Origin of the sequence: Actinomadura sp. CNU-125 (genome assembly GCF_001942465.1) — a bacterium.
Lineage (GTDB): Bacteria > Actinomycetota > Actinomycetes > Streptosporangiales > Streptosporangiaceae > Spirillospora.
The window spans coordinates 1-54,509 of record NZ_MKJY01000044.1; the positions used below are offsets into that span (position 1 = coordinate 1).

57 protein-coding genes, 5 pseudogenes and 1 riboswitch (1 of these 63 running past the window's edge) are annotated in these 54,509 nt (G+C 72.1%); of the genes and pseudogenes, 35 read left to right on the forward strand and 27 right to left on the reverse strand.

Going from position 1 to position 54,509, the window contains the following annotated elements; genetic code table 11:
- Positions 1-201: 201 nt before the first annotated feature.
- The 3 genes from BJF79_RS57040 (at position 202) to BJF79_RS06430 (ending at position 1,997) form a co-directional block, all read left to right on the forward strand.
- On the forward strand, positions 202-354 hold the full coding sequence (locus tag BJF79_RS57040) for a hypothetical protein (protein WP_187356965.1): 153 nt from the start codon (positions 202-204) through the stop codon (positions 352-354).
- 87 nt (positions 355-441) lie between these two features.
- Positions 442-687 (forward strand): hypothetical protein, encoded by a 246-nt coding sequence (locus tag BJF79_RS58705; RefSeq protein ID WP_262401619.1) that lies wholly within the window; start codon positions 442-444, stop codon positions 685-687.
- A complete protein-coding gene (locus BJF79_RS06430) occupies positions 609-1,997 on the forward strand; it encodes a long-chain-fatty-acid--CoA ligase (RefSeq protein ID WP_262401629.1) in 1,389 nt (462 codons plus the stop codon). Before BJF79_RS58705 ends, BJF79_RS06430 begins: the two co-directional genes overlap by 79 nt.
- Here BJF79_RS06430 and BJF79_RS06435 read toward each other — a convergent pair whose 3' ends face one another.
- The 6 genes from BJF79_RS06435 to BJF79_RS06460 form a co-directional block, all read right to left on the reverse strand.
- Complete coding sequence (locus BJF79_RS06435; protein WP_075895451.1) at positions 1,998-3,626, reverse strand: hypothetical protein; 1,629 nt, start codon at positions 3,624-3,626, stop codon at positions 1,998-2,000.
- Positions 3,627-3,633: 7 nt separating this feature from the next.
- The gene (locus tag BJF79_RS06440) at positions 3,634-5,268 is read right to left on the reverse strand and encodes a hypothetical protein (RefSeq protein WP_075895452.1); all 1,635 of its coding nucleotides are present in this window, start codon (positions 5,266-5,268) and stop codon (positions 3,634-3,636) included.
- Between the two features lie 50 nt (positions 5,269-5,318).
- Positions 5,319-6,218: an endonuclease/exonuclease/phosphatase family protein gene (locus BJF79_RS06445; protein WP_075895453.1), complete on the reverse strand. Its 900-nt coding sequence runs from the start codon at positions 6,216-6,218 to the stop codon at positions 5,319-5,321.
- A gap of 196 nt (positions 6,219-6,414) precedes the next feature.
- Positions 6,415-7,599, reverse strand: coding sequence for an elongation factor Tu (tuf, locus tag BJF79_RS06450; RefSeq protein WP_075895454.1), 1,185 nt, complete (start codon positions 7,597-7,599; stop codon positions 6,415-6,417).
- A gap of 235 nt (positions 7,600-7,834) precedes the next feature.
- On the reverse strand, positions 7,835-8,419 hold the full coding sequence (locus BJF79_RS06455; protein ID WP_262401620.1) for an MFS transporter: 585 nt from the start codon (positions 8,417-8,419) through the stop codon (positions 7,835-7,837).
- On the reverse strand, positions 8,392-9,027 hold the full coding sequence (locus BJF79_RS06460; RefSeq protein WP_075895456.1) for an MFS transporter: 636 nt from the start codon (positions 9,025-9,027) through the stop codon (positions 8,392-8,394). Before BJF79_RS06460 ends, BJF79_RS06455 begins: the two co-directional genes overlap by 28 nt.
- A gap of 57 nt (positions 9,028-9,084) precedes the next feature.
- Here BJF79_RS06460 and BJF79_RS06465 point away from each other — a divergent pair, with 57 nt between their 5' ends.
- Positions 9,085-10,290: an arginine deiminase gene (locus BJF79_RS06465; RefSeq protein WP_075895457.1), complete on the forward strand. Its 1,206-nt coding sequence runs from the start codon at positions 9,085-9,087 to the stop codon at positions 10,288-10,290.
- Here BJF79_RS06465 and BJF79_RS66555 read toward each other — a convergent pair.
- The 6 genes and pseudogenes from BJF79_RS66555 to BJF79_RS06490 form a co-directional block, all read right to left on the reverse strand.
- On the reverse strand, positions 10,214-11,014 hold the full coding sequence (locus tag BJF79_RS66555) for an ATP-binding cassette domain-containing protein (RefSeq protein ID WP_410050058.1): 801 nt from the start codon (positions 11,012-11,014) through the stop codon (positions 10,214-10,216). The genes BJF79_RS06465 and BJF79_RS66555 overlap by 77 nt on opposite strands.
- A 354-nt stretch (positions 11,015-11,368) precedes the next feature.
- A pseudogene (locus tag BJF79_RS66560) lies at positions 11,369-12,177 on the reverse strand (ATP-binding cassette domain-containing protein); the annotation flags it as partial.
- Between the two features lie 99 nt (positions 12,178-12,276).
- On the reverse strand, positions 12,277-12,825 hold the full coding sequence (locus BJF79_RS06475; protein WP_075895458.1) for an ATP-binding protein: 549 nt from the start codon (positions 12,823-12,825) through the stop codon (positions 12,277-12,279).
- Positions 12,826-13,241: 416 nt separating this feature from the next.
- Positions 13,242-15,109 (reverse strand): annotated as a pseudogene (locus BJF79_RS06480) (PAS domain-containing protein).
- Between the two features lie 85 nt (positions 15,110-15,194).
- Positions 15,195-16,520: a purine-cytosine permease family protein gene (locus BJF79_RS06485; protein WP_075895459.1), complete on the reverse strand. Its 1,326-nt coding sequence runs from the start codon at positions 16,518-16,520 to the stop codon at positions 15,195-15,197.
- A riboswitch (TPP riboswitch) is annotated at positions 16,513-16,630 on the reverse strand. Its footprint overlaps the gene before it by 8 nt.
- A 30-nt stretch (positions 16,631-16,660) precedes the next feature.
- Positions 16,661-16,993 carry a rhodanese-like domain-containing protein gene (locus tag BJF79_RS06490; protein WP_075895515.1) on the reverse strand — a complete coding sequence of 111 codons (333 nt, stop codon included), beginning with the start codon at positions 16,991-16,993 and terminating at the stop codon, positions 16,661-16,663.
- 49 nt (positions 16,994-17,042) lie between these two features.
- On the opposite strand from BJF79_RS06490, the gene BJF79_RS06495 reads away from it, so the two are divergent.
- From BJF79_RS06495 to BJF79_RS06505, 3 genes are all read left to right on the forward strand, one after another.
- A complete protein-coding gene (locus tag BJF79_RS06495; RefSeq protein WP_075895460.1) occupies positions 17,043-17,492 on the forward strand; it encodes an SSI family serine proteinase inhibitor in 450 nt (149 codons plus the stop codon).
- A 66-nt stretch (positions 17,493-17,558) separates the two neighbouring features.
- Positions 17,559-18,449 (forward strand): SAM-dependent methyltransferase, encoded by an 891-nt coding sequence (locus BJF79_RS06500; protein ID WP_262401621.1) that lies wholly within the window; start codon positions 17,559-17,561, stop codon positions 18,447-18,449.
- Positions 18,450-18,562: 113 nt separating this feature from the next.
- The gene (locus BJF79_RS06505) at positions 18,563-19,924 is read left to right on the forward strand and encodes a M20/M25/M40 family metallo-hydrolase (RefSeq protein WP_075895461.1); all 1,362 of its coding nucleotides are present in this window, start codon (positions 18,563-18,565) and stop codon (positions 19,922-19,924) included.
- A gap of 98 nt (positions 19,925-20,022) precedes the next feature.
- Here the strand turns inward: BJF79_RS06505 and BJF79_RS06510 are convergent, their stop codons facing one another.
- A complete protein-coding gene (locus tag BJF79_RS06510; protein ID WP_262401622.1) occupies positions 20,023-20,766 on the reverse strand; it encodes a helix-turn-helix domain-containing protein in 744 nt (247 codons plus the stop codon).
- A 64-nt stretch (positions 20,767-20,830) separates the two neighbouring features.
- Here BJF79_RS06510 and BJF79_RS06515 point away from each other — a divergent pair, with 64 nt between their 5' ends.
- Entirely contained in the window at positions 20,831-21,400 is a 570-nt protein-coding gene (locus BJF79_RS06515; RefSeq protein WP_075895462.1) for a TIGR03086 family metal-binding protein, read from the forward strand.
- A 367-nt stretch (positions 21,401-21,767) separates the two neighbouring features.
- On the opposite strand, the gene BJF79_RS06520 is transcribed toward BJF79_RS06515, so the two are convergent.
- On the reverse strand, positions 21,768-22,208 hold the full coding sequence (locus BJF79_RS06520) for an ArsI/CadI family heavy metal resistance metalloenzyme (protein WP_075895463.1): 441 nt from the start codon (positions 22,206-22,208) through the stop codon (positions 21,768-21,770).
- A 71-nt stretch (positions 22,209-22,279) separates the two neighbouring features.
- On the opposite strand from BJF79_RS06520, the gene BJF79_RS06525 reads away from it, so the two are divergent.
- From BJF79_RS06525 to BJF79_RS57050, 4 genes and pseudogenes are all read left to right on the forward strand, one after another.
- Complete coding sequence (locus tag BJF79_RS06525; protein ID WP_075895464.1) at positions 22,280-22,669, forward strand: ArsR/SmtB family transcription factor; 390 nt, start codon at positions 22,280-22,282, stop codon at positions 22,667-22,669.
- A complete protein-coding gene (gene arsB / locus BJF79_RS06530; protein WP_316043284.1) occupies positions 22,666-23,736 on the forward strand; it encodes an ACR3 family arsenite efflux transporter in 1,071 nt (356 codons plus the stop codon). The genes BJF79_RS06525 and arsB overlap by 4 nt, the downstream gene beginning before the upstream one ends.
- 46 nt (positions 23,737-23,782) lie before the next feature.
- A pseudogene (locus BJF79_RS57045) lies at positions 23,783-24,127 on the forward strand (phosphotyrosine protein phosphatase); the annotation flags it as partial.
- Positions 24,128-24,145: 18 nt separating this feature from the next.
- Positions 24,146-24,616, forward strand: coding sequence for a GNAT family N-acetyltransferase (locus tag BJF79_RS57050; protein ID WP_187356964.1), 471 nt, complete (start codon positions 24,146-24,148; stop codon positions 24,614-24,616).
- Here the strand turns inward: BJF79_RS57050 and BJF79_RS06540 are convergent.
- On the reverse strand, positions 24,609-25,472 hold the full coding sequence (locus BJF79_RS06540; protein ID WP_075895467.1) for an Fpg/Nei family DNA glycosylase: 864 nt from the start codon (positions 25,470-25,472) through the stop codon (positions 24,609-24,611). The two genes, BJF79_RS57050 and BJF79_RS06540, sit on opposite strands and share 8 nt — an antisense overlap.
- A gap of 342 nt (positions 25,473-25,814) precedes the next feature.
- Here BJF79_RS06540 and BJF79_RS06545 point away from each other — a divergent pair, with 342 nt between their 5' ends.
- From BJF79_RS06545 to BJF79_RS06555, 3 genes are all read left to right on the forward strand, one after another.
- A complete protein-coding gene (locus BJF79_RS06545) occupies positions 25,815-26,021 on the forward strand; it encodes a heavy-metal-associated domain-containing protein (RefSeq protein ID WP_075895468.1) in 207 nt (68 codons plus the stop codon).
- Between the two features lie 107 nt (positions 26,022-26,128).
- The gene (locus BJF79_RS06550) at positions 26,129-26,989 is read left to right on the forward strand and encodes a hypothetical protein (RefSeq protein ID WP_316043285.1); all 861 of its coding nucleotides are present in this window, start codon (positions 26,129-26,131) and stop codon (positions 26,987-26,989) included.
- A gap of 13 nt (positions 26,990-27,002) precedes the next feature.
- On the forward strand, positions 27,003-29,300 hold the full coding sequence (locus tag BJF79_RS06555; RefSeq protein ID WP_075895469.1) for a heavy metal translocating P-type ATPase: 2,298 nt from the start codon (positions 27,003-27,005) through the stop codon (positions 29,298-29,300).
- Between the two features lie 24 nt (positions 29,301-29,324).
- Here BJF79_RS06555 and BJF79_RS06560 read toward each other — a convergent pair whose 3' ends face one another.
- A complete protein-coding gene (locus BJF79_RS06560) occupies positions 29,325-29,798 on the reverse strand; it encodes a MarR family winged helix-turn-helix transcriptional regulator (protein ID WP_075895470.1) in 474 nt (157 codons plus the stop codon).
- Positions 29,799-29,897: 99 nt separating this feature from the next.
- On the opposite strand from BJF79_RS06560, the gene BJF79_RS06565 reads away from it, so the two are divergent.
- Both BJF79_RS06565 and BJF79_RS06570 read left to right on the forward strand, forming a co-directional pair.
- Positions 29,898-30,281, forward strand: coding sequence for a RidA family protein (locus tag BJF79_RS06565; protein ID WP_075895471.1), 384 nt, complete (start codon positions 29,898-29,900; stop codon positions 30,279-30,281).
- A 32-nt stretch (positions 30,282-30,313) separates the two neighbouring features.
- Positions 30,314-31,404 (forward strand): annotated as a pseudogene (locus tag BJF79_RS06570) (alkene reductase).
- Here BJF79_RS06570 and BJF79_RS06575 read toward each other — a convergent pair.
- Entirely contained in the window at positions 31,365-31,802 is a 438-nt protein-coding gene (locus tag BJF79_RS06575; RefSeq protein WP_075895472.1) for a VOC family protein, read from the reverse strand. The pseudogene BJF79_RS06570 and the gene BJF79_RS06575 overlap by 40 nt on opposite strands.
- Before the next feature lie 78 nt (positions 31,803-31,880).
- Here BJF79_RS06575 and BJF79_RS06580 point away from each other — a divergent pair, with 78 nt between their 5' ends.
- A complete protein-coding gene (locus tag BJF79_RS06580) occupies positions 31,881-32,474 on the forward strand; it encodes a TetR/AcrR family transcriptional regulator (protein ID WP_075895473.1) in 594 nt (197 codons plus the stop codon).
- A gap of 11 nt (positions 32,475-32,485) precedes the next feature.
- Here BJF79_RS06580 and BJF79_RS06585 read toward each other — a convergent pair whose 3' ends face one another.
- Entirely contained in the window at positions 32,486-33,094 is a 609-nt protein-coding gene (locus BJF79_RS06585) for a TenA family protein (protein ID WP_075895474.1), read from the reverse strand.
- 417 nt (positions 33,095-33,511) lie between these two features.
- Here BJF79_RS06585 and BJF79_RS06590 point away from each other — a divergent pair, with 417 nt between their 5' ends.
- The 8 genes from BJF79_RS06590 (at position 33,512) to BJF79_RS06625 (ending at position 40,298) form a co-directional block, all read left to right on the forward strand.
- Positions 33,512-34,144, forward strand: a complete 633-nt coding sequence (locus BJF79_RS06590; RefSeq protein ID WP_075895475.1) for an RNA polymerase sigma factor — start codon at positions 33,512-33,514, stop codon at positions 34,142-34,144.
- A 1-nt stretch (position 34,145) separates the two neighbouring features.
- Positions 34,146-34,424 carry a hypothetical protein gene (locus BJF79_RS06595; RefSeq protein WP_075895476.1) on the forward strand — a complete coding sequence of 93 codons (279 nt, stop codon included), beginning with the start codon at positions 34,146-34,148 and terminating at the stop codon, positions 34,422-34,424.
- Entirely contained in the window at positions 34,421-34,882 is a 462-nt protein-coding gene (locus BJF79_RS06600; protein WP_143219746.1) for a hypothetical protein, read from the forward strand. Before BJF79_RS06595 ends, BJF79_RS06600 begins: the two co-directional genes overlap by 4 nt.
- Before the next feature lie 81 nt (positions 34,883-34,963).
- Entirely contained in the window at positions 34,964-35,362 is a 399-nt protein-coding gene (locus tag BJF79_RS06605; protein WP_262401623.1) for a YciI family protein, read from the forward strand.
- A gap of 1 nt (position 35,363) precedes the next feature.
- Positions 35,364-36,329 carry an RNA polymerase sigma factor gene (locus BJF79_RS06610; protein WP_262401624.1) on the forward strand — a complete coding sequence of 322 codons (966 nt, stop codon included), beginning with the start codon at positions 35,364-35,366 and terminating at the stop codon, positions 36,327-36,329.
- Positions 36,330-36,343: 14 nt separating this feature from the next.
- The gene (locus tag BJF79_RS58720) at positions 36,344-36,598 is read left to right on the forward strand and encodes a hypothetical protein (RefSeq protein WP_262401625.1); all 255 of its coding nucleotides are present in this window, start codon (positions 36,344-36,346) and stop codon (positions 36,596-36,598) included.
- Positions 36,599-36,734: 136 nt separating this feature from the next.
- Positions 36,735-37,991 (forward strand): bifunctional class I SAM-dependent methyltransferase/N-acetyltransferase, encoded by a 1,257-nt coding sequence (locus BJF79_RS65305; protein WP_316043288.1) that lies wholly within the window; start codon positions 36,735-36,737, stop codon positions 37,989-37,991.
- 246 nt (positions 37,992-38,237) lie between these two features.
- Positions 38,238-40,298 (forward strand): DHA2 family efflux MFS transporter permease subunit, encoded by a 2,061-nt coding sequence (locus tag BJF79_RS06625; RefSeq protein ID WP_316043289.1) that lies wholly within the window; start codon positions 38,238-38,240, stop codon positions 40,296-40,298.
- A 55-nt stretch (positions 40,299-40,353) separates the two neighbouring features.
- Here BJF79_RS06625 and BJF79_RS06630 read toward each other — a convergent pair whose 3' ends face one another.
- Together BJF79_RS06630 and BJF79_RS06635 are read right to left on the reverse strand one after the other, a co-directional pair.
- Complete coding sequence (locus BJF79_RS06630) at positions 40,354-41,205, reverse strand: SDR family NAD(P)-dependent oxidoreductase (RefSeq protein WP_262401626.1); 852 nt, start codon at positions 41,203-41,205, stop codon at positions 40,354-40,356.
- A gap of 53 nt (positions 41,206-41,258) precedes the next feature.
- Entirely contained in the window at positions 41,259-42,056 is a 798-nt protein-coding gene (locus BJF79_RS06635; protein WP_075895480.1) for an MBL fold metallo-hydrolase, read from the reverse strand.
- A gap of 108 nt (positions 42,057-42,164) precedes the next feature.
- On the opposite strand from BJF79_RS06635, the gene BJF79_RS06640 reads away from it, so the two are divergent.
- Positions 42,165-42,593, forward strand: a complete 429-nt coding sequence (locus tag BJF79_RS06640; RefSeq protein ID WP_075895481.1) for a MarR family winged helix-turn-helix transcriptional regulator — start codon at positions 42,165-42,167, stop codon at positions 42,591-42,593.
- Between the two features lie 33 nt (positions 42,594-42,626).
- Here BJF79_RS06640 and BJF79_RS06645 read toward each other — a convergent pair whose 3' ends face one another.
- The 3 genes from BJF79_RS06645 to BJF79_RS06655 form a co-directional block, all read right to left on the reverse strand.
- On the reverse strand, positions 42,627-43,658 hold the full coding sequence (locus tag BJF79_RS06645) for a hypothetical protein (RefSeq protein WP_075895482.1): 1,032 nt from the start codon (positions 43,656-43,658) through the stop codon (positions 42,627-42,629).
- The gene (locus tag BJF79_RS06650) at positions 43,655-44,509 is read right to left on the reverse strand and encodes a hypothetical protein (RefSeq protein ID WP_075895483.1); all 855 of its coding nucleotides are present in this window, start codon (positions 44,507-44,509) and stop codon (positions 43,655-43,657) included. Before BJF79_RS06650 ends, BJF79_RS06645 begins: the two co-directional genes overlap by 4 nt.
- A 99-nt stretch (positions 44,510-44,608) precedes the next feature.
- Positions 44,609-45,166 (reverse strand): TetR/AcrR family transcriptional regulator, encoded by a 558-nt coding sequence (locus BJF79_RS06655; protein ID WP_075895484.1) that lies wholly within the window; start codon positions 45,164-45,166, stop codon positions 44,609-44,611.
- Between the two features lie 84 nt (positions 45,167-45,250).
- Between BJF79_RS06655 and BJF79_RS06660 the strand changes: the two genes are divergently transcribed.
- The 6 genes from BJF79_RS06660 (at position 45,251) to BJF79_RS06685 (ending at position 51,726) form a co-directional block, all read left to right on the forward strand.
- Positions 45,251-47,602 (forward strand): glycoside hydrolase family 3 protein, encoded by a 2,352-nt coding sequence (locus tag BJF79_RS06660; protein ID WP_075895485.1) that lies wholly within the window; start codon positions 45,251-45,253, stop codon positions 47,600-47,602.
- A gap of 76 nt (positions 47,603-47,678) precedes the next feature.
- The gene (locus tag BJF79_RS06665; RefSeq protein ID WP_075895486.1) at positions 47,679-48,365 is read left to right on the forward strand and encodes an alpha/beta fold hydrolase; all 687 of its coding nucleotides are present in this window, start codon (positions 47,679-47,681) and stop codon (positions 48,363-48,365) included.
- Between the two features lie 41 nt (positions 48,366-48,406).
- Positions 48,407-49,288, forward strand: coding sequence for a 5'/3'-nucleotidase SurE (gene surE, locus BJF79_RS06670; RefSeq protein ID WP_075895487.1), 882 nt, complete (start codon positions 48,407-48,409; stop codon positions 49,286-49,288).
- A 93-nt stretch (positions 49,289-49,381) separates the two neighbouring features.
- Entirely contained in the window at positions 49,382-50,023 is a 642-nt protein-coding gene (locus BJF79_RS06675; protein ID WP_075895488.1) for a hypothetical protein, read from the forward strand.
- A gap of 74 nt (positions 50,024-50,097) precedes the next feature.
- Positions 50,098-50,508, forward strand: coding sequence for an SUKH-4 family immunity protein (locus BJF79_RS06680; protein ID WP_075895489.1), 411 nt, complete (start codon positions 50,098-50,100; stop codon positions 50,506-50,508).
- 60 nt (positions 50,509-50,568) lie between these two features.
- Positions 50,569-51,726, forward strand: a complete 1,158-nt coding sequence (locus tag BJF79_RS06685; RefSeq protein ID WP_083733212.1) for a methyltransferase domain-containing protein — start codon at positions 50,569-50,571, stop codon at positions 51,724-51,726.
- A 34-nt stretch (positions 51,727-51,760) separates the two neighbouring features.
- On the opposite strand, the gene BJF79_RS06690 is transcribed toward BJF79_RS06685, so the two are convergent.
- The 3 genes from BJF79_RS06690 to BJF79_RS06700 are packed head-to-tail and all read right to left on the reverse strand — an operon-like array spanning position 51,761 to position 53,115.
- Positions 51,761-51,964: a DUF397 domain-containing protein gene (locus BJF79_RS06690; RefSeq protein ID WP_075895490.1), complete on the reverse strand. Its 204-nt coding sequence runs from the start codon at positions 51,962-51,964 to the stop codon at positions 51,761-51,763.
- 49 nt (positions 51,965-52,013) lie between these two features.
- Positions 52,014-52,244: a DUF397 domain-containing protein gene (locus BJF79_RS06695; protein ID WP_316043290.1), complete on the reverse strand. Its 231-nt coding sequence runs from the start codon at positions 52,242-52,244 to the stop codon at positions 52,014-52,016.
- A 7-nt stretch (positions 52,245-52,251) separates the two neighbouring features.
- The gene (locus tag BJF79_RS06700; RefSeq protein ID WP_075895492.1) at positions 52,252-53,115 is read right to left on the reverse strand and encodes a helix-turn-helix domain-containing protein; all 864 of its coding nucleotides are present in this window, start codon (positions 53,113-53,115) and stop codon (positions 52,252-52,254) included.
- A 253-nt stretch (positions 53,116-53,368) separates the two neighbouring features.
- Between BJF79_RS06700 and BJF79_RS06705 the strand changes: the two genes are divergently transcribed.
- Complete coding sequence (locus BJF79_RS06705) at positions 53,369-53,605, forward strand: hypothetical protein (protein ID WP_075895493.1); 237 nt, start codon at positions 53,369-53,371, stop codon at positions 53,603-53,605.
- Positions 53,602-53,946 (forward strand): hypothetical protein, encoded by a 345-nt coding sequence (locus BJF79_RS06710; protein WP_075895494.1) that lies wholly within the window; start codon positions 53,602-53,604, stop codon positions 53,944-53,946. The genes BJF79_RS06705 and BJF79_RS06710 overlap by 4 nt, the downstream gene beginning before the upstream one ends.
- 2 nt (positions 53,947-53,948) lie before the next feature.
- Here BJF79_RS06710 and argG read toward each other — a convergent pair.
- A pseudogene (gene argG / locus BJF79_RS06715) lies at positions 53,949-54,509 on the reverse strand (argininosuccinate synthase) (it continues 884 nt past the right edge of the window).

Sequence of the window (54,509 nt, forward strand, 5' to 3'; positions counted from 1 at the left end):
CCCGCGGCGCCCCCGGCCGCGCCGCCGTCGCGCGCCTCGCCGACCAGCCCCCGCCGCCGGGACAGCCCCCGGCCGCGCCCTGATCCGGGGCGACGATCTCAGGGGCGTCCCCGAGCCCGCTCAGGGTCGAGGTCGTCCTTCAGAGTGATGACGGGTGTCCGAGGTACGGCATACCTTGGTGGTATGGGCCGAACAATATTGATGATCCTCGGCGTCGTACTCGGGGTCTGGCTGCTGTTCACCGTGGTCGGCGCCATCCTGTCGATGCTCAAGTTCTTCTTCTTCATCGGGCTCGTCGCGGTGGTCGTCGTGCTCGCCGTCACCCTGGTGTCCAAGATGTCCAGAAGCGGATAAGAAGCAGGACTCCGGTCCCTTGCCGCCGGTCGCCGATGGCCGCATGATTGCGCCGTAAGTGTGCGGTTATCGGCGAAAGGACGTGTCGTGCCTGGTCTGACCGAGAAATTGCGCGAGCGCACGAGCTCGCACCCCGACCGCATCGCCTACATCGCGGGTGACGTGCGGATCAGCTACGCCGACTTCGACCGGCGCGTCGACCGGGCCGCCGCCGCGCTCGCGGGCGCCGCGTCGGCCGCGACGACCGGGTCGCCATCCTCGACAAGAACTCGCTCGAATACGCCGAGCAGCTCTTCGGGGCCGCGCGGATCGGCGCCGTCCAGGTTCCGGTGAACTACCGCCTCGCGCCCGACGAGGTCGCCTACATCGTCAACAACGCGCGTGCGAAGGTGTTCATCGTCGGGCCCGAGTTCGTCCCGGTGCTGGACGCCGTGGCGGGCAAGCTCGAACACACCACCCACACGATCGTCATCGGCGGCGAGGACCACCCCCATCTCGACTACGCCGCCTGGATGGACGCCGCGTCCGAGACGCCGCCGGACGTCGAGATCGCGACGTCCGACGTGTTCGTCCAGCTCTACTCGTCGGGCACCACGGGCCTGCCCAAGGGCGTGATGCTCACGCACGACAACTTCCTCTCCGGGCTGCCCATGGTGAAGGACGCCTGGGACGTCGACGAGTCGAGCGTCCTCATGGTCGCGATGCCGATGTACCACGTCGCGGGCAACGTCCTCACGGTCTGCGCCGTGCACGAGGGCATCACCGGCGTGATCGCGCGCGAGCCCGACCCGACGCTGATCGCCCGCGCGATCGAGGCGCACCGGGTGACGCACGTCTTCCTCGTCCCGGTCCTGCTGCAGTTCATGCAGTTGATCCCCGAGGTGGCCGAGGCCGACCTGTCCAGCCTGCGGCTGCTGCTGTACGGCGCGTCGCCGATCAGCGAGGACGTCCTGCGCGGCGCCATGCGGATGCTGCCGAACAGCGCGTTCATGCAGGTCTACGGCCTGACCGAGACCACCGGCGCGATCACCATGCTGCCGCCCGAGGACCACGACCCGGACGGCCCGAACACGCACCGGCTGCGCAGCGCGGGGCTGCCGAACGCGGTCACCGAACTCAAGATCGTCGACCCGGCCACGGGGAACGAGCAGCCGGTCGGCGAGGTCGGCGAGATCCTGTGCCGCACCCCGCAGAACATGCAGGGCTACTGGGAGATGCCCGAGGCGACGTCCTCCGCGCTGCCCGAGGGCGGCTGGTTCCGCACCGGCGACGTCGGCTACCTCGACGAGGACGGCTACCTCTACATGCACGACCGGGTCAAGGACATGATCATCTCGGGTGGGGAGAACATCTACCCCGCCGAGATCGAGAACGTGCTGATGAGCCACCCGGACATCACCGACTGCGCGGTCATCGGCGTCCCGCACGAGAAGTGGGGCGAGACGCCGAAGGCCATCGTCGTCATGTCCGCGGACGTCCCCGAGCAGGCCGTCATCGACTTCTGCCGGGAACGTCTCGCGCACTTCAAGTGCCCGTCCTCGGTCGAGCGCCGCGACGAGATCCCCCGGAACCCGACCGGCAAGATCCTCAAGCGCGACCTGCGCGCCCCCTACTGGGAGGGCCACGACCGGGCGGTCCACTAGTCAGCCGGACGCCTCCGCGAGCGCGCGGCGCGCGAGCGCGGCGAGGTGCACGGGGCACCGCCAGCGTTCGGGCCCCGGCCCGATCTGCCCGTTGACGGTCGGGCCGAGGAAGGCGCGGTCCTCCGGGTGCTCGACGGGCACCCGGAAGCGCGGGAAGCCGTGGACCGCCGGGATCAACTGGGCGAACTCGGACGCCGAGTAGATCCCGGCGTCCCCGACGGTGTGCCCGCCGGTGTGGCCGCACTCCGGCGGGGCCGCCGCCACGACCGCGGCCAGCGCCTCCGCGAACACGTCCGCGGCGCCGGGGAGCCCCGCGTACCAGTGGGGGTGCCGGGCCGCGTGGACGACCGACAGGGCGAGCGCCGCACGCTCCCGGTCGTCCGCCGCACCGGCCGTCAGGCGGCGCGCACACCAGACGGCCGGGGACGACTCCGGCGTCGGGCCCGCGTTGTGGAAGCGGACGTCGCGGGCGACCCGGTCGATCCGAAGCGCCCCGTCCTCGTCGAGGAACAGTGCGTCCAGGTCCGCGTCGGCGCGCGGGCCGAACCGTCCGGCGACGTCGCGCCGCAACTCGTCCGCCGCGCGGAAGGCGAGTTCGCGCAGGCGAGCGGGGCAGGAGACCGCCTCCGCCGTCTCGGCCGAGACCGGCCGGGCCTCGACCTCGGCGTCGGTGTAGTCCGGGTCCCAGAGCTTCGCCGCGGCGACGAGCGTCTCCTCGGGGTCGAGCGCGGGATGCTCCCCGGCGTGCGCGCAGGTAGCGTCCCGGCGCACCCGATGCGCCTCCGAGAACGCCTCGACCAACTCGTCCCGGACGGCACGTTCCAGCACGTCGTCGCTCATCGAGTACGTGTACGCGTCCGACAACGCCAGCACGAGCCCCGCGCTCTCGGGACCGTCCGGACGAGCGCGCAACCTGCGCGCGCACCACAGCAGGTATCCGCGATGGTCGTTGTCGGGATCGTCGTCGAACGGAGGCTCCCGGCGCACCACCTCGAACAGGCTGCGGAGCAGCCACTTCGGCCTGATGGCGCGGCCCCGCCGGTAGTCGGTGAAGAGGGCGTTGTGATGGTGGTGGGTGAAGTCGAGGAAGACATCGGGAGTGTCCTTGAGCTCGGGCGAGTAGATCCCCTCCTCCGCCCGGGCGATCTCCCCGTCCTCGGCGAGCAGCTCGTCCATGAGCACGACGCTCTTGCTCGCGAGCCCGGACAGGTTCCTCGGGCAGGACCAGAGTTCCGCCTCCGCGCTTCGCCCGGCCTCCTCTGCCAGATCCTCCATCGCGTAGAGCACGTCCTCCGAGGAGTACTCGGAGCCGAAGGGGTGGGCGGCGTCGCCGTGCGGGCACGGCGGTTCCCCCAGCTTCGCCGCCACGGCCTCCAGGGACGTGCGCACGTCCCTGACGAGGCGGCGGCTCTGCGACCGGAAGCACAGGTACGGGACGGTCGCGACCAGCCCGAGCACCGGAAGCGACGGATCCCACTCGTCGATCGACTTCGCGGCGGTCTCGGCGTCCGCGGCGAGCCCTTCGATGACCTGGAACGGGTCGTCGTAAGGGTAGTCGTGAACGACGCCGCCGATGCTCCGGATCTTCCTTTCGATGTCGTCGCCCTCGTCTTCCCAGTAGTGCGCCATCAGGCGTTCACCTCCGCGAGCGCGAGGCGCGCGACGGCGGCGAGGTGCACGGGGCACCGCCAGCGGTCGCGCCGTTCCCCTCCTCGTCCCGGTAGATGTTCGGACGGACGAAGGGGCGCCGTTCGGGGTTCGTGGGCGGTGGCTGGTAGCGCAGCGAGTCGAACAGCACCGGGATCAGCTGCCCGATCACGGGCGCTCCGTAGGACGCGACGTCGCCGGCGGTGTGCCCGTCGGTGTGGCCGCACTCTCCGGGGTCGGCGGCCGTGACCGCGGTGAGCGCCTCGGCGAGGACGTCGACGGCGCCCGGCAGGTCGGCGTACCAGTGCGGATGCCCGGCCGCGTGCGCCACCGCGAGCACCAGCGCGGCGCGTTCCCGGGGGTCAGCGACGCCGGCCAGGACGCGGCGGGCGCACCAGACGGCGGGGGACGTCTCCGGGTCCGGCCCCGCGTTGTGGAAGCGGACGTCGCGGGCGACGCGGTCGGCCCGCAGGGTCCCGTCCTCGTCGAGGAACCGGGCGTCGAGGTCGGCTCCGGCGGACGGGCCGAACCGTCCGGCCACGTCGCGGCGCAGTTCGGTCGCGGCGCGCAGCGCGATGTCCCGCAGGTGCGCGGGGCAGCCGACCGCCTCGACCGTCTCGGCCGAGACCGGCCGGGCCTCGACCTCCTCGTCGGTGTAGTCCGGGACCCACAGCTTCGCCGCGGCGACGAGCGTCTCCTCCGGGTCGAGCGCGGGATGCTCCCCGGCGTGCGCGCAAGTCGCGTCCCGGCGCACCCGATGCGCCTCCGAGAACGCCTCGACCAACTCGTCCCGGACGGCACGTTCCGGCACGTCGTCGCTCATCGCGTACGTGTACGCGTCCGACAACGCCAGCACCAGGCCCGCGGCGGTCGGGCCGTCGGGGCGCGCGCGCAACTCGCGCGCCGTCCACAGGAGGAGCCCGCGATAGTCGTCCTCGGGCCGTTCCCACGGGGCTTGGCGCCGCACCACCCGGAACAGCGGCCGGATCAGCCACTTGGGGTAGATGGGGCGCTCGCGCTCGTTCTTGGTGATGAGGATCGTGTGGCGCCCGTTCACATGCCCGAAGAAGACGTCCGGAATGTCCTTGAGTTCCGGCGAGTAGACGCCCTCGCCCGCCCGCGCCACCTCGCCGTCCTCGGCGAGCATCCGCTCCAGTTCCCATCTGCCGTCGTCCGCCAGGGCGGCCAGGTTCTTCGGGCAGTTCCAGCGTTCCCGCTCGTCCTCGTCGAGGTCGACCTCGTCCTCGTCGGTGACCGCCAGCTCTTCCATCGCGTTCAGGAGGAAGTCCGGGCTCGCCCCGGAGTCGCCGGGGTGTTCGCCGTCGCCGTGCGGGCACGGCAGCCCGCCGAGATCGGCCGCGACCGTTATCAAGGCCTCGCGCACCCGCGCGTTCAGCGCCGCGTCCGTTGACCGCCAGCAGAGGTAGGGCACCACCGCGACCAAGCCCAGCACGGGCAGCGTCGGGATGTGGTCCGCAGCGGACTTCGCGGCGTCCACGGCGTCCGACGTGAGCACGGAGATGTCATCGAGGGGTTCCCCGAGGGGGTAGTCGCTGACGATGCCGCTGACGTCCCGGATCTCGCGGTCGATGTTCCGCCCTGCGGCGGTCCAGTAATGCTCCATGGGGGATCGGACGCGCCGATGATCATGCGGGTTCCCGCGTTCCGGGCGGGTCAGCGGAAGCGGACGGCCGCCGAAAGGGGGCGGTGGTCGGACGACTTCTCGGGATCGCCCGGAACCCCGCAGGACACGCTCGCCGACTTCGACATGAAGATGAAGTCGTTCTTCTCGACGGCGGTGCCGCGCCAGTCCTGCAGCGTCTCGTCGCCGGTCCGGGCCGTGCCGGGGCCCTGGTCGCACTCGTTGTAGGCGTCGTAGAGGGGGTCGAGGGCCGCGCTCTTCGGCCCGTCCGCGAGGTCGCCGCCGATGACGACGCGGCCCGGCCCGGCGAAGTCCGCGAGGGCCCCGGCCTGCTTCGTCCGCCACTCGCCGGACGGGTCCCCGGCGGACGGCGTGAACTGCGTGACGCACACGCGGGCGCTCCACGCGCCGACGTCGCCGCACAGCGCGATGCGTCCGGCGCCCTCCGGGGCGGGCAGCTTCTTCGTCTCCGTCGCGGCGAGCGGGGACTCGGTGCCGATGGCGAGGCCGAGCCGTCCCTGGTCGTCCGCGCACTCCGCGGCGTCCGGGTACGCGGCGAACTTCCAGGTCCACGCGTCGAGGTCGGCCGCCTTCCGGAGCGTCTCGACCTGCCCGCCGCAGACCTCCTGCAGCAGGACGGTGTTGGGTTCGACCTCGCGCCCGCCGATGACCGTCCCCTCCGCGCGTTCGGCGATGCGGTCGGCGAGCTCGTCCGGACGGTCGCCGAGCGGGCAGCCGGGGTCCGTCTCGCCGCACACGTTCCACGTCACCGCGTTCACCGTCGCGGACGCGACCTCGCGCGCCGCGCTGTCGGCGTGGGCGGGGCCGCCGCCGGGGACGCCGTTGATCGCGGCTCCCGCGCCGGCGATCGTGACGACGACGGCGGCGGCGGACACCGACAGCAGGGGAATCAGGGCGCGGGGGGTACGCACACGTGCTCCATGTGGGGAACTCTGCGGGGGGTGTGACGTCGGAATCTCACCACATCAAGATCGCGACCGCCACCGGTTCCCGGTGACTAGGTCCCGCAATATATGACATTTCAAGCACATGTCATATGTCCGAAACCCACTTAACGTGTCGTTCCCCGGGCCGGGCCCGTGCCGTACGGCACGGGCCCGCCGCCCGTCAGTCGAGCAGTTCCACGACGCTCCCGGCGCCGACCGTCCGGCCGCCCTCGCGGATCGCGAAGCCCAGCCCGGCGGTCATCGCGACCGGCTTGCCCAGGTCGACGACCATCTCGACGTCGTCGCCCGGCAGCGCCATGCCGCCCTCGCCGAGGTCGACGCCGCCGACCACGTCGGTGGTGCGGAAGTGGAACTGCGGCCGGTACCCGTGGAAGAACGGTCGGCTCCGGCCGCCCTCCGCCGCGGTCAGCACCCGCACCCGCGCACGGAACCGCAGGTGCGGCCGGATCGAACCCGGCGCGCTGACGACCTGGCCGCGCCGCACGTCCGTCCGCTGGACGCCGCGCAGCAGGATCGCCGTGTTGTCCCCGGCCTCCGCGTGCTCCATCGACTGCCCGAAGGTCTCCAGGCCGGTGACGACGGACGTCAGCGTCCGCTCGTCCAGCCCGACGACCTCGACCTCGTCGCGCAGCCGGATCGCGCCCTGCGCCACCACGCCCGTCACGACGGTGCCGCGCCCGGTGATCGACAGGACGTTCTCGACCGGCATCAGGAACGGCCGGTCGAGCACCCGCTCGGGCACCGGGACGTACGCGTCGATCGCGTCGAGCAGGTCACCGATCCGGGCCGTCCAGTACGGGTCGCCCTCCAGCGCCCGCAGCCCCGACACCCGCACGACCGGGACGTCCTCGCCCGGGAACCCGTACTCCGACAGCAGCTCCCGGACCTCCAGCTCGACGAGGTCGAGCAGCTCGGCGTCCTCGACCGTGTCGGCCTTGTTCAGCGCCACCACGATGTGCCGGACCCCGACCTGACGGGCGAGCACGATGTGCTCGCGGGTCTGCGGCATCGCACCGTCCTGCGCCGACACGACCAGCACGGCCCCGTCGATCTGCGCCGCACCGGTGATCATGTTCTTCACGTAGTCGGCGTGCCCGGGCATGTCGACGTGGGCGTAGTGCCTGGTCGCGGTCGAGTAGTGCACGTGCGCGACGTTGATCGTGATGCCGCGGTCGCGCTCCTCGGGGGCTCTGTCGATGCCCGCGAACGGGACGGCCGACGCGAGCCCGCGCGCCGCGAGCACCTTCGTGATCGCGGCGGTCAGGGTGGTCTTGCCGTGGTCGACGTGCCCCATCGTGCCGATGTTCAGGTGGGGCTTGTCCCGCTCGAAGATCTGCTTGGCCATGATTCCGTCCTCACTCCTGGCTGGAACGTGAGAACCCGCGCGGACGCCGCTCGTCCACGCGTCTCGCTCCACCCCCCTCCGCTGGTTCTCCGGAAGCGGGGCGGAGAGGGGTCAGCTTCGCAGGCCGTCGTCGGCCGCTGCTGCCGCTGCCACGAAGGAGGCAGCCGGCACCGCGCTCAGCAGAACGGTGTCTGCGAGCGTCCGGGTGCCAGCTGCGAAGAACATGCTCCGGACATTACGGGGCCTTCCGCCCGGCGTCGATCGATTTTCCGCGCCCCACGTTCAGCAGCACGACGCCGAGGGCGGCGCCCGCGAACTGGCAGGCGGCGATCGCGAGGATCAGGCCGTCCGCGCCGAGCGCACCGGCGGACACGGCGGTCAGCGCGGCGCCCAGCGCGGACGCGCCGATCTTCAGGCTGCCCGCGGTCGTGTTGACCTGGCCGAGCCGCTCCGGCGGCGCCTCCCGCTGCCGCAGCATCAGCGTCGCCGCGAACACCGGCCCCTCGGACAGCCCCGCCAGGACGAACGCGGCCGTCGCCCACGCCACCGACGGGGCCACCGCGACCGCCGCCAGCGACGCGCCGAACCCGACGAGCCCCGCGACCATCACCGGTTCGGCGTGCCGCGGCGTCAGCAACCGGCTCGACGCCAGCGAACCGATCAACGACCCCACCGCCATCGCCACCAGCAGCCGCCCGCCCGCGCTCGGCTCCGCCCCCAGCTCCCCCGCGACCAGGACGGCCGTCACCGCGACACCGCCGAACCCGAGCCACGCGATGGTCGTCGCCACCGTCAGCGCCCGCAGCACCCGCCCCCGCACCAGGACGACCACGAGCCGGTGACGATCGACGACACGCGCGGCGCCCCGTCCGGCCGCTCCGGCGGCGGGCGGAACGGCAGGAACGGCAGCGCGCACAGCCCGACGACCCCCGCCACGACGATCGCCGCGCCCGAGTACGCGCCGCCCGCGACGGACGCCACGCCCGCCGCGAGCCCGGGACCCGCGATCGCCGCCAGGTTGTAGCTCGACGCCTCCAGCCCGTACGCGCGCGACAGCCGCTCCGCCGGGACGAACCGGGGCAGCAGGCTCGTCAGCGCCACCACGATCGGCTCCGTGCAGCCGATCACCGCCGCGACGGCCAGCGCGAGGACGAGCGGCGACCGTCCGGCCGTCGCCAGCAGCACGGCCGACGCGGCGGCGTACCCGGCGGCCAGGAGCAGGGCGAGGCGGCGGGGGCGCGCCGTCCGGTCGAGGACGTGGCCGATCACCGGCCCGCTGAGGACGTACGGGAGCGTCATCGCGGTCTGCAGGAACCCGGCGGTCGCGGCGTCGCCCGTCCGGGCCTGGACGGTCAGCACCACGGCCGTCGCGACGCCCTCCGCGGACACCCGCAGCAGCGTGGCCGCGGACAGATGGACGCCGATCATGCTCCGCAGTGTGCCCCGGGCGAACGACCTCGGAAAACCCGGATCTAGACTGCGAGTGTGACGGAGACGACAGCGCACGGGCACCGGGTCACCAGTGAGGTCGGGCGGCTGCGGACCGTCCTGCTGCATCGGCCCGGCGCCGAACTGAAGCGGCTCACCCCGCGCAACAACGACAAACTCCTGTTCGACGGCATCCCGTGGGCCGGACGCGCGCAGGATGAGCACGACGCGTTCGCGGAGGCCCTCCGCTCCCGCGACGTCGAGGTCCTGTACGTCACCGAGCTGCTGCAGGACGCGCTGGAGTACGACGCCGCGCGCGAGCAGGCGATCGCCGACGCGGTCGTCGACCTGCGGCTCGGCGACCAGCTCCGCCGCGTCGTCGAGGGGTACCTGCGCGACCTCGACCCCGAGAACCTCGCGCACACGCTGATCGCGGGCCTGGCGCACGAGGAGCTGAAAACCGGGCACGGCCTGGTCTACCGGCTGCTCGACCGGCAGGACTTCATCGTCGACCCGCTGCCCAACCTGCTGTTCACCCGCGACCAGAGCGTCTGGATCGGCGACCGGGTCGCGGTGACGAGCCTCGCGACGGACGCGCGGCGCCGCGAGGCCGACCTCGTCGGCCTCCTCTACGCGCACCACCCGCGCTTCGCGGGCGTCCGGCCGGTGTACGGACCGTCCCTCGAACACCTGGAGGGCGGCGACGTCCTGCTGCTGTGCCCCGGCGTCGTCGCGGTCGGGACGGGCGAGCGGACCACCCCGGCGGGCGCGGAGCGGCTCGCGCGGCAGGTGATCGGCGCGGGCCTCGCCCGGACCGTCCTCGCCGTCCCCATCGCGCAGGAACGCGCCACCATGCACCTGGACACCGTCTGCACGATGGTGGACACCGACACCGTCGTCATGTACCCGCCGGTCGCGCACTCGCTCGTCGCGTACACGGTCACGCTGGACGGCGGCGACCTGCGGGTACAAGAGCCCCGCCCGTTCCTGGAGGCCGCCGCCGCGGCGATGGGCCTCGACCGGCTCAAGGTCATCGACACCGGCCTCGACCCCGTCACCGCCGAACGGGAGCAGTGGGACGACGGCAACAACACGCTCGCCGTCGCGCCCCGGCTGTGCGTCGCCTACGAGCGCAACATCGAGACGAACGCGCAGCTGGAGGCCGCGGGCATCGAGGTCATCCGGATCAGCGGCAGCGAACTCGGCTCGGGTCGCGGCGGTCCCCGCTGCATGTCCTGCCCGATCCTGCGCGAGGCCCCGTGACCGTCAGGCGGGAGCCGGTGAACGCGGCCCGCAGCCGCCGGTCGTGCGTCACGATGACCAGCGCGCCCCGGTAGGCGGCCAACGCCTCCTCCAGCTGCTCCACGAGCATCGGCGACAGGTGGTTGGTCGGCTCGTCCAGCAGCAGGACGTCCACCGGCTCGCTGACCAGCCGCGCCAGCTCGATCCGGCGCCGCTGCCCGTAGGACAGCCCGCCCACGCGCAGGCCCAGCTCGGACGGCCGGAACAGCCCGAGCGCCAGCAGCGCGTCCGCGTGGTCGTCCAGGGAGCCCGGACGTCCGTGCGCGAAGGCCCGCAGGACGGTGCGGTCCGCCGGGCCCGCCGAACCGTCCTGCCGGAGGAGCCCGACCCGTCCGGTGCGCCGCACCGCGCCCTCGTCCGGGCGCAGCTCCCCGGCGAGCACTCGCATCAGCGTGGTCTTGCCCGCCCCGTTCGGGCCGGTGACCAGCAGCCGTTCCCCGGCGCGCAGGGCCAGCGAGACGGGCCGGAGCCGCCCCGCGACGGCCACGCCGTCGACCGCGACCACCTCCCCGTCCGCGTCCGCCGTGGTCAGCGCGGGGGTGAAGCGCAGCGGCTCGGGCGGCGGCGGGGCCGGATGGTCGGCGAGCCACCGCAGCCGCTGCCGCGACTGCCGGATCCGCCCGGCGGCGCCGTGCGCCCGCGAGCGCGCCCGCCAGGCGCCGGTGCCCATGCCGGCCTGCGTCATCTTGCGCGGGATCGCCACCAGCCGTCCGGCGTTGGCGGTCACGAGCGCGGCGTGCCGATCCTGTTCGACCTTCCACTCCTCGTGCGCGCGCGCCTGCGCGGCACGCTCGGCGGCCTTCGCCGCGAGGTACCCCGCGTACCCGTCGCCGTACCGGCGCACCCGTCCGCCCTCGACCTCCAGGACGGCCGTGGTGACGCGTTCGAGGAACGTCCGGTCGTGCGTGATCGCCACGACCGTCCCCCGGTGGGTGCGGAGCCGCCGTTCGAGCCAGGCCACGGCCCGGTCGTCCAGGTCGTTCGTCGGCTCGTCGAGCAGCAGCAACTCGGGATCGGACGCCAGCGTGGCGGCCAGGACGAGCCGCGAACGTTCGCCGCCCGACAGCGTCCCCAGGGCGCGGTCCCGATCGAGTCCGGGCAGCCCGAGCGCGTGCAGTGCGGCGTCCACCCGGGCGTCGGCCTCGTACCCGTCCCGCGCCTCGAACTCCGCGACCAGCTCCGCGTACCCGTCCATGTCCTCGCCGAGCGCTCGTTCGGCCTCGCGCATCCGGGCCTCCAGCCCGCGAAGATCGGCCAGGGCCAGGTCGATCGCCCCGCCGACCGTCGCGTCCGGCGGCAGTTCGAGCGACTGCGGCAGGTACCCGACGCCGCCGGGCGCGACCACCACGACGTCCCCGTTGTCCGCCCGCTCGCGCCCGCCATCAACCGGAGGAGGGTCGACTTGCCCGACCCGTTGTCCCCGATCACTCCCACACGTTCGCCGGGCTTCACCACCACCGAAGTTCGATCCAGCACGACGCGATCACCGAACCGCTTGGTGACCTCGGCAAGAGCCAGTTGAGTACGCAGAAGCCCACCTCCCAAACAAGACGAGACGTTCCGTCTCGCCCCTTCAGTATGCGAACACCCGACCACAAAGTCAAGACGAACCGTCTCGTCTAGAGAAAGAACCCCAGCCCTAACCCCAGCCAGGAGCGGACCGAAACCACTGCGATTGCGAGCGAAGCCGGATTCGAGCGAAGCGAGAATCCGATCGCGCAGCGAGCCCTGGGCGAGTCGGAGCGATGCAGCAATCGCCGCGACGTCCGTTGAAGGAAGGCCGCCTCGCGGCCTGACGCCGAGGATGGCGCAGAGAGTATGGAGCTCGGGCGGTGTCGACGGGGGCACGACAGCGCCCGAGCTTGGGAGGACACTACAAGGTTCGGTGGCGGCCGCGACAGGCGGGGGGTGTACTTTTCAACTATCCCGCCGCGGCGGGGCCGCGCGTCAGGCCGGGAAGGCCCTGGTCCTCGGGACTCCGTTGCGGGTCCCGTCGCAGAAGTCTTCGGTCGACGGCTCGTCGAAGAGGTCCGGGAAGGCGGACAGGTCGGGCATGACGACGTGCTCGCCGGTGGTCGAGGCGACGCCGCTCAGTTCGCCCGTCCGGGGTGCCCGCAGGACGGCCCAGACCGTGGTGGCGCCTTCCTCGTGGCGCACTCCCCAGCCTTCGGAGAGGGCCTCGACGATGCCGAGCCCCCGTCCGCCGAGCGAGGAGAGCGTCCCCGGGCCGCGGCGCGGTTCGGTCATGGCGCCGCCGTCGCTGACCTCCAGTTCGAGGACGTCGCCGCTGTACAGCCAGCGGACCTTGACCTGGCCGGACGGCAGTGGGCGCGCGTGCCGCAGCGCGTTGCTGATGAGTTCGCTCACGATGACGCTGGCATCGTCCACGACGGCTTCGTAGACGCCCGATTCCGCCAGCTCTGAGCTGAGGCGCTTACGGGCGACCGCGACGCTGGACGGCGCGTGTGGCAGCAGTACGACGCTCGACGCCCTCACCTCCCCGTCGTTTCGCTTGCTCGGACCGATCCCGCCGGCGCTCTTCCGGTACGACCGGAATGCCCTGTTGACAATGTCCGGAAACCCGGACGCTCCAGTTTGCCACCTGCACAACGAGTCACCGGCCCTCCGGTCACGGTGATCACCCCCGGTTGCGGTGTTCGACGGCGTCTCCCATGGAATCTCGTCACCAACTGTGGCCAAGAAAGATCTATCCACCCACCGCCGCCTTACTCATCAGAACCGTGTTATCTGCGTCGCCCTCGGGTCCGGCGGGTGGCCGGCGCCGGAACTCCCACTGATCGAAACCCTGCCAGGCGACGAGATCGGCGGCGGTGGGGAACACGCCGACCTCACCCGGCAGGTCGCACGCGTCTGTCGTCACGGTAAGTAATCGGTCGACGTTTTTTCGCTGGTCAGCGGACGGTCCGCAGGACCAATCGCATGCACGTTCCGGTCCCGCCCGGGGCCGGATGCGCGGAGACCGTACCGTGTTGGGCCTCGGTGAGCCGTTTGACGATGTAGAGGCCGAGACCGATACCGCCGAAGCGGCGGCGGTCGCCCCCGCGCCCTGGACGAACCGTTCGAAGATCCGCTCGTGGTCCTCGGGCGGGATCCCGACGCCCTCGTCCTCGACCGTCACCACGATGCGGGGGCCGTCGGCGCGCGCGCAGACCCGGACGGTGCCGCCGTCCGGGGAGTACTTGAACGCGTTCTCCATGAGCTGCCCGAGGACGATGTCGGTCGCCATCGGGTCGCCGTGCGCGGCCGGGAGGCCGGGGGCGATCTCCAGCTCGACGCGGTGCTTCGCCGACAGGGACCGGAATCCGGCCACGACGCCCTCGACGACGCGGCGGAGGTCGAACGTCTCGACGGTGACGGCCAGCTCGTCGCGTCCGGCGCGGGAACCGAGCAGCAGGTGCTCGACGAGGCGGCCGAGCGACTGCGCGCGTTCGGCGATGGTGGCGACGGCGGCGCGCCGGTCCGGGTCGCGCAGCTCGTCCCACCGGTTGACCAGCGTGGACGCGAACCCCTGGACGACGGTGATCGGGGTGCGCAGCTCGTGGCTGGTGGTGGCGAGGAACAGGTCCTTCGCCTCCTCCAGGGCCTTGGCCTCGGACACGTCGCGGAAGTCGAGGACCAGTTCGCCGGTCTCCTCGATCTCGGCGGTCAGCACGTTCAGCCACGTGCCCGATTCGAGCTGGTACGTCAGGTTCTCGCCGAGCGCGGGCATCTCGAACGGCAGCGGGCGCCCGATCGCGTCGTCCGGCGGGATCCCGGTGATCGCGTGCGCGGCCGGGTTCCACTGCCGGACGACCAGGCCGTGGTCCAGGACGGCGATGCCGTCGGCGCTCGAATCGATCACGGCGCGCTCGTGCGCCCGCTGCCGGACGACCTCCGCGTACGCGACCGCGTTGCCGACGGCGACGCCCGCGTGCCCGGCGAGGAGTTCGAGCAGTTCGAGCTCCATGTGCCCCACCTTGCGGCCGGAGAACAGGGCGTAGAGGGCGCCGAACGGCTTGTCCTTCACGAACGACAGCCCGAGCGCGATCGTGTGCAGCCCCTCCAGCTCCGCCCAGATCAGGTCGCCGAGCCGCCGGTCCCCCGTCGCGAGCTTGATCGTCTTGCCGGAGCGCAGCAGCTCGCCGACCAGGCTCGGCCGCAGCTCCGCCGACGTCCCGCGCATCCGCTCGGGCAGCCCGGACATGCTGACCAGCCGCAGCCGGTCGCCCTCGATCCGGACGAACCCGCCCGCGTCCGCGCCGGTCAGCTCGATCAGCGCGGCGGTGATCCGGTCGAGGACGACCGCGAGATCGAGTTCGGCGTTCAGGTCGGCGACGATGTCGTTCAGCCGCCGCACCAGCCGCGCCCGCTCCGTCATGTGGTGCTGGACGATCTCGTCGTCCTCCACCGGGTGGTACACGCCGACCCAGCCGAGCAGCGTCCCGGACGGGTCCTTCAGCAGGCTCGTGTCGATGCGGACGTCGATCAGCCGCCCGTCCCGGTGGAACCGCCGGGTCGCGATCGAGATCTGCCCGCCGTCCCCGTCCCGCCTGGTCAGGAGCCGTTCCTGGACGGCGTTGTGCTCGGCCTTCAGTTCGTCGGGGACGATCGGCGGCACGCGTCCGACCATCTCCTCGGCCGTCCAGCCGAACATCCGCTCGGCCGCCGGGTTCCACACGGTGACGCGGTGCTTGCCGTCCACGGCCACGATCGCGTCCGCGGCGCTCTCGATGACCGCCCGCGCGATCGGGTCGTGGACGTGGTGATGCACGCCTGTCATCGTGCCACCGGACCCGTTGCCGCGCCGGGGAACCGCAACGGAAAAGTTCCCACTCTTCACGCGGCGGCAACGGAAGAACGCCACGTCAGCGAGGTGCGCCGCGCGAAACCGCCGACCGGCCGACGGCCAGCGCGGCCGCGCCCGCGAGCAGGAACGACAGCAGCGACGCGCTCATCCAGCTCTGCGGCGCGAAGTGCAGCAGTTCCCGGACGTCCGTCCAGAAGTCGGCCCAGCCGCCCACCGTGCCCGGATTGATCAGCTGGTAGCCGACGAAGCCGATCACCCACGCGGCGACCATGCCCCAGCGCGACGGCGCGGTGGCCGAGCCGTCCCAGCCGTCCCGGCCGCGGCCGAGGAAGAAGTCGGCGGCCAGCACGCCCAGCATCGGGACGAACACCGAGCCGATCAGCGACAGGAAGCCCGCGTAGTCGCCGATGTTCAGGACGAGCGCCAGCACGGTGATCAGCGCGCCGAGCGCGATCGTCAGGACGCGGCGGTCCGCGCGGGGCGCGAGGTTCTGGATCGACACCGCCGTGGAGTACACGTTCGCGAACGACTGGTCCGCCTCGCGCAGCACGAACACGCCGAAGAACAGCACGCCCAGCGGGACCGCGAGGAACGGGTCGAACACGTTGCCGGTCGTCCCGGCGAGCGCCAGCGCGAGCAGCCCGAGGACGTACGCGACGATCTGCGTGACCGAGTATCCGGCGGCGGCCGCGCCGAACGCCCCGCGCTCGCTGCGCGCGTGCCGGGTGTAGTCGGCGGCGACCGGCACCCACGAGATCGACACCGCGAGGGCCGCGTCGGCGCCGATCAGGAAGCCGTCCCAGGAGCCCTCGGTCAAATCCGGCAGCGGCTCGCGGATCAGCTGCACGTAGAAGTAGACGAGCGCGACCAGCACCGCCGCCGTCACGTACCGGCGCAGCAGCCGCACCGAGCCGAGCGGCCAGATCGTCAGGACGGTCGTCAGCACCCCGGCCGCGATCACGTACCCCCACCGCGGGATCCCGTCCCACAGGTGCCGCGCCGCGTCCGCGATCACGATCAGCTCGAACGTCCCCCAGCCGATGAGCTGCGCGATGTTCAGCACGGTCGGGACGTACGACAGCCGCGCGCCGAACAGCCCGCGCAGCAGCACCATCGCGGGCCGTCCGGTCCGCGCGCCGGGCACCGCGGCGAGGCCGAGCATGAGGCCGCCGACGACCGTCCCGACGATCATCGCGACGATCCCGGCGGCGATCGACAGCGTCGGCAAGCCGTCCTCGTCCGGCGCCAGCACGGTGTAGGCGCCGGAGAAGGCGAGCAGGCTGACCCCGAGGTTGGCCCAGAACGCGCTCTGGTCCCAGAACCCGAGCACCTTCGGCGCCGGCTCGTCCAGGGTGTACGGGACCTCGTCGACGGCGGACGCCATGGAACACACTCCCTACGCCGGCATTACCCGGACAGGTTCATGCGGTCGGCGCCGCCATCGGGTGCGCCCTCTCAGCCCGGCCTCAGGCCCGAGCTCCCGCGGAAATCGGTCGGGGAGATGGTACAACCCCCCAAACCGGGTCAAGCCACGTAGGGCTCCCCCTCACCTTCGCCGGCCATCGGGCGGCCCGCCTCGGACCACGCCTTCATCCCGCCGTCGACGTTCTTGGCCAGCCAGCCGGCCTGGTTCAGCGCCACGGTCACCTGCGCGGACCGCGCCCCGGACCGGCAGATCACGAACACCTCGCGGTCGCGGGGGATCTCCGCCGCGCGATCGCTGAGCCGGCCCATCGGGATGTGGACGGCCTCGGGCGCGTGTCCCGCGTCCCACTCGTCCTGTTCCCGCACGTCGAGCAGATAGGCGTCCTGCGGAACCTCGGTGGCCGGCACGGCCGGCACGTCGTCCCCGAAAATCATCACTCCTCCATGGAACCGCGCGGAACCCCGCCGCGTCGAATCACGCATGCGGTATCGGACGCCCTTCCTCGCCGCGTCCGGGCTGGCTCTGATCCTTTCACTGGCCGGTTGCGGCGACGAAAGCACCACGAGCAATTCCGCCGACGGCAGTGCCACCGTGCAGCCGTCCGACTCCCCTGAGGAGACCCTCACGATCAAGGTCAAGGCCTCCGCGGAGGCCCCCGCCAAGACCTGGACGCTCACCTGCGACCCGCCCGGCGGCTCCCACCCGAAGGCCGCGGCGGCCTGCACGGCGCTCGCCGCGAAGCAGGACCCGTTCAAGCCCGTCACGAGCAAGATGTGCACGAAGATCTACGGCGGCCCCGCCACCGCCACCGTCCAGGGCACCTGGCGGGAGAAGAAGATCGACGCCGAGTTCTCGCGCAAGGACGGCTGCGAGCTCAACCGCTGGACGGAGGTCGCCCCGCTCTTCGGCGACGTGCCGAAAATTCGCTAGCCGGACATTTCCTCCCGAAGATCGTTTCTAGAGCCGGTAGTGTTCGATCTTCGGGAGGGCAGAGCGATGGCCGACGAGCAGGTAGAGATCCCCGAGAACGTGCCGACCTCGGCGCGGACGTACGGGTGGATGCTGGGCGGCAAGGACAACTTCGAAGTCGACCGCCGGTTCACCATCGGGATGCTCGAACAGTTCCACTCCGGCGTGGACATCACCCGGGAGAACCGCCGGTTCCTCTACCGTGCCGTCCGGTACATGACCGAAGAGGCCGGTATCCGGCAGTTCCTCGACATGGGCTGCGGGCTGCCGACCAACGACAACGTGCACCAGGTCGCCCAGCGCCTCGCCCCCGAGTCCCGCGTCGTCTACGTGGACAACGACCCGATCGTCCTCGCGCACGGCCGCGCCCTCCTCGCCACCGACGACAGCACGACCATGATCCAGGCCGACTTCCGCGACCAGGACGCGCTCCTCGCCGAACCCGCCCTGCAGCGCCTGATCGACTTCGACGAACCCCTCGGCCTGCTCTTCCTCTCGGTCGGCCACCACCTGACGGACGACGACGCCCCGCGCCGCGTCCTCGGCGAGATCATCGGCCGTGCCGTCCCCGGCAGCCACCTCGCGTTCAGCCAGATGGTCTGCGACCCCGACGAGCAGCGCGCCGCGATGAACGCGGGCTTCACGCCGCGGGCATGCCCATGCAGTTGCGCTCCCTGCAAGAGGTCGAGGACATCCTCCCCGACTTGCCCCGCGTCGACCCCGGCCTGGGCAACGTCAAGGACTGGCGCCCCGATCCCGACCAGCCCGCCCTCGCACCCGTCCCCGCCGAACTCCAGAAGTACGTGGGCCGCTCGACGATGGAGCCCGCCATCCACGAATACGGCGGCATCCTCCGCAAGCCCTGAGAAATCGGCAACGATTCGGTTACGGAGCGTCGGGTTGATCTTGTCGGCGTAGGGGAAATTTCCTAGATTCCCCGACATCGGGGCCCGCCTTTCGTCCTGCCGTCGCCCGCCACCGACTCGAGATCCGAGCCGGCGGGCACGGCCGTCCTCTCATGAGGAGGCCCCATGTCCGAGGTCAAACGACGCGACCTGCTGGCCGGTGCCGCGGCCTTCGCCGGGTTCGCGACCGTCGGCCTGCTCCCCGGAACGGCCACCGCCGCGACCCGGCGGCGCCCCGGCGCCGCCCTGCCCCCCTCCCTCACCGTCGGCGACCGGGCCGTGGTCGCCCGCGTCGACGCCCGCAGGGCGCTGCGGCACCTGCGGGTGCTCAGCGACGAGATCGGCTGGCGCATCGCCGGCACCCGCTCCGAGCACCGCGCCGCCCGCTACATCGCCGGGGTCCTGCGCGACCTCGGCTACGACGTCGAACTCCAGCCCTTCCCGGTCGCCGACAAGTACCTGGCGGAGATCCGCGCCCGGGGCGAGCGGCTCTGGCAGTGCAGCGCCTCCCCGCAGGGCGCCGTCGCCGCCGCGGACGGCACGGTCGTGGACGCCGGCCGCACCACCGAGGTCACGAGCGACGCACGCGGCAAGCTCGTCCTGTTCGACCGCGTGACCGACAAGGAGACCGACCAGGCCAAAGCCGCGGCCGCGGCAGGAGCCGAGGCGGTGCTCATCGTCAACGCCCGCTCGGAGACCTACCCCGAACGCAAACCCGGCTCCTTCACCCCGAACCTGACGGAAACCGTCACGATCCCGGTGCTGGGCCTGGCCGAGTACCACGGCGAGCGGATCCGCGCGGGCGCCCGCCGGCTGTCCTTCGAGGTCACCCACCACTCCGGGCTGACCTCGTACAACGTCCTGGCCGAGCGGAAGTCGTCGCTGCCCAACCCCGATGGCAAGGCCGTCATCGTCAGCGCGCACTACGACAGCGTCCCCGGGTCGCCCGGCGCCAACGACGACGGCAGCGGAACCGTCCTGTGCCTGGAACTGGCGCGCGTCCTGCGGCGCCTGCCCACCCAGCAGGCGATCCGCATCTGCCTGTGGGGCTCGGAGGAGTACGGCCTGATCGGTGCCCGGCACTACGTGAAGGGGCTCGACGAGACGGGCGTCGCACAGATCACCGGCTGCTTCCAGAACGACATGGTCGCCACCAGCCACCCGCCCGCGGGCACGTACTGGCTGCTGTCCGTGGACGGAGCGGACAACACCACCACCACGGCGGTGAACGCCGCCGCCCGCCGCCTCGGCTACGCCGACCAGGCCGAGGGCCCGACCGCCCGCGGCTCCAGCGACCACGAAGCCTTCTACGAGCGCGGGATCCCCGCGGGCAACTTCAGCTGGCGCGGCGGCGAGGCGCCCAGCCGGCTCGAACCGATCTACCACACCCCCGAGGACACGATCGCGCAGAACATCAGCCTGCAGCGCCTCCAGGTCTCCCTCGAACTGATCGGCTGCGCCGCCTACGACGTGGCCCGCCGCAAGTGATCCGGCCGCCGCCCGGCCCCGGCCGGGCGGCGGCCCGTCGGACGGCTCGCGGCGGCACGGCGTCGGACGCCGCGAGGCACCGGACTTCCGGGCACGTGCTAGTACCGCTGCGCGTACCAGGTCGGCCGCTCGCCGAACATGCCCTTGAAGTCGCGGATGAAGTGGCCCTGGTCGGCGTAGCCGAGGTCCGCCGCCAGCGCCGCCCAGTCGATCGTCCCGCCGGCGGCCATGCGTGCGGTCACCTCGTGCAGGCGGTAACGGCGGATCACCCACTTGGGGCCGATGCCGACGTACTCCGCGAAAAGCCGCTGCACTCCCCGTACGCTCAGCCCCAGCTCACCGGCGAGGTGTTCGACCCTGGTCACGGCCTTGTCCTCGGCGATCATCTCGACGGAGGCCATCGCCCGACTCGCCCGGGGGTCGTCGTCCGGCAGGTGCCTCAGCAGGAACGCGTCCACGGTCGGCACGTCGAGCGTCGTCGGCAGGTCCGGTCCGAACACCTCGGTCGCCGGGACGACGCGGTCGGTGATCGTCGAGACGGACGCACCGAGGAACGGGCGGAAGCGGCCCGGCCGGAACGCGACGCCGAAGGCGTGGTCGCGCCCTTCGAGGACCTTGATCTGGTAGCCGCTGCACACGCCGTTGACGTACGCGCGGCCGCCGCCGAACGACAGGTGCACGTTCGGGTACGGCACGATCTTCTGCCGGTAGGGCTCGGCGTAGTCCCAGCGGGCCTCCCAGTACCGCTCCACCCATGGCGCGAGCGCCGGAGACGGGCTGTGGAACGTGTGGCGCTGGTACCTGGTCCACGCACTCCGCAGCTCACGAACGTCCCGCTCCACGCGGCAGAGTGTATGTCGCCTTTGTTCAATACCCCTCCCGCCCGGGCCGCCTAGCGTCGCTGCCATGTCGCATCTGTCCAATGCCGCCGCGGCCGTGGCCGCGGTCGCCCGCACCATCACCGACGACCAGCTCGCCGACAAGACTCCGTGCACGGAGTACGACGTGCGGGCACTGATCAACCACCTGCTGTTCTGGGGCCCGTCGCTCGCCGGCGGCGGCCGCAAGGAGTCCGTCCCGCAGCCCGCGGCCGCCGAGTCCGATGTCGACCTGGCGGCCGGCGACTGGCGTGGCAGCCTGCTCGCCCTGCTGGACGACATCACGTCGTCGTGGGCGCCGCCGAGCGCCTGGGAGGGCGAGACGAGCATGGGCACTCCGCACATGCTGCCCGCGCCCGTCCTGGGCGACATGATCGTCGGCGAGCTGGCCTTGCACGGCTGGGACCTCGCGGTCGCGACCGGGCAGCGGCTGGAACTGCCCGCCGACCTGCTGACGCATCTGCACGACGCGGTGTTCGCCAACGTGGAGCAGGGGCGGGAGATGGGCATGTACGGGCCGGAGGTCGCGGTACCGGCCGACGCCCCCCTTCTCGACCGCATCCTCGGCCTGACCGGCCGTGACCCCGCCTGGGCGTAGCGAGTCCCGAAGTCGGGTCTGGAACGCGCGTCTGAGAGTCTCGACCGTCCGCCGGGCCGGACGGTCGAGACGGACCGCCGGGGGTCGCCGATCGGCGATCGGCGCGGCGCCGAGTTGATGGAGGCGGTTCCGGCCGGGCCGAGCGGCAAATGCCTCGCCTCGGGGCCGGACGCGACAGCATCATGATGCCCATGCACATCGCGGCCTGCCGCCAAGACGATCTGGATGCTCTGGAAGAGCGCCTGCCGTCCCCAGGCGCCGCCTCCCACCATGCTCGGCGGTTCGCCCGGCAGAACGCGGGAACCAGCACGCTCCTGGTGGCCTGGCTGGACGGCCGGCCGCCGGACGGAGCTGCGAGCTTCGGCGTTCAGTTGGGGCCGCAGGCGCAGGCGGTTCCGGCCGTGGCCGGTTCGCCGGGCTCGGCGCTCCTGCCGAGGGTGTCGGCGTCGGCCTTGACCGTGTAGACCTCCCACGGCTCGGTGCCGGGGGCGGTGACCCACACCTTGTCCTGGAGCGCGTAGCAGCAGGACGTGTCGTTCTCCTCGAACGTGGCGAGATCGGCGTCGGCGAGGCGGGTCGCGGCGGCGGCGACCTCGTCGGTGGTCTCGACCTCGACGCCGAGGTGGTCCAGGCGGGTCGGCTCGTCCTCGGTTCCTTCGAGGAGGACGAGCTTGAGCGGCGGGGTCGCGATGGCGAAGTTGGCGTAGCCGGGCCGCACCTTGGCGGGCTCGGTGCCGAACAGCTTGGAGTAGAACGCGATCGACGCGTCGAGGTCGGCGACGCGCAGTGCGAGCTGGACACGGGCCATGACAGCCTCCCTGTATCGAAGTTTCTCTATCCAGAGTTGCACGCTGCATCGAGGGGCGTCAATATAGACGCATGTCGAAACAAGAGCTGCCCGTCCTCGGACAGGACGGCGTGGGCGGCTGCTGCCCCGGCCTGCTGTCCGCCCCGCTCACGACGGACGAGGCGGCCGAGCTGGCGCGGGTGTTCAAGGCGCTGGGCGATCCGGTGCGGCTCCGGCTCCTGTCGATGATCGCCTCGCGCGCGGGCGGGGAGGTGTGCGTGTGCGACCTGACGCCCGCGTTCGAGCTGGCGCAGCCGACGATCTCCCACCACCTGAAGCTGCTGCGCGAGGCCGGTCTGATCGACGGGGAGCGGCGGGGCACCTGGGTGTACTACCGGCTGGTTCCGGAGACGACCGACCGGCTGGCGAACATCCTGACCCGGCCCGGCGGGCCGCCGCTGCCGTCGGACGGGTGCGCGTGACGGCGTCTCCCGTGCGGCTCTCGTTCACCGACCGGTACCTCGCGGTGTGGATCCTGGCGGCGATGGCGGCCGGGCTCGGGATCGGACGTCTGGTGCCGGGCCTGGGCGGGTGGCTGGCCGCGGTGGAGGTCGGCGGGATCTCGCTGCCGATCGCGGTCGGGCTGCTGGTGATGATGTATCCGGTGCTGGCCAAGGTCCGTTATGACCGGCTGGACGCCGTGACCGGCGATCGGCGGCTCATGGCCGCCTCGCTGGTGGCGAACTGGGTCGTGGGGCCTGCCGTGATGTTCGTCCTGGCTTGGGTGTTCCTGGCCGACCAGGCCGACTACCGGACCGGTCTGATCATTGTGGGCCTGGCGCGCTGCATCGCCATGGTCATCATCTGGAACGACCTCGCCTGCGGCGACCGGGAGGCCGCCGCGGTCCTCGTCGCGCTCAACTCGGTGTTCCAGGTGCTCGCGTTCGGGCTGCTCGGGTGGTTCTACCTGGATCTGCTGCCCGGATGGCTGGGGCTCGGCGAGGGGCGGGGCCTCGACGTCTCCGCGTGGGGGATCGCCGTCAACGTGCTGGTGTTCCTGGGCGTCCCGCTCGCCGCGGGGTATCTCACCCGCCGGGTCGGCGAGCGGCGGCTCGGCCGGGAGCGCTACGAGGAGCGGGTGCTGCCGAGGCTGGGGCCGTGGGCGCTGTACGGCCTGTTGTTCACGATCGTCGTCCTGTTCGCCCTCCAGGGCGCGACGATCACCGCTCGCCCGTGGGACGTCGCGCGCATCGCCCTGCCGCTGCTGGCCTACTTCGCCATCATGTGGTTCGGGACGTTCGCGTTCGGCAGGGCCATCGGCCTCGCCTACGACCGGACCGCGACGCTGGCGTTCACCGCGGCGGGCAACAACTTCGAGCTCGCCATCGCCGTGGCCATCGCCACCTTCGGGGCCGCCTCGGGGCAGGCGCTCGCGGGGGTCGTCGGGCCGCTCATCGAGGTCCCGGTGCTGGTCGGTCTCGTGTACGTGTCGCTGGCCTGGCGGCGTCGCTTCGCCGCGTCGGAGAGGGAGCCGGTTCGTGTCGGATAAGCCGAGTGTCCTGTTCGTGTGCGTCCACAACGCGGGGAGGTCGCAGATGGCGGCGGCGTTCCTCGCCCGGGCGTCCGGTGGCGCGGTCGATGTGCGGTCCGCCGGGTCGGCGCCGGCGGAGGAGGTGAACCCGGCGGTGGTGGAGGCGATGGCCGAGGTCGGTATCGACGTCTCCGCCGAAGTGCCGAAGGTGCTGACGGCCGACGCGGTCCGGGTCTCGGACGTGTGCGTGACCATGGGGTGCGGTGACGCGTGTCCGGTCTTCCCCGGCAAGCGCTACCTCGACTGGGATCTCGCGGACCCCGCCGGGCAAGGCGTTGCGGCCGTCCGGCCGATCCGGGACGAGATCGAGCGGCGGGTGCGCGCCCTGCTCGACGATCTCGGTGCGGACGCGGTGCGGATCGTCCCGATGGGGGTCGAGCACGCAGATCAGGTGCTGGCGATCTACCGGGCGGGGATCGACGAGGGCGACGCCACCTTCGAGACCGCCGCGCCGGGCTGGGACGAGTTCGACGCGGCCAAGCTCGCGGAGCATCGGCTGGTCGCCCTCGACGAGCGGGACGATGTGCTCGGGTGGGCGGCGGTCAGTGCGGTGTCCGAACGGTGCGTCTACGCCGGGGTCGTCGAGCTTTCCCTTTACGTGCACCCACGGGCGCGGGGGCGCGGCGTCGGGCTGGCTCTGCTGCGGGCGCTCCTCGCCTCGACGGAGGCGGCGGGTGTCTGGACCGTCCAGGCCGGGATCTTCCCGGAGAACGCCGCCAGCCTCGCCCTGCATCGGAAGGCCGGGTTCCGGACGATCGGCGTTCGTGAGCGGGTCGGCCGCCACCATGGGACGTGGCGGGACGTGGTGCTGCTGGAGAGGCGCAGCCCCGTCATTTGAGCAGCCTGGACATGCGGCGGTCGGCCAGGGGTTTGCCTCCGGTCTGGCAGGTGGGGCAGTACTGGAGGGACGAGTCGGCGAAGGAGACCTCGCGGACGGTGTCGCCGCAGACGGGGCATTTCTCGCCGGTTCGGCCGTGGACGCGGAGGCCGGTCTTCTTCTCGCCCTTGAGGTCCTGGGCTTCGAGGCCGCGGGAGCGTTCGACGGCGTCTCGCAGGGTCGAGACGATCGCGTCGTGCAGGGTGGCGACGTCGGTGTCGTCGAGGGTGGCGGCGATCTTGAACGGGGACATGCGGGCGGCGTGCAGGACCTCGTCGGAGTAGGCGTTGCCGATGCCCGCGATGACCTTCTGGTCGCGTAGGAGGCCCTTGATCTGGGTGCGTTTGCCCGTGACGATCTCGCGCAGGGCCTCCGGGGTGAACGTCTCGTCCAGGGGGTCGGGGCCGAGGGCGGCGATGCCGGGGACGTCGGCGGGGTCTCGGACGACGTAGACGGCGAGGCCCTTCTTCGTGCCGGCCTCGGTGAGGTCGAAGCCGGAGCCGTCGTCGAGGTGGAGGCGGAGGGCGAGCGGGTTCTTGGCGGACGGGCGGGCGGGTCTGGTGGGGACCTCGTCGCGCCAGCGGAGCCAGCCGGCGCGGGCGAGGTGGATCACCAGGTGGACGCCGTCGACGTCGAGGTCGATGAACTTGCCGTGCCGGGCGGCGTTCGTGATCGTCAGGCCGCCGAGGGCGGTCACCGGCGGGTCGTAGGTCTTGAGCGCGGAGATGGCGAGAACATCGACGCGGGCGACGGCCCGGCCGACCGCGCGTTCGCGCAGGAAGCCGGTCAGCGCCTCGACCTCTGGCAACTCGGGCATGGGACCAGTATCGGTGATGGCGGTGCTCGTCCACACCCCTGTGGATGGCTGTGGATAACCCTGTGCATAACTTGGCGATCGGCCCTGTGGGACGGGCCAGCGGCGGCGATACGTCCACAAACACCGACATATCGCAGGGGAAGGGCCGACCGGTTGTGCACACAGGCTGTGGATAACTTTCGCCGTGGGACCCCTGTTTTCGGCGCGCGCGCGGAGTGTCGTCCAGTGTGGCGCGGATCTCGAAATAACCCCTAGGGGGTACGGGTTGTCAGCGGTGTCCGGTTATGGCAGCATGGCGAACGCCAGATACCCCCCAGGGGTAATCGAGAGAGAGGTTCCGAGATGAGCACCAGCACCTACACCGTCGCCGGGATGACCTGCGGGCACTGCGTCAGCGCGGTCACGGAGGAAGTCGGCGGGGTCGCGGGCGTCACGAACGTGGACGTCGACCTGCAGTCCGGCACCGTGACCGTGACGAGCGAGGGACCCGTCGACGTCGAGCTCATCCGGGCCGCCGTCGACGAAGCCGGTTACGAACTCAAGGCATAACGGACGGAGTGAACGGTCATGAACACCGCGACCAAGCTGGGGGCCTACGCTCTGGGCCTGGCCGCCGTCTTCGGCGCGCCCTCGGGGCCGGTAACGTCACCGGTCCCGTGGGCGCGGCCCCGGAGACGGAGAGCCACGGGCACGGCGGCGGGCACGCGGGCGGGACCGCCGCGAGTACGCAGGCTCCGGGCGGGCTCCAGGTTTCGGAGGACGGGTACACGCTGGCACCTCGGCGGTCGACCCTTGAGGCCGGGGAAAAGACGAACTTCTCCTTCACGATCAACGGTCCGGACGGCAAGCCCGTCACCGGGTTCGAGCCGCTGCACGGCAAGCGGCTGCACCTGATCGTCGCGCGCCGGGACCTGTCGGGGTTCCAGCATCTGCACCCGACGCTGGCGGGGGGCGTCTGGACCGTTCCGCTGACCCTGCCGGACGCGGGCGTCTACCGGTTCTTCACCGACTTCAAGCCGGTCGGTGCCGATCGCCAGTACACCTTGGGGACCGACATCAGCGTTCCCGGCGACCTGAAGCCGGTGCCGCTGCCCGAGCCGGAGCAGGTGGCGAAGGTGGACGGCTACGAGGTGCGGCTCGCGGGCACGCTCGTCCCGGGCGAGAGCAGCGAGCTGACGCTGAGCGTCGGCCGCAAGGACGGCGAGCCGGTCACCGACCTCCAGCCGTACCTGGAGGCTTACGGGCACCTGGTCGCGCTCCGCGCGGGCGACCTCGCCTACCTGCACGTCCACCCGGACGGCGAGCCGGGCGACGGCGAGACGAAGCCGGGGCCGGGGATCACGTTCTTCGCCGAGGCCCCGAGCGCGGGCGCCTACCGGCTCTACCTGGACTTCAAGCACGGCGACGAGGTCAGGACGGCCGAGTTCACCGTGTACGCGGGGCAGGGCGCGGTTCCAGCCGCGCCCGAGCCGCGCGAGAGCGAAACACCCGACGATGGCCACGGCCACACGCACTGACGAAGGAGGGGCGATGACTACCGGTGCGGAATCCGGGCGGGTCGAGCTGGCGATCGGCGGGATGACGTGCGCCTCGTGCGCCGCCCGCATCGAGAAGAAGCTCAACCGGATGGAAGGCGTGACCGCGACCGTCAACTACGCGACGGAGAAGGCGCGGGTCGAGTTCACCGGGGACGTGTCCCCGGACGACCTGATCGCAACGGTCGAGAAGACGGGGTACACCGCCGAACTGCCGCCTCCGCCGGAGGCGGCGGCCGATGCGCCCGAGCCGGTCGACGAGCTGGCGCCGCTGCGGCAGCGGCTGCTCACCTCGGTGGTGCTCGCGGTGCCGGTGATCGCGATGGCGATGGTCCCGGCCCTGCAGTTCGAGTACTGGCAGTGGCTGTCGCTGACGCTGGCCGCGCCCGTCGTGGTGTACGCGGGGTGGCCGTTCCACCGGGCGGCGTGGACGAACCTGCGGCACGGCGCCGCGACGATGGACACGCTCGTCTCGATGGGGACGCTCGCCGCGTTCGCCTGGTCGCTGTGGGCGCTGTTCTTCGGGACGGCCGGCGAACCGGGCATCAAGCACGGTTTCGAGTTCTCGATGACCCGTACCGACGGCTCGATGAACATCTACCTGGAGGCCGCGGCGGGCGTCATCGCGTTCATCCTCGCGGGCCGCTACTTCGAGGCGCGGTCCAAGCGGCGGGCGGGCTCGGCGCTGCGGGCGCTGCTGGAGCTCGGCGCGAAGGAGGTGTCGGTCGTCCGGGACGGCCGCGAGGAGCGGATCCCGGTCGAGAGCCTGCAGGTCGGAGACGTCTTCGTCGTCCGTCCCGGCGAGAAGATCGCCACCGACGGGACGGTCGAGGAGGGCTCGTCCGCGGTGGACGCGTCGCTGCTGACGGGCGAGTCGGTGCCGGTGGAGGTCGCCCCGGGCGACACGGTCGCGGGCGCGACGGTGAACGCGGGCGGACGGCTGCTGGTGCGGGCGACGCGGGTCGGTTCGGACACGCAGCTCGCGCAGATGGCGCGGCTCGTCGAGGACGCGCAGACCGGCAAGGCGCGGGTGCAGCGGCTCGCCGACCGGATCTCGGGGATCTTCGTGCCGGTGGTGATCGCGCTGGCCGTCGCGACGCTGGGCTTCTGGATCGGGACGGGCGCGGGTACGGCGGCCGCGTTCACCGCGGGGGTCGCGGTACTGATCATCGCCTGCCCGTGCGCGCTGGGCCTGGCCACCCCGACCGCCCTCATGGTCGGAACGGGCCGCGGCGCCCAGCTCGGGATCCTGATCAAGGGCCCGGAGGTGCTGGAGTCGACGCGGACGATCGACACGGTCGTCCTCGACAAGACCGGCACGGTCACGACGGGGAAGATGGCGCTGGTGGACGTCGTCACGGCCGACGGCGTGGACGACCGGGAGGCGCTCCGGCTGGCGGGGGCGCTGGAGGACGCCTCGGAGCACCCGATCGCGCAGGCCATCGCGCGGGGCGCGCGGGAGCGGGCCGGTGAACTCGGGACGGTCGAGGACTTCGCGAACGTCGAGGGCCTGGGCGTCCAGGGCATGGTGGACGGGCACGGCGTGCTCGTCGGCCGTCCGCAGCTCCTCGCGGAGTGGTCGCAGAAGCTGACGCCCGAGCTGGAGGCGGCGATGGCGGACGCGCAGGCGCTCGGCCGCACGGCGGTCGCGGTCGGCTGGGACGGTGCGGCGCGCGCGGTCCTGACCGTCGCGGACGAGGTGAAGCCGACGTCGGCGGAGGCGGTGCGGCGGCTGCGCGCGCTCGGGCTGCGGCCGGTGCTGCTGACCGGCGACAACGAGGCCGTCGCGCGGACGGTCGCGGACACCGTCGGGATCGACGAGGTCATCGCGGACGTCCTGCCGAAGGACAAGGTCGACGTCGTCAAGCGGCTGCAGGACGAGGGCCGGACGGTCGCGATGGTCGGGGACGGCGTGAACGACGCGGCGGCGCTCGCCCAGGCCGACCTGGGGCTCGCGATGGGCACCGGCACGGACGCGGCGATCGAGGCGTCGGACCTGACGCTGGTGCGCGGCGACCTGCGGGCGGCGGCGGACGCGATCAGGCTGTCGCGGCGCACGCTCCGGACGATCAAGGGGAACCTGTTCTGGGCGTTCGCCTACAACGTGGCCGCGCTGCCGCTGGCGGCGGCGGGGCTGCTCAGCCCGATGATCGCGGGCGGGGCGATGGCGTTCTCCTCGGTGTTCGTGGTGAGCAACAGCCTGCGGCTGCGCGGGTTCAAGGCGCTCGCCGACGACGACGGGCCGGTTCCGGCGGCCGCGGCGCCGCAGCGTCCGAAGGTGCCGGCGGGCTGATCGCCTCCGCGAGCGCGCGGTCCCTCATCGAGGGCCTCGCGCTCGCCGCGTCCACCGGGTGCGGAGCAGGTGGACGAGCGGGGCGAGCGCGGGGTCGGCGGCGGCCTCGTCGAGCGCCTCGGTGAGCTCCGCGTGGTAGGTCGGGGACGCCTTGTCCTGCACGGCCCGGCCCTCGCCGGTGATCTGCGTGTAGACGCCGCGGCGGTCGGCGGGGCAGTGGTCGCGCCTGGTCAGCCCGGCGTTCTCCAGCCGGGTGACGAGCCGGCTGACCGAGCTCTGGTTGAGGCCGATGAGGTCGGCCAGTTCCTGCATGCGCAGTTCGCCGTCGTCGGCGTCGACGAGCCGGCACAGCGCCCGGTACTCGGAGAGCCCGATGCCGTGCCGCCGCTGGAGCGCCTTGGCGATCCGCTGCTCGACGCGCCCGTGCAGGGTCACGATGCCGTCCCAGCGCAGGCCGTCCCAGCGCAGGCCGTCCCAGCGCAGGCCGTCCGTCCGCATTCTCCGTCACCCCGGTTCCCGTCTTGACATCAGCGTACCGCCGTTGCAAATATGCATGCACCTACAAAACATGTAGGTGCATGCATCTAAGGAGCGGACATGATCGAGCGCATCGCCACGACCCCCGACTGGTACGAGCCCTACAAGATCTCGCAGGCCATCAGGGCCGGCGGCGTCATCTACGTCTCCGGCCAGGCGGGCATCGACGAGCAGGGCCGGACGGTCCCCGGCGGCTTCCTCGAACAGGGCAGGCAGGCGTTCCGGAACGTGCGGCGCGTGCTGAACGAGGCCGGAGCCGACCTCACCGACGTCGTCAAGATCGGCATCTTCGTGCGGGACATGGCCGCCGACCTGGACGACGTCATCAAGCTCCGCGAGGAGTTCCTCAGCGAGCCCTACCCCGCCGACACGCTCCTCGAAGTCTCCTCGCTCGCGCAGCCCGACTGGCGCATCGAGGTCGAAGCCACCGCCGTCGCCCGCTGAACCCCGCCGCCGAAGAAGGAAGGGCAGACACCATGAGCGACCTCCTGCGCCCCTACACCGGGCCGCACCTCGACCTCCCCAACCGGATCGCGATGGCGCCGATGACGCGCGGGCGGGCGGACGACGCGACGGGCGTCCCGGGCCCGCCGACCGCCCAGTACTACGCGCAACGGGCCGGGGCCGGGTTGATCGTCACCGAGGGGATCTACCCGAACCCGCTCGGCAAGGGCGGCCCCGGCGTCCCCGGCCTGGTGACGAACGCGCAGGTCGACGGCTGGCGCGCGGTGACCGGCGCCGTGCACGCGGCGGGCGGGCGGATCTTCGCGCAGCTCTGGCACGTCGGGCGGATGACGCATCCCGTGACGCTCCCGGACGGTGCGACGCCCGTCGCGCCGTCGGCCGTCCGGATCGGATCGGCGCCGATCTTCACCCGGGACGGCCTCGTCCCGCACGTCGTCCCGCGCCCGCTGACGACCGCCGAGGCGGAGACGACGATCGCGGACTTCGCGAACGAGGCGCGGGCGGCGATCCGCGCGGGGTTCGACGGCGTCGAGGTCCACGGCGCGAACGGGTACCTGATCCAGCAGTTCCTCGCCGAGAACACGAACCGGCGCACCGACCGGTTCGGAGGCTCGCGGTCCGGACGGCTCCGGTTCGCGCTCGACGCGTCGAGGCCGTCGCGGACGCGGTCGGGCCGGAGCGGGTCGGCCTGCGGATCTCACCCGGCAACCCGGAGAACGAGATCGCCGAGCAGGATCCGCGGGGTACGTACCGGGCGCTCGTGGCCGCCCTCGAACCGCGCGGCCTCGCCTACCTGCACGTCATCGAGCGCGGGACGTACGGGGCGCTCGCCGACCTGCGGCCGCGCTGGTCGGGCACGCTGATCGGCAACTTCAACGGGCCCGAGCCGACGACGCGGCGGGCCGGGGAGGAGGCGGTCGCCGCCGGCCTGGCGGACGTCTTCTCGTTCGGCCGCCTGTTCATCGCCAACCCCGACCTCCCGCGGCGGTTCGCCGCGGACGCGCCGCTGGCGACGCACGATCCCCGGCGGGTCTACGGCGGCGGCGCGGAGGGTTACACCGACTATCCGGCACTGGCCGGGGCGTCGGTTCCGGCGTACTGATCGGCGAACTCGCCGGTCGGGGCGATCGGCGTGATGACGTCGATCAGGACGCCGTCCGGGTCGGCGACGATGAAGTGGCGCTGGCCGAAGTCCTCGTCGCGCAGCGGCAGTTCGGGGGCGCGGCCGCCGCGGACGACGAGCCGGTCCCATTCGGCGTCGACGTCCTCGACCTCGAAGTTGAGCAGCAGTCCCCGGACGGGCGCGCGGTACGCCGCGGGCAGCGTCGGGTGCGCGTGGTCGAGGAGCGCCAGTTCGTACGCGGGCGGGCCGGGCCGCCGCAGGCTGACGTACCAGTCCGCCTCGAAGGTCGGTTCGAACCCGAGCAGCCCGGTGTAGAAGTCGCGGGATTTCCCGATGTCGGAGCTGCAGATCACCGGATAGAAGCTGGTCAGCCGCATGGCAACGTCCTTTCACATACCGACGGTATGTGAAGGTACGCTATTGACGTACCATCGGTATGTCAACGTGGGGGCGGAATGGACGGCGGCGTACGGAGCAGGCAACGCGAGCAGACCCGGCGGACGCTGCTGCGCGAGAGCAGGCCGCTGTTCGCCGAGCGCGGCTACGGGGCGGTGGGGCTCGCGGAGATCGTGCGCGCCGCCGGGGTCACCAAGGGAGCGCTCTACCACCACTTCGAGGGGAAGGCCGACCTGTTCCGCGCGGTGCTGGCGGAGGTGCAGGGCGAGGTCGCGGCACGGGTCGCCGCGACCGCCGACGCCGAGGACGATCCGTGGGCGCGGCTACTGGCCGGATGCAAGGCGTTCCTGACGGCGAGCACCGCGCCGGGCGTCCAGCGCATCATGCTGGTGGACGGCCCGGCGGTGCTCGGATGGAGCGAGTGGCGCGCGATGGACGAGGGGGCGTCGGCCCGGCACCTCGTCGACGCGCTGACCGATCTCGTCGAGCGCGGCACGATCGCGCCGTGTCCGGTCGAGCCGCTCGCGCACCTGCTGTCCGGCGCGATGAACGAGGCGGCCCTGTGGCTGGCGGGATCCGCGCGGCCGGACCGCGACCTGGACGACGCGTGGGCCGCGCTCGCGCGGATGCTGGAGGCGTTCCGCGCCCGCTGACCGCCGTCCGATCAGCGGGGGACGTCCCAGAAGGCCAGCTCGTGGCGCATGCCTTCGAGGAAGAAGCGTTCGGCGCGCTCGGGGTCGGCGCCGGACTCGTCGATCATCTGCGCGCAGCGGCGGGTGAGGGCGGCGAAGCCGGGGTCGGCGTAGGTGTCGACCCAGCGGCGGTAGCGGGGCTCGGCGGGCGGGTTCTCGGCGAGACGCAGGCCGAGGGTGGAATATCCCCACATGCAGGGATAGAGGGCGGCGAGGCCGTCGGTGTAGGAGGCGGCGCTCGCCAGCAGGAACTCGCTGTAGGCGGCGCAGGCCGGGCCCTTCTTCGCGCCGCCGAGGTCGGCGCCGAACTCGGCGGACAGCGAGCGGTGCAGCGACAGCTCTTCGTGGAAGGTGGAGTGCGCCAGGTCGACGAGGTCGCCGAGGTGCGCGTCCGGGGCCTGCCAGGCGAGGCGGGAGAAGACGCGTACGTAGTCGAGGAGGTAGAGGTAGTCCTGTTCGAGCCAGGAGCGGAACACCGCCTCGTCGAGGTCGCCGCGGGCGATTCCCGCCACGGTCGGGTGCCGGAGCTGCTCGTCGACCAGCGGACGGCCGAGTTCTTCCAGGTGCGCCGCAAGACTCATGCCCGAATCGTCCCATGGACGGCATGGATCGGGGCCCCGCCGGACGGTGCGGTCCGGCCGGGGCCCCGATCGAACACCGATGTGTGGGGTCGCCTCTCGGCGAAAGGCACAACACGGCTCCAGCCGAACGGTATTCCGTGAAGGCAATAGGTGAGGCCCGGGGACACCAGGCACATCGGCTGCCTCGTATAACTGACGGGACCCCGGGGATTGTTCCCGGGCCCGTCCGGCGATCCGCGGATCCGCCTCGGGACCGCCTCCGGACCGCCCCGGGATTGGTCCACCTCGCGTCACACGGTTCCCCGCCGCCCCAAAGGCCGGTGGATGGCCCGAAACGGCCCCGGAAAATCCCCGAAGTCCCGCCTGCGCAGGCGAAATCCCTGCACAATGCTGCGAGTGACAAGGAAGTCGCGGACGGTGCCCCCCGAGCGGGACGCCGAACTGAGCCGCGCCCTGCGGGGCGCGCAGGACGGCGACGAGCCGTCCTTCCGACTGCTGTACCGCGACGTGCACCCCCGGCTGATCCGGTTCGCCGCCGCGCTCGTCGGCACGGACGCCGAGGACGTGACGTCGGAGGCGTGGCTGCAGATAGCCCGGGACCTGCCCGGCTTCCGCGGCGACCTGGACGGCTTCCGCGGCTGGACCGCGACGATCACCCGCTACCGGGCCCTGGACCATCTGCGCCGCACCTCCCGGCGGCCCGCCGCCGACCTGCCCGACGAGGCGCTCGCCGCGCTGGCGTCCGACGGCGACACCGAGGCGGACGCGCTGGACGGCATCGCCACCCGGGACGCGCTGCGGCTGATCGCCGAACTGCCCCCCGACCAGGCCGAGGCGGTGCTGCTGCGGGTGGTGGTGGGGCTGGACGCCAAGACCGCCGGGAAGGTGGTCGGCAAGCGTCCCGGCGCGGTCCGGACGGCCGCGTACCGGGGGCTGCGGCGCTCGCCGACCGGCTCGCGGCGGACGCGTCCGCGGTGGGGCCGGAGCGGCCGGGCGCGCTTCCCCTGCTGCAGGGTGACAAAAGCGGCGGTACCGGCGCTGAAGGGGTGAGATGAACGACGACCGCGGGTCCGGGCGGCCGAACCGCCGGACCGCCGAACTGCTCCTGTCCGGTTCCGCCCCGGCCGGGCGGCACGCCGCACTGCGCGCACTGCTCGACGCGGCGCCCCGCCCGAGACCGGACGCGCCGCCCGCCCGGCCGGGGAGGACGCCGCCGCGGCGCGTTCGGCCGCCGCGGCGGCTGCCGCACCTGTCCGGCCGGTCGCCGCCCCCGCCCGTCCACGACGGTCCGTCTTGCGGCGGTTCGTCACGGTCAAGGCCGTGGTCGTGACCGTGTCCGTCGCCCTGTTCGGCGGCGTCGCGTACGCGACGATCACCGGGAACTTCCCCGGACACGACGAACAACGCGATACCGTCCCCCCGGCCGGCGCCCTCCATCACCGACCCGAATGCGCCCGGACGGCACGACCAGCCGGTCGCCCCGACCGCGCTGTCGAGCCCGAACACGCGCTCGTCCGCCCCGGCGACCGAACCCGACCCGGTCACCGCGCCGGACCGCCCCGGACGGACGCCGGACGCGGGCGGTCGCCGAGCGCGAAGCCGCCGTCTCCCCCCTCCGCGACCACCGGGCCGCCCGAGCACGCGGTGAAGCCGTCCCCCGGACGCCCCAGCGACCTCCCCACGGGCCCGAACGAGAACGCGAACCCCCGGGCGGAAGAACGGGCGAACGGGCAGAAGACCCGCAACGGCCCGCTTCCCCGGAGCAACGGCGACAACCGGCGGGACTAGGCGGCGAGGTCGCCGAACCCGTGGTCGCGGGCCTGGAAGAAAAAAGTTCGGGCCGGGTGTCCATATGGTGAGGTCCCGTTCGTGGACAGGGCGTACGGCGAACACAACACGGGAGCGAACACCATGAAGTACATGCTGCTGATCAACGCCGGCCCGGCGGACAGCGCGGAGGAGGCGGAGGCGCAGGCCGTCTGCGAGTTCGCGGACTGGCAGAAGTTCGACGACCAGATCCAGGGCGCGGGCGTCGTCGTCGCGTCGCACGCGCTCGCCGACCTGACCACCGCGACGAAGGTCCGGGTCACCGCCGACGGCGAGCGGGTCATCACGACGGACGGGCCGTTCGCCGAGGCCCGCGAGGTGCTCGGCGGGTACTACGTGATCGACGTGCCCGACCTGGACGCGGCGCTCGACTGGGCCGCGCGCTGCCCCGGCGCCCGCGACGGCTCCATCGTCGTCCGTCCGGTGACCGACGAGTACTGACATGACCGGACCGGACGCCCGGGCCTCGGTGGAGGCGATCTTCCGGGAGGAGCGGGGGCTGCTGCTGGCCGCGCTCGTCCGGCGGTTCGGGGACCTCGACCTGGCGGAGGAGGTCGCCTCGGACGCGATCGAGGCGGCCCTCGTCCACTGGCCCGTTCGGGGGGTTCCGCCGAGCCCGGGCGCCTGGCTGATGACGACGGCGCGGCGCAGGGCCGTCGACCGGCTGCGGCGCGACAAGGCGTACGCGGCGCGCCTCGCGCTCCTGCAGGTGGAGGCGGAGCGCGCCGGGCCCGTCCCGGCGGCGGATCCGGGCGGCGGGCTCCCGGACGAGCGGCTGCAGCTGTTCTTCACGTGCGCGCATCCGGCGCTGGACGCCGAGGACCGGACGGCGCTCACGCTGCGCTGCCTCGCGGGCCTGACGACGCCCGAGGTCGCGCGGTCGTTCCTCGTCCCGACGGCGACCATGGCGAAGCGGATCGTCCGGGCGAAGCACCGGATCCGCACGGCCCGGATCCCGTTCCGGGTGCCCGGACCGGACGAGCTGCCCGCGCGGCTGCCGGGCGTCCTGCAGGTCCTCTACTCGATCTTCACCGAGGGGTACGCCGCGGCCCGCGGCGACCTCGCGGAGGAGGCGGTGCGGCTCGCCCGCATCCTGCACCGGCTGCTGCCGGACGAGCGCGAGACCGCGGGGCTGCTCGCGCTGCTGCTGCTCACGCACGCGCGGCACGCGGCGCGGCTCGCCCCGGACGGCGGCCTGCTCCTGCTGGACGAGCAGGACCGGGCGCGCTGGGACCGCGCGCTCATCGACGAGGGGCGCGGGCTGGCGGAGGAGTCGCTGACCGGCGGCGCGCCCGGCCCGTACGGGGCTGCAAGGCCGCGATCGCCGCGCTGCACGACGAGGCACCGGACGTCGCGTCCACCGACTGGCCGCAGATCGTCGCGCTGTACGACGTCCTGTTCGCGCTGACGCCGTCGCCCGTCGTGGCGCTGAACCGGGCGGCGGCGGTGGCGATGCGCGACGGGCCGGAGGCGGGGCTGGCGCTGCTGGACGAGCTGGCGGGCGAGCCTCGGCTGCGCGGCTACCACCCGTACGCGGCCGCCCGCGCGGACCTGCTCCGCCGCCTCGGCCGTCTCACCGAGGCGGCGGAGGCGTACCGGGAGGCCATCGGGCTCGCCGAGACCGACCGCGAGCGGGCGCTGCTGCGGCGGATGCTCGACGCTGTCGAGGCCAGGTGATTCTGGTAGGGTCGGGCGCAACGAAAGGAGGAGGTGAGTTGATGACTGCCGTGCGCGGTACCTCAGTCGTCCTTACTTCCTGGGCTCAGGTCTGACATCAGGCCATTCGGGCCCCAGTCCTTTCGAGGTCTTTCAGTTGTCTCAGACTGTCATCGAGGCGTTGCTCGCCTTGCACCACGGGCTGCCCAGGCAGGGCCCCGGTTCCGACGCCACCACCCGGCGGCTGCTGTCGCTCGCGGGGCCGGGTCCCGGCGCGCCGCGCGCGCTCGACGCGGGCAGCGGCCCGGGCCGGGCGGCGCTGGTGCTGGCCGCCGAGGCGAACGCGCGGGTCGACGCCGTCGACCTGTACCGTCCGTTCCTGCTGGAGCTCCTGGACGCCGCCGAGCGGCAGGGCGTGCACGACCGCGTCCGCGCGATGTGCTGCTCCATGGACCGGCTCCCCTTCCCCGACCAGGTCTTCGACCTGGTCTGGAGCGAGAGCGCGGTCTACAACATCGGGCTGGACGCCGCGCTGCGCGGGTGGCGCCGGCTGCTGGCCCCGGACGGCGTCGTCGTCGTCACCGAGATCGAGTGGGCCGCCGACGAGCCGTCCCCGCAGGCCCGCGCCTGGTGGGAGCCCGTCTACCCGGTGCGCACGGCGGAGGAGAACGCCGCGATCGTCCGGGCCGCCGGGTACGAGGTGGTCGCGCGGCTGCCGCTGCCCGAAACCGACTGGTGGGAGGAGTACTACACCCCGCTGGAGGAGCGGATCGGGGCGGCCGACCTGTCGCGGCCCGGCATGGCCGAGGCCGTCGCTGGGACCCGCGAGGAGATCGCGCTGCGCCGGGCGCACGGCGAGGACTACCGGTACACCGGATATGTCCTGCGGCCGGTCGACCGGCCGGCCACCGCCTGGACGACCCGCACCGAGACGCCCGCCGACGTGGACGTCATCCGCGAGATCGTCCGGACGGCCTTCCCCACGGCGGAGGAATCCGCGCTGGTCGACGCGCTGCGCGCCGACACCGCGGCGTGGATTCCCGGCCTGTCGGTGGTCGCCGGGGCACCGGACGGCCGCGTCGCCGGGCACGCGCTGTTCACGCGCTGCCACGTCGGCGACGAGCCCGCCGCTGGCGCTCGCGCCGGTCGCGGTGGCGCCCGACGCCCAGCGGCGGGGCGCCGGGGCGGCCGCGATCCGGGCGGGCTCGACGCGGCGCGGGCGATGGGCGAGAACCTGGTGGTGGTCCTCGGGCATCCCGAGTACTACCCCCGGTTCGGGTTCGAGCGCGCGTCCGCGTACGGGATCCGCGCGGCGTTCGACGCGCCGGACGACGCGCTGATGGCGCTCGGACTGGACGCGTCGCGTCCGGTGCCGGGCGGCGTCATCCGCTACGCGGCGCCGTTCGGCGTCTGATCCTCGTGTCCTCGTGACCGGGCGGCGGGCCGCACCGGCCCGCCGCCCGGTCATCCGAGGTCGGACGGCAGCACCTATGAGCACCTCGCCGAGCGGGCCGAGGCTGCGGGGTTGACCTCAACCAATATCGAGGTCTCAGAGTGGTGCACGGGCCGGTCGGTCGGCCCAGTCATCTGACGGATGCCCGGTCATGACCGGCCTCCGTAGCTTCGAGGACATCACGAAGAGCCCGCTCAAGGAGAAGAGATGACCGACACACCGCTCCGCCTCGCGATCATCATCGGCAGCACCCGGGAGGGCCGGTTCGGGCCCACGGTCGGCGCGTGGTTCGCCGAACAGGCCCGGCAGCGCGACGACATGATCGTCGACGTGGTCGACGTCGCGGACGCCGAACCGCCGTCGGCGCTCGGCGCCCGGACGTCCGAGAACTTCGCCCGCGCGTCCGAGACGCTGGCCGCGGCCGACGCCTACACCGTCGTGACCTGCGAGTACAACCACAGCTACCCCGGCACCTTGAAGAACATGATCGATCACCACTTCCACGAGTGGCGGGCGAAGCCCGTCGGGTTCGTGTCGTACGGGGGGCTCGCGGGCGGCCGGATGGCCGTCGAGCACCTGCGCGGCGTCTTCGCCGAGCTGCACGCCGTGACGATGCGCGACATGGTGAGCTTCCACCAGCCGTGGAACTGGTTCGGCGACGACGCCGGCCGGTCGCCGCCGAGGGCGCGGGCGCCGCCGCGAAGGTGCTGCTCGACCAGGTCGCCTGGTGGGGGCACGCGCTGCGCGACGCCCGGTCCGTCCGGCCGTACGGGGCCTGACATGACCACGACGACCGCGCCCAGGGCCGTCCCCGCGAGCGGGACGGCCCCCGGGCCGATGACGATCGCGCTCGTGCTCGTCCTCGGCTCCATCATGATCAGCCTGGACATGACGGTGGTGAACGTCGCCGTCAACCGGCTGTCGCAGCAGTTCACCGCCCCGCTCGCCACCATCCAGTGGGTCGCGACCGGGTACTCGCTGGCGCTCGGCGCCGTCATGCCGACGACCGCGTGGGCGATCGGCCGGTTCGGCGCCCGGCGGCTGTACCTGGCCGCGATCGCCGCGTTCGGCGGCGCGTCCGTGCTGGCCGGGCTCGCCTGGAACATCGAGTCGCTGATCGCGTTCCGCGTGCTGCAGGGGTTCAGCGGCGGCCTGGTGATGCCCGTCGGCATGACGATCCTGCTGCGCGCCGCGAACAAGGACGAGCTGGGCAAGGCGATGAGCACGATGGGCCTGGCGATCCTCGTCGGGCCGCTCGCCGGGCCCGTCCTCGGCGGCTGGCTCATCGACGAGGTGTCGTGGCGGTGGATGTTCTTCATCAACGCGCCGATCACCGTCGCGGTGGTGGTGCTCGCCGCGCGGCTGTTCCCCCGGGACGTCGCGGGGGAGCGTCGCCCGCTGGACGTCGTCGGGCTGCTCCTGCTCTCCCCCGGTCTCGCCGTGCTGATGTACGGGGTGACGAGCGGCGGCGAGCGCGGCGACTTCGCGGCGCCGGGCGTCCTGGTGCCGCTGCTGGCGGGCGCGGCGCTGGTCGCCGGGTTCGTCGTGCGGGCGCTGACCGCCGCGAACCCGCTGATCGACCTGCGGCCGTTCCGCGACCGGACGTTCGCGGCGGCCACCGCGACGCTGACGCTGTTCGCGGCCGGCTACTTCGGCTCGATGCTGCTCCTCCCCCTCTATCTGCAGGTCGTGCGGGGCGAGTCGGCGACGATGGCGGGGCTGCTCGGCATCCCGTTCGCGCTCGGCTCCGGCCTCGCGATGCAGGTCGCGGGCCGGATCGTCGACCGGGTGCCGCCGGGACGGGTCGTCCCGGTGACGGTCGCGCTCGGGCTGACCGGGTTCGCGCTGTTCGCCGCGCAGCTCGACGCGGACGCGCCCTACTGGGCGCTGTGCGCGACGATGGTGCTGATGGGCGCGGGCGGCGGCGCGACGATGATGCCCGCGATCACGGCGGCGACGCGCGGCATGTCGCACGAGCAGGCCCCCGCCGCGAGCACCACCGTCAACCTGATCAACACGACCGCCGGAGCGATCGGGACGGCGCTGGCGTCGGTGGTGCTGGCGACGAGGATGGACGACCTGGTGCCCGCGGGGGACGGCGGCGCGCTGCAGGCCGTCCACGCGCTCGGCGCGGGCGCCCGCGCCGCGATCGCCGATCCCCTCGCCGGGACGTTCCGGTACACCTACCTGTTCGCGGTCGCGCTGATCGCGCTGGCGATCGTCCCCGCCCTGCTCCTCCCGCGCCGGACCGGGACGGACGCCGAGTGATCCGCCCCGGGAACGCCCGGCCGGACGCGTCCGGCCGGGCGTCCGCGTTCGGACGTCAGATCTCCTTGAGGAAGCCGCCGTCGACGGCGATCTCGGCGCCCGTCGTGCTCGCCGAGCGCGGCGACGCCAGCAGCACGACCGCGTCCGCTACCTCCTGCGGGTCCACGAGACGGCCCGTGACCAGGTTCATCATCTCCGCCGCCCCGCCATCCAGGATCGCGTCGCGGTCGGCGCCGGTCGCCCCCGCCAGGACGTCGGCCGCGCCGCCCTCGTCCGTCCACCACGCGGTCCGGACCGGGCCCGGCGACACGGTGTTCACCCGGATCCCCTGCGGCCCGTACTCCTCCGAGAGCCCCTTCGTCAGGTTGTTCACGGCGGCCTTCGCGGCGTTGTAGTCGAAGTTCATCGGGCCCGGCCGCCGCCCGTTCCCGGACGAGACGTTCACGATCGACGCCGCGTCGCTGCCCAGCAGGTGCGGGATCGCCGCCCGGACCGCACGGACCAGGGCGAACAGGTTGAACTCGAACATCGCGCGCCAGTCGTCGTCGCCGGGGGTCAGGAACCCGAACCGGGGCAGCGTCGTCCCGGGCGGCGGGCCGCCCGCGTTGTTCACCAGGACGTCGAGGCCGCCGAACGTCTCGACCGCGCGCCGGACGGCCTCCGCCGGGGCGTCCGGGTCCATGAGGTCGGCCGGGACGTGCAGGAGGTTCGGCCCGGCGAGCGCGTCGAGGTCCGCACCGGACTTGCGGGACACGGCGGCCACGCGGGCGCCCTCGTCCAGCAGGGTACGGACGACGGCGAGGCCGATGCCCTTCGAGGCGCCGGTGACGACCGCGACACGGCCGGTGAGCTGCAGGTCCATGGGATTCCGTTCGTCGGTGCGCACGCCGCCCCTGCGGCGTGCCATGCGTGAGAACCCCGCCGCCGTGCGGGCGGTTGCACCCGGTTCGCCCGCGTTCGTCAGTGCTCGGGGTGCCAGGCGTTCGCGCGGACGCGGCCGAACTGGACGTCCGCGAAGTGGATGCCGAACGCGCGGGTGCGGCGGTCGTCCAGTTCGTCCACGAGGCGGCGCCGGGCCTCGATCCCGGCCTCCTGGTCGGCGTCGAGGGCGACCCGCCAGCCGGGGTGCTCGATCTGGACGGGCGAGTGGAACGAGTCGCCGAGGGCGATGAGCCGTTCGCCGCGCGACTCCAGGACGTACGCGGTGTGGCCGGGGGTGTGGCCGGGGGTGGCGAGGACGCGGACGCCGGGGAAGATCTCGTCGCCGTCGCCGATCGTCTCGACGCGGTCGGCGATCGCGTCGAGTTCGCCGCCGTGCCGGTGGTCCCATTCGGGCGCGGCGACCAGGTGCCGGGCGAACCGGTCGGACCAGCCGATGTGGTCGGGGTGCAGGTGTGTGTAGGCGACGGCCTCGACCTGGTCGGGCGTGCGCCCGAGTGCGGCGAGGTTGTCGAGGAATGAGCCGGTGGTGATCGCGCCGACGTGCGCGTTCGCGGGGTCGTCGGCCTGCGACACGGTGCCGAAGCCCGCGTCGATCAGCAGGGCGCGGTCGCCGTGCTCGACGAGCAGGCCGCCCATGCTCGCCACGAGCGCGTCCGATTCGTCCAGGACGTCCGGATGGCGCGCCCAGTCGTCGTCGGTGGTGCCGGGGAACCAGCCGCGCGACCGCAGCCGTCCGACGCCGTCGGGGACATAGCTGACGCGGAGCTCGCCGACCTCGGTCGTCCGGATCCCGGCCTCGGTGTTCCACCTGCTCATGGCATGCCTCCACGGCGACGGGGCCGCCCGGCGCGGCCCGACACCGGAAGAACTTACAACTCAAATCATTCAAGCTGCAAGCTTTATCGGGATGCGTAGACTGTTCGCGTGGAAGCGCGAGCGGAACCGGAAGCCCTGGCCGAGCAGGAGATCTGCGGGCTGGTGAAGGGCCTCGCCACGCAACTTGAGGTGCACGTCCGCGAGCGCGCGGTCAACCTCGACCTGACCGCCCCGCAGGCGACCGCGCTGCGCGAGCTGGCCGGCCCCATGACGATGCGCGACCTCGCCGAACGGATGAGCTGCGAGGCGTCCAACGCGACGTTCATCGTCGACCGGCTGGAACGGCTCGGCCTCGTCGAACGCCGCCCCCACCCCACCGACCGGCGCGCCAAGATCCTCGCGCTGACGCGGCGAGGCACCGACGTCCGCGACCGGCTCCTCGCCATGCTGGTCGAGGACTCGCCGGTCACCCGGCTCACGCAGGAGGAGCAGCGGACGCTCCGCGAACTCCTCCTGCGCGCGACCGGCCGCGCCTGACGCACGTCCGGCCGTACGACCCGGCGGCCGTCCTCAGGACACGACCTTCAGCGAACCGATGATCTTGTTGACGTCCGACCAGTACTGCCGGTGCGTGTTCGGGATGTCGATCCACAGGCTGGACGGGCGCTCCTGCCCGGTGTCGACGACCACGACGACCGACAGGTCCATCGTCGCCCGCAGGGTCGCCTCCTTGAAGTGCATCTCCCGGACCAGCACCCACGCCGGACGCCCGCTCACCTTGAACGACTGCGACGCGACGTCCCGTCCGGTCGTCCCGTCGCGGAAGCCGTCGAGCTGCCGGGCGTCCTGGATCGCCGCGGCGACGTCGCGCAGCCGGTTCGGCCCGTTGTAGACGCCCATGACGCCTTCGTCCACCAGCCGGGAACCGAGCATGGCCTGCCAGTCGTCCTCGGTGTCGAAGGACTGGCTCCCGCTGTACGGGCCGTACGGTTCGGTGCTGAACGGCTCCCACGGCCGCCCCAGCTCGGCGAACGACAGCCGCGCCTCTGGGTCGGTGGCCCGCCCGACGACCTTCGCGCCGGTCCCCGGGTAGCGCGGCAGCTTCACCGTCTTCTCCAGCCGCCGCACCTCCGGGCCGATCACCCCGGTCAGCGGCGGCATCTTCGCGCCCGCGATCGGCTTCAGCCGCTTGGCCGTCCCCGTGCAGGTCGCCTCGCCGTCCATGCCGCTCACGCGCTCCTGCTCAACGACCTTCCCGCCCACCAGGATCGTGCAGGTCAGCGCACCGGCGGCGCCGTTCTCGTCGTTCTTCGCGCTGATCTTCAGCGATTCGTCGTCGTCCGCCTGGAAGTCCATCCGGAACGGCAGCGGCGTCGCCGCGATCGTGTCGCTCTCGATCGAGCTCGGCGTGTAGTAGGTGAGCATCGCGTCGGAGCTCTCGCCGGTCACCAGGTAGGTGATCTTCTTCGGCTTGCCGATCGTGTTGCCCGCCCAGACGAGCGCCGCGATCGGCTGCGCGAGGGCGAGGCAGACGGCCGTGACCATCACCCATTCGGGTATCCGCTTGTTGATCCGCTGCGCGCGGGGCGACATCTTGCTCACTTGCGTGCCTCCCCGCCCGCCGGAGCCGCGGCCAGCGCCGCCGCCGACTCCCGGACCCCCGCCATCAGCGCCTGGAGCTGCTCGTCGGTGCTCTCACCGCGCTGCTTCGCGCGGTACGCGCGGTCGGCGGTCCGCACCTTGTTCCCGTACGCGTTCAGCGCCGACACCCGCTCCCTCATCTCGTTGCGCGCCTGGTTGACGGCGCGCCAGCGCGGTTTGAGCGCCAGCCGCAGCGCGTCGTCGCCGCGGTTCTCCTTCGAGAGCTTGCGCAGCGCCCGCTTCTCCACCGTCGTCTCGCGGCCGGTGACGGCGATCTCCCACTCGATCGCGCGCACGTCGACGCCGTCGCCGTCCAGCAGGCCCGCCTTGTGCAGCTCCGACTCCAGGACGGCTTCGACGGCGCGCTGCGCCCGCACGACGTCCTGCACGGCTCCGCCGAGGTCGTCGGTGAGGAAGTACCGGCCGTGGTGGGTGCGCCCGAGCTTCTCGCGCGCGCCGTCGCCGCAGCACGCGTACAGGACGATCCAGGACACGATCTGCAGCGCCGTCCCGCCCGCGAGGAACGCGCCGAACCCGAACCGCCACCACAGCATCGCCGAGCCGACCTGCGCGAGCGCGCCCAGCAGCGCGCCGACCCCGCCGAGCAGCCACGGCAGCGTCGCGGCGGGCACGAACCCGCACGCGGTGGCGATGCCGAGCGCCCACCAGCGGTCGGCGGCGGTGCGCCCGCCGGACGACGGCACGTCCTCGCCCGCGGCGGTCAGGCCGTCCGGGCCCTCCGCCAGCAGGTCCCGTTCGTCGGGAGGCAGGGACGGATCCACCACGGGCCGCAGCAACTGTTCCGAACTCATCTGGATCTCCCCGCCTGAACTGGTCCGCGAGAGATTATGGCGAGTAACCCGCTCTGTCCGAAACCCCACGATGGCGGGCGTTCCGGATGATCGGCCGGTTCAGGTGCGCAAGAGTGCCAGGAATGCCCGGAAGAGTCCTGGCATGTCGATGTCGTCGGGGGACAGCAGCCACTGCTGCTGCAGCCCGTCCATCACGGCGAGGAGCAGCGGCGCGGCCTGCTCGGGGGTGACGCCGCCGGGCAGGTCGGGGCCGCATTCGGCCCGGACGATGTCGGCCATCCACGTCCGCGACTCGCGGTAGCGGTCGCGGAAGAAGTCCCCCGCCGGATGGTCGTCGAGGACGCTCTCGGCGGACAGCACCGTGAACGACTGCACGATCCCGCGCCGCTCCCGGTTGTAGTCGATGATCGCCGCGATCGTGTCGAGGGTGATCGTCCCGCCGGTGCCGCCGAGCGCGATGACGTCCAGTCCGCGCTCGTCCCGCAGCCGCAGGACCTCGGCGAGCAGGCGGTCCTTGCTGGGGAAGTAGTGCAGGACGCCCTGCTGGGACAGGCCGACGCGCTCCGCGACGGCGGCGATCGAGGCGCCCGTGTACCCGCGCTCACCGAAAACGTCCAAAGCGGCGAGAAGGATCTCTTCGCGACGGTTCCGGGGCATGGCGCTCAGGATAGACCCGGGCTTACATAACAAGAAAGTCACATCACCTACCGATCGCTCGGTAGCGCGGCTTACCGTTGCGCCATGAACATCGACCTCGACGCCAAGGCCCGCTTGCTCGCCGGTCAGGACATGTGGACGCTGCCGGACGCGCCCGAACTGGGGCTCGCGTCGATCGTGATGTCCGACGGCCCGATCGGCGTGCGCGGCGTCGAATGGTCGTCCGCCGACCCGTCCATCGCGCTCCCCAGCCCCACCGCGCTCGCCGCCACCTGGGACACCGGCCTGCTGCACCGGGCCGGGGCGCTGCTCGCGCAGGAGGCGCGGCGCAAAGGCGTGCACGTGCTGCTCGCGCCGACCGTCAACCTGCAGCGGTCCCCGCTCGGCGGCCGCCACTTCGAGTGCTTCTCCGAAGACCCGCTGCTCGGCGGCCTGCTCGCGGCCGGGTACGTGCGCGGCGTGCAGGGCGGCGGCGTCGCCGTCACCGTGAAGCACTTCGTCGCCAACGACTTCGAGACCGAACGGATGACCGCCGACGTCGTGGTGTCCGAGCGGGCACTGCGCGAGCTGTACCTGCGCCCGTTCGAGATCGTCGTGCGGGAGGCCGGACCGTGGGGCGTCATGGCGTCGTACAACTCCGTCAACGGCACGACGATGAGCGAGAACGACCTGCTGATCAACGGGGTGCTGCGCGGCGAATGGGGCTTCGACGGGTTCGTCGTGTCCGACTGGTTCGGCGCCCGCGACACCGTCGCCGCCGCGCGCGGCGGCCTCGACGTCGCGATGCCCGGCCCCGACACCGTCTACGGGCCCGCGCTCGCGCAGGCGGTACGGGACGGGCGCGTCGCCGAGGACGTCGTGGACCTGCACGTCCGGCGGGTGATCGACCTCGCGCGCCGCACCGGCGCGACGTCCGGCGCCCGGCCGTCCGAACCCGCGGCGGAGATCGACGGGGCCGCCCTCGCCCGCGAACTCGCCGCCCGCTCGTTCACCCTGCTGAGCAACGACGGGATCCTGCCCCTCGCCCGCGACGCGAAGATCGCGCTGATCGGCGGGCTCGCCACCGACGCGCGCGTGCTGGGCGGCGGCAGCGCGCAGGTGTTCCCCGCGCACGTCGCCTCCCCGCTCGACGGGCTCACCGCCGCCGGACTCGACGTCGCCTACGAGCGCGGCGCCGACCCGAGCGTCCGGCTCCCCGGCGCGCGGTTCCCCCTGAGCGCGCGGGCCCGGGACGCGGACGGCGCGCTGCTCGGCGAGGTCGAACTGGCCGACGGCGAACTCCGCTGGATCGGGCGGCTCCCCGCCGGGATCCCCTTCGACGCCCTGCACACGGTGACGGTCGAGGGCACGTTCGTCCCGGACGCCGGCGGCACGCACCGGCTGGAGGTGCAGGGGCTCGGCCGGTTCCTGCTCGAAGTGGACGGCGAGGTCCTGTTCGACGACGTGATCGGGCCGGAGAGCGACGACGTCTTCGCCGCGTTCATGTTCCCGCCGCCCCGGACCGTCCCCGTCGAACTGGAGGCGGGCCGCGAGGCCGCCGTCCGGCTCGTCCACACCATGGCCGACGGCCCGGCGGGCCCGTTCCCCGCCGTCAGTTTCACTCTGGCGCACCGCGGGCCGACCGCCCCCGCGGACGAGCTGATGGAGCGCGCCGTCGCCGCCGCGGCGGCCGCCGACGTCGCCGTGGTCGTCGTCGGCACGTCCAGCGAGGTCGAGAGCGAGGGCTTCGACCGGACGTCGCTGCGGCTCCCCGGCCGCCAGGACGAGCTGGTCGCGCGGGTCGCCGCCGCGAACCCGCGCACCATCGCGGTGATCAACGCGGGTTCGCCCGTCGAACTGCCGTGGCGCGGCGACGTCGCGGCGCTGCTGCTGACCTGGTTCCCCGGCCAGGAAGGCGGGCACGCGCTCGCCGACGTGCTGCTCGGCGACCGCGAGCCCGGCGGGCGGCTGCCCACCACCTGGCCCGCCGAACTCGCCGACTGCCCCGTCTCCGACGTCACCCCGGTCGACGGCGTCCTGCGCTACGACGAGGGCGTCTTCGTCGGCTACGCCGCCTGGGACCGGGCCGGGACGACGCCCGCGTTCGCCTTCGGGTCCGGGCTCGGCTACACGACCTGGTCGTACGAAGAAGCCTCCTACGCGGACGGCGAGCTGACCGTGCGCGTCCGCAACACCGGCGACCGGCCCGGACGCGAGGTCGTGCAGGCGTACGTGGCGTTCGCCGAGCCGGGCCCGGACCGTCCGGCCCGCCGCCTCGCCGGCTTCGCCGTCGCCGAGGCGGGCCCCGGGGAGGACGCGACGGTCGTCATCGCCGTCCCCCGCCGCGCCGCCGAGACCTGGACCGACGACGGCTGGCGCCCCGTCCCCGGCGACCACCGCCTGGACACGGGCCACTCGCTCGACGACCTCCGGCTCAGCACACCGCTCACCTTTTAGCCTGGCCGCGACGGGGCGTCGCCGTCCCGCCCGCCGAGGGCGTACGCTGACCGGCGCGAGAAGGAGATTTCCGTTCATGAAGATTAAGGTTCACGAGCTGGGAGACGGCGATCGCACGGCGATCCTGATCCACGGGATCATGTCGTCCGCCCGCACCTGGGTGCGGTTCGCGCCTCTGCTGGCGGCGCGCGGCTACCGGGTGCTGATGCCCGACCTGCGCGGCCACGGCGCCAGCCCGCACGCCGCCGCCTACACGGCCGACGACTTCGCGGGCGACCTCGTCGAGTCGCTGCCCACCGGCGCGGACGTCGCGATCGGCCACTCCCTCGGCGGACTGTCCCTCTCACTCGCCGTCAACGCCCTGCGCCCGGCCCGCGCCGTCTACAGCGACCCGGCGTGGCGCCTCGCCGACACCGCGCCCCTCGCCGCGTTCGCCCGCCGCACCAAGACCATGACCCGCGACGACATCGCGGCCATGAGCCCGCGCTGGGACGCGGCGGACGTCGACGCCGAACACGCCGACTTCGCCGACTGGGACGTCCGCATCGCAGACACCCTCGCGACGCTCGCGCCCCGCGTGCCCGCACGTCCGCTCGTCCCGTCCCTCGTGCAGGTCGCCGACCCGAGCTTCCTGGTGTCCGCCGAACTCGCCGCCGCCCTGCGCGAGCGCGGCTTCGAGGTCCGCACCGTCCCGGGCACCGGCCACTGCATCCACCGCGACGACCTCGACGGCTTCACCGCGTCCCTGGACGGCTGGATCTGACTTTCCATCGGTGCCCCCCCCACTCCCGAAGGAGACGACCGATGAAGAAAACGCTGATCACCCTGTCCCTGGCGGGACTCGCGCTCGTCGGCGCGCCGCCCGCCGCCGCCGAACCCGATCCCGAACCCCTGCGCATCCTGCTGAGCAACGACGACGGCTACGAGGCCGCCGGGATCAACGCCGTCTACGACGAACTGACCGAAGCCGGACACGACGTCACGATCGTCGCCCCCGCCACCGACCAGAGCGGCGAAGGCACCGGACGGGCGTTCGGCGGGACGGTCCGGGCCGACCACGTCTCCGAGGACGTGTGGGCCGTGACGGGCACTCCCGGCGACTCGGTCGCGTTCGGCCTGTTCCACGTGTTCAAGGACGAGAAGCCCGATCTGGTCGTCTCCGGGACGAACGCGGGGCAGAACATCGCCGCCCTCGCCAACCACTCGGGCACGGTCGGCGCCGCCGTCACCGCGCTGGAGTACGGCGTCCCGGCGATCGCCGTCAGCACCGAGGCGTCCCGTCCCAGCGAAGAGCCGATGCTCAACGCCCAGCGGCACACCGCCGACTTCGTCGTGTCGCTCGTCGCCGCGCTCCGCGCGAAGTCCCACGGCGGCGCGCTGCTGCCCGAACACCTCGGCCTCAACGTCAACTACCCGATCGTCGGCGCCGACGGCGACAGCCCCGCCGCCCGCTGGACGCTGACGAACCAGGACCGGCAGCCGCTCATCAAGCCGTCCTACACCGACAACGGCGACGGCACCTACGCGATGGAGCTGAGCATCGACGCCCGCGAGCCGGGCCGCCGCTCCGACGTCGCGGCCCTCGCCGCCGACGAGATCTCGATCTCCCCGATCGAGGCGAACTGGGGCCCCGGCGCCCTCTCCCAGGCCAGGGCGCGCGCGCTGCTCCACGGCCTCAAGCCCTGACGGACCGGTGCCGCCGGGCCCGCACGCCCGGCGGCACCGCCCGACCGCGTCGAACGTCCAAGCTCCACTGCGACGTTCCACCGGATTGGGATCATGAGCACGGGCTTCGAACAGATCAAAGCGAAGGTCGACTACATACTCGCCCGCGACGACGTGGCGAGCCCCCTCAACGTCCGCGAGGACTGGGCGGCGGAAGGGCTCACCGAGCCGCTCCGAGAGAACCCCACGGACCCCGTCGCCCACCTCCTCGACGCCTTCGCGGGCCGCCGGACGGGACAGTTGATCTTCCGCGCCCCCCACGAACGCTACGCGTTCACCATCGACGAGTCGGAAACCGAATGGCAGGGCGAGGACGCCTGGCTCTGCATCGGCGAGTCCGCACTCGCCACCACGACGGCCGTCCTCTTCAACACCCGGACGGGCGAGACGGTGCTGTACGACAGCGACGCCTGGGACTGGGAACTCCAGGACAACTTCATCCTGATCAAGGACTCCTTCGTCACCTTCGTCAACGACGTCGTCCTCGGCCACGAGTACCGGCGGCTGTACTACCAGAACTGGGTCGAACTCACGCTGGTCCTGGAATCAGCCGACCTCGACTTCCCCGGAATATACGGCGACCCTTGGTACCACCTGCTCCGAGAAATGCAAGCGGACCTCTTCGGCGGACAACCCGTCTCAAGAACCCGGCGTAAGGAACTCCTCCGCCGCATCGACGAATACTTCGAGGACTGAATGCGACCCGCGAGGAATACCTGCGACTCTGGGGCGAAGACAACACCATCGCCGTCCCCCTCGCACCCGCCGAGGTGGACCTGCTCCCCATCGACATGTCGGTGGCCTTCACCGCCTACCTCGACGGCACGTACGAACCGTTCCACCAGTTCGTGAACGACTCCCGAACGTTCATCGTCCTCGGCAAGGTCCCCCAGCCCAAGACCGCACTCTTCGTGCTGGCCCCGGACACGGGCGCCGTCCACCTGATGACCCCACCGGACGGGACGCCGGAAAAGCTCCACTCGTCATACGCGACCTTCGTCGAATTCCTCTACCGCTTCGCCCAGTTCATCGAAGCCGACGAAGACCTCGAAACCCGCCCCGCCCGCGCGGAAGAACTCGAACGCGACCTAAAAGCAATCGACGCCACCCCCTTCGACAACGAAGAAAGCCCCTGGAACAACGCCATCCGTTTCCTAAAAACCAAGTTCCCCCTCCACTGAACCCACGATGATGGATCCGCCCCGCCGGGCGGCGGTCGGCACGAGAAGGGCGGCAAGTAGGTGATCGACGCCTTGGCGCGAGCAGGCGACTTGGCCGAGGAGCTGACCGACTCGGATGTGCTCGTTCCGTCCTGGCGGGAAGCGTTCTCGGCAGTGCCCCGGCATCGGTTCATCCCGGACACGGTGTGGGTCGAGGATGGTGACCACCTCGTCCCAGTGCACCGCAAGGACGACGAGACCCGCTGGGTTGACCTGTGCTACGCCAACGATTCCGTGGTCGCGCAGGTGGACGACGGCGTCCCGGCCGGGCCAGGGCAGGCCGGGCACGAGATCACCAGCTCGGCCAGCCGCCCGGACGTGGTCGCCCGGATGCTGGCGGCGCTGATGGCCGAGCCGGGCATGTCGGTGCTCGAAGTAGGCACGGGGACGGGCTGGAACGCCGCACTGCTCGCCGAACGGCTCGGCTCGGCGCAGGTGACCTCCGTGGAGGTGGACCCGGCTGTGGCCGACCGCGCCCGCCGGACGCTGCGGGAGGCGGGATACGAGGTCACCGTGGCGACCGGAGACGGCGCACTCGGGTACCCGCCCCACGCCCCGTTCGACAGGGTGATCGCCACGGTGGCGGTCGACCGGGTCCCGTATGCATGGGTGGAGCAGACCCGGCCCGGCGGGCGGGTGCTGGTGCCCTGGACCACCGATTTCCACAACGGCGCCCTGGTGTCGTTCGTGGTGGCACGAGACGGCACGATGCAAGGACGGATCGTGGGGAACGTGGCGTTCATGCGGCTGCGGTCCCAGCGCGGCAAGCGCGCTTCGCTGGACCGGCACGTACACGACGCCGCAGCAGCGCGCCGCTCGTCCACCGACCTGCACCCCTACGACGCGTTCGGTGAATACGACGCCTCATTGGCGATCGGCCTTCGGGTGCCGCACTGCAAGCTGATCGTCACCGGCCACGGCGGCGGCGCCTACACCGCATGGTTGATCGACCCGTGGTCGGGTTCGTGGGCGGGCCTCGATTACCGGCCGGACGCCGATAGGTACGTCGTGCGCCAATCAGGCGAGCGCGACCTGTGGCAAGAGGTCCACGACGCGTACCAGTGGTGGGACGGGCTCGGCCGCCCCACCGCCGACCGCTGGGGCTTGACTGTCGCGCCGGACGACCAGTACGTATGGCTGGACGCGCCGGACAACCCGATCGACCGCCCCGGCACGTGAGCCCAAGGCTCCGACCGTCCCGGCGGCGACCGTGTTACAGGTCGTACGCGCCGTCCCGGACGTCCGCGACGAACCGCCGGAACGCAGACGGGCGCAGGACGACCTTGTGGCCCGTAGGGTCCTTGGAATCGCGAAGTCCAACGATGCCCCGCCTCGCGGCAACCTCGACACACTGGTCGTTCTGGGCACTGCGACTCGACTTGCGCCAATGGACGTGAGTGACGCTCGGTGCAAACATCGATGTCCTCGTCTCTGGGCTGCTCACGCCGCTCACGGCATGGGCATCCTCAGCTCAGCGAATCACAGATCGTGCACACCGTCACGGACGCCGCGATGAGCTGCCAGAACGCGGACGGGCGCAGGACGACCTTGGGACCGAACGGGTCCTTGGAGTCGCGAACCCCCACGACGCCCTGAACAGCGGCAACCTCGACGCACTGATCGTTCTGGCCGAGACTGTGCGTCGACTTACGCCATTGGACGTGAGAAGAACTCGGTGCAGACATCGACGTCCTCATCTCCGGGCTACTTGTAACCCTCAGCGACGGCCTGAATGAACTTCAGCGAGTCCGCCGCGCTCTTGGCCGTCGCCTTCAGGTGCTCGAACGTCAGATTCGCGGCCCGAACATCGGCAGCACGCTCAAGAAAAAGCGTACCCCCAAAGGATTCGCTGAACGCTACGTCGGGTTCGTCTTCTCCGGCGAAGTGAAAGATACCGAACGATCCTGGCAGAGACGCATGGACTCCAGTCTCGAAGGGGATCACCTGGAGAGTGATTCCCGGCTGCCGCGCGGCTTCCGCGAGTCTCTGCAGCTGGGTGGACATGGTCTCGCGACCACCGATCTCGCGCCGTAGCGCCGCCTCATCAAGGACTGCCCAGAGTTCAAGAGGGCGCTCACCCTTGAGTACTGCCTGGCGTTCCAGTCGCAGGTTCACTCGTCGCTCGATCGCATCGTCGTCCAAGTCAAGGGACCCCCCTTCCGAGATGACAGCGCGAGCGTACTCGGCGGTTTGCAACGGGCCGGGAATGCCGAGTGTTTGGAAGATGTCGAGCCGTGCGGCTGCGGTCTCCAGACCGATGTACGTGCGGTAGTCCTTGCTGAGGAAATCGCTGTACGACTGCCACCAGCCGACCTGCTTGGCTTCCCGGGCCAATGCAATCAGCGCTTCTCGCTGCTCACCCTCGGGATATCCGTAGAGGTCGAGCAGCGCTGCGACTCCCTCCCAGGCGACCCCGACCTTCCCGGTCTCGATGCGGCTGAGCTTGGCCAGGGACCAGTTCATGTATGCGGCCACGTCCTCACCGGGCATGCGGGCCACTTCCCGCAGGCGGCGGAGCTCCGCACCCAACCGGCGACGCCGAACAGTCGGGCTGTTCCGACGCGACATGTCACCCTCCGCAAGATCTTTTGTCGATCGCACTTGCAGATCGTCAAACTATCGTTCATGCTCGCTCTGTGTCAGGTCAATGACCGAAAGTAAGGAGATGCTGATGGCGGCGTTGGCGGGCGGGTCGCCGCGCCGCAGCCAGGCCGGGCGACGGGCCTGGGGCACATAACGACATGAAAGCCGCGCGGCCGGGCTCGGATTGGAGCCCTTGACCCGGCCGCGCGGCCTCTACCTCACGAGGAGGTGTGCCGCCATGGTAACCAAGGCGGTCGAGGAACGACGGGTGGCGCTGGAAACGGCCCACCCGGGATGGCTCGTCGGGCTTTCGCGGACAGGCGCGATGTGGATGGCCACGCGGCGGCGGACGTTGACGGGGCGCGAGCTGCGCGCCGGGCTCGTCCAGTCGGTGATCGAGGACGGCGCCGACGCGCTGGCGGAACGGCTGGCCGAACAGGACGCGACGGAACTGCGCGCGGGGGCCGTCCGATGACGGCCCCGGCGTTCGCCGCCGCGTACGTCGACCCCGAGGAGATCGTGGCCGCGCTGCAGCGGGAGATCCCCGGGCTGACGGCCTGGTGGGGCGAATATACCGGGAGCTTCTGGGCGTTGCTGGACGGGCGGTTGTGCGAGTTCCGCACCCCGCAGGAGCTCGTGGTCGTGGCGCGGTTGGCGGCCCGTCCCCGGAACGTCCGGCGGCGGTTCGCCGACGTCAATCGGCCTGCACCGACTCGGGTGAGGCCGCACGTGCCGGTTCGGCATGCGCGGCCTCAGACCGCCCGTGGGTGGCGGCGGGTCTGGCGGATCGCCCAGCGGTTCGTCGCCCGGAGGTGAACTCAGTCGGTGCCGGACTCCATCGCGGCGTGGTCGAGGAGTTCGTCGCCGTCGACCTCGCCGCGGGAGGCGATCGCCTCGGCGCCGCCCTTGGGCATCGCGCCGATCAGGCCGGTCGAGGCGGCCTGCTCGGCGCGACCAGGGTCGGCTGCGAGCGGCCGACGATGCCGAGGCCGGAGTACTGCTCCAGGCGGGCGCGGGAGTCGGCGATGTCGAGGTTGCGCATGGTGAGCTGGCCGATGCGGTCGACGGGGCCGAACGCCGAGTCCTCGGTGCGTTCCATCGACAGCTTGTCCGGGTGGTAGCTGAACGCCGGGCCGGACGTGTCGAGGATCGAGTAGTCCTCGCCGCGCCGCAGCCGCAGCGTGACCTCGCCGCTGACCGCCGTCCCGACCCAGCGCTGCAGCGACTCGCGCAGCATCAGCGCCTGCGGGTCGAGCCAGCGGCCCTCGTACATGAGCCGGCCGAGGCGGCGGCCCTCGTTGTGGTAGGCGGCGAGGGTGTCCTCGTTGTGGATGGCGTTGACGAGCCGCTCGTATGCGGCGTGCAGCAGCGCCATGCCG

Bases quoted from the DNA above. Each gene is read 5' to 3' on its own strand.
- BJF79_RS57040 (WP_187356965.1), top strand. From the start codon at position 202: ATGATCCTCGGCGTCGTACTCGGGGTCTGGCTGCTGTTCACCGTGGTC.
- BJF79_RS06435 (WP_075895451.1), bottom strand. From the start codon at position 3,626: ATGGCGCACTACTGGGAAGACGAGGGCGACGACATCGAAAGGAAGATC.
- BJF79_RS06440 (WP_075895452.1), bottom strand. From the start codon at position 5,268: ATGGAGCATTACTGGACCGCCGCAGGGCGGAACATCGACCGCGAGATC.
- tuf (WP_075895454.1), bottom strand. From the start codon at position 7,599: ATGGCCAAGCAGATCTTCGAGCGGGACAAGCCCCACCTGAACATCGGC.
- BJF79_RS06460 (WP_075895456.1), bottom strand. From the start codon at position 9,027: ATGATCGGCGTCCATCTGTCCGCGGCCACGCTGCTGCGGGTGTCCGCG.
- BJF79_RS66555 (WP_410050058.1), bottom strand. From the start codon at position 11,014: ATGACGCAGGCCGGCATGGGCACCGGCGCCTGGCGGGCGCGCTCGCGG.
- BJF79_RS06485 (WP_075895459.1), bottom strand. From the start codon at position 16,520: ATGGCGTCCGCCGTCGACGAGGTCCCGTACACCCTGGACGAGCCGGCG.
- BJF79_RS06495 (WP_075895460.1), top strand. From the start codon at position 17,043: ATGCGGTATCGGACGCCCTTCCTCGCCGCGTCCGGGCTGGCTCTGATC.
- BJF79_RS06500 (WP_262401621.1), top strand. From the start codon at position 17,559: ATGGCCGACGAGCAGGTAGAGATCCCCGAGAACGTGCCGACCTCGGCG.
- BJF79_RS06505 (WP_075895461.1), top strand. From the start codon at position 18,563: ATGTCCGAGGTCAAACGACGCGACCTGCTGGCCGGTGCCGCGGCCTTC.
- BJF79_RS06515 (WP_075895462.1), top strand. From the start codon at position 20,831: ATGTCGCATCTGTCCAATGCCGCCGCGGCCGTGGCCGCGGTCGCCCGC.
- BJF79_RS06520 (WP_075895463.1), bottom strand. From the start codon at position 22,208: ATGGCCCGTGTCCAGCTCGCACTGCGCGTCGCCGACCTCGACGCGTCG.
- BJF79_RS06525 (WP_075895464.1), top strand. From the start codon at position 22,280: ATGTCGAAACAAGAGCTGCCCGTCCTCGGACAGGACGGCGTGGGCGGC.
- BJF79_RS57050 (WP_187356964.1), top strand. From the start codon at position 24,146: ATGGGGGTCGAGCACGCAGATCAGGTGCTGGCGATCTACCGGGCGGGG.
- BJF79_RS06540 (WP_075895467.1), bottom strand. From the start codon at position 25,472: ATGCCCGAGTTGCCAGAGGTCGAGGCGCTGACCGGCTTCCTGCGCGAA.
- BJF79_RS06545 (WP_075895468.1), top strand. From the start codon at position 25,815: ATGAGCACCAGCACCTACACCGTCGCCGGGATGACCTGCGGGCACTGC.
- BJF79_RS06555 (WP_075895469.1), top strand. From the start codon at position 27,003: ATGACTACCGGTGCGGAATCCGGGCGGGTCGAGCTGGCGATCGGCGGG.
- BJF79_RS06560 (WP_075895470.1), bottom strand. From the start codon at position 29,798: ATGCGGACGGACGGCCTGCGCTGGGACGGCCTGCGCTGGGACGGCCTG.
- BJF79_RS06565 (WP_075895471.1), top strand. From the start codon at position 29,898: ATGATCGAGCGCATCGCCACGACCCCCGACTGGTACGAGCCCTACAAG.
- BJF79_RS06575 (WP_075895472.1), bottom strand. From the start codon at position 31,802: ATGCGGCTGACCAGCTTCTATCCGGTGATCTGCAGCTCCGACATCGGG.
- BJF79_RS06580 (WP_075895473.1), top strand. From the start codon at position 31,881: ATGGACGGCGGCGTACGGAGCAGGCAACGCGAGCAGACCCGGCGGACG.
- BJF79_RS06585 (WP_075895474.1), bottom strand. From the start codon at position 33,094: ATGAGTCTTGCGGCGCACCTGGAAGAACTCGGCCGTCCGCTGGTCGAC.
- BJF79_RS06595 (WP_075895476.1), top strand. From the start codon at position 34,146: ATGAACGACGACCGCGGGTCCGGGCGGCCGAACCGCCGGACCGCCGAA.
- BJF79_RS06610 (WP_262401624.1), top strand. From the start codon at position 35,364: ATGACCGGACCGGACGCCCGGGCCTCGGTGGAGGCGATCTTCCGGGAG.
- BJF79_RS06625 (WP_316043289.1), top strand. From the start codon at position 38,238: ATGACCGACACACCGCTCCGCCTCGCGATCATCATCGGCAGCACCCGG.
- BJF79_RS06630 (WP_262401626.1), bottom strand. From the start codon at position 41,205: ATGGCACGCCGCAGGGGCGGCGTGCGCACCGACGAACGGAATCCCATG.
- BJF79_RS06635 (WP_075895480.1), bottom strand. From the start codon at position 42,056: ATGAGCAGGTGGAACACCGAGGCCGGGATCCGGACGACCGAGGTCGGC.
- BJF79_RS06650 (WP_075895483.1), bottom strand. From the start codon at position 44,509: ATGAGTTCGGAACAGTTGCTGCGGCCCGTGGTGGATCCGTCCCTGCCT.
- BJF79_RS06655 (WP_075895484.1), bottom strand. From the start codon at position 45,166: ATGCCCCGGAACCGTCGCGAAGAGATCCTTCTCGCCGCTTTGGACGTT.
- BJF79_RS06660 (WP_075895485.1), top strand. From the start codon at position 45,251: ATGAACATCGACCTCGACGCCAAGGCCCGCTTGCTCGCCGGTCAGGAC.
- BJF79_RS06665 (WP_075895486.1), top strand. From the start codon at position 47,679: ATGAAGATTAAGGTTCACGAGCTGGGAGACGGCGATCGCACGGCGATC.
- surE (WP_075895487.1), top strand. From the start codon at position 48,407: ATGAAGAAAACGCTGATCACCCTGTCCCTGGCGGGACTCGCGCTCGTC.
- BJF79_RS06675 (WP_075895488.1), top strand. From the start codon at position 49,382: ATGAGCACGGGCTTCGAACAGATCAAAGCGAAGGTCGACTACATACTC.
- BJF79_RS06690 (WP_075895490.1), bottom strand. From the start codon at position 51,964: ATGTTTGCACCGAGCGTCACTCACGTCCATTGGCGCAAGTCGAGTCGC.
- BJF79_RS06695 (WP_316043290.1), bottom strand. From the start codon at position 52,244: ATGAGGACGTCGATGTCTGCACCGAGTTCTTCTCACGTCCAATGGCGT.
- BJF79_RS06700 (WP_075895492.1), bottom strand. From the start codon at position 53,115: ATGTCGCGTCGGAACAGCCCGACTGTTCGGCGTCGCCGGTTGGGTGCG.
- BJF79_RS06705 (WP_075895493.1), top strand. From the start codon at position 53,369: ATGGTAACCAAGGCGGTCGAGGAACGACGGGTGGCGCTGGAAACGGCC.
- BJF79_RS06710 (WP_075895494.1), top strand. From the start codon at position 53,602: ATGACGGCCCCGGCGTTCGCCGCCGCGTACGTCGACCCCGAGGAGATC.